Genomic DNA, 57,671 nt, shown 5'->3' with positions numbered 1-57,671 from the left:
AAAACCATTATTGCGGCTATACTAATTCATCAAAACGCTATAAACTCAAACCTTACGATAATATCGAAACTTCCATATTTGTTCTGTCTATTTCGCTTTACCGATTTTATCTTTGCCTATTTTATCACCAGTACGTCTTCAACAGAAAACAACAATGCTCTCACGAAAACTTCGGCCACAAAAACTATCTGCCGACAAAAACCCGCAGCCTATCTTGCAGCATATAAAAACGTAAGCCCATTAAAAATTTCAGCATTTTACCGATAGCAGCATTTTACCCTCCATAACCGTATGGCTCTCTCTGCACCTAAACCTGTATACCTTCTTGGCGTCCCATAAGATGGCACCCTACAAGATCAGTTTGCACCCATTCAAAAAGACACCCCCTCTCCCATGCTCTTTCCGCACACATGCAGTATTTCGCATAAAACACAAAAAGAATGCTCTTTTGAACAGATCAGCCATACAGCAATATAAAAAAAGACATCTTAAAATAGCTAAACAGCCATCAATCTTCCTTTTTTAAGTTATCATTCGCTTTTCTTTGCAATGAACGACTATATAAGATTTTTTGAACCTTTTCAAGAGTTTCTTAGCCAATCAGTTCGATACGTTTTCAATCGCATATTCACGCGCTTGTTTTAAAGAAACATCTCTTAAGTGCACCCAAGCCTATTTCGCGCCGCGGCCCATGAATGGTATAATGATAAATCTTCCATGACATGTATAAAATCCATTGAGCACTTTCATCTTTACGCTTAATAAAAGAAGCAAGCCAGCACCATCACATATTGTTCTAACCCCTTATGTTCTGATACCCTTGGCACTTGAGATGGTTCATAAAAGCGTGGCCTTTCTTGTACAATTTCTCTGCGCATGGGAGCTCCCTGCTTGTAACTGCAAAAGACATTGTTTTGGTTAATTCACCACGAAACAAATTTGGAATGAAAAAAATTCCAGTATTCAGGGCTCTAATTCAAGTTGAATAACGATAGATTATCATTATAAATCAAAATATTATCCAATGCATAATGCTTCATGCTCCCCCACATTGATATTTTCAGAATTTCCACAGTATCTTCCTATAGATTATTTCGCTCCATAAAACAGTTTGCTCTTAATATCGCGACTTTACATGCGCTACTAGTATAAAAACAGAGAAACAATCATTTTATAATCAAGGTACAATTTTTGTTACGAACTTTCTCTCGTTTTTAACCTTTTAAATGCGGCTCTTCTCTTTCATAATCATCACATTTCAAATCTATTCCATGTTGAATAAATTAACATCACTTGCTTGCACATCACAAACAACGCCCTGATGTGTTGATAAAATACGCTGAAAGAAAAATGCCTCTTATGAACCTTAGCAAATGCCAAGAACTATAATAAATATTGGAAGCAAGCGTACGATGATTGTGACTTGCTCTTTCATAAGTATAAAGATGATAGCATTCTACAGATTTTTATATTATTCAAAGTTTATATTATTTCACGAGAGCTTTACTGTTATACTAGTTACATTTACCGTTATACCATTTACGAATGTCATCGTAAAATGTCTGTCGTGTGCGTTGAGAGATGTTTCTTTAAAACAAGTACATAAATATGCAATACTAATATACAACATAAGTATATTTCGTTTGGAACGTTCTTTACTTTTGTGTAAAACATGCCCCATTAGAACAGCATTAACCAATCTTGCTATGAGATAAACGATCAAAAAACATTTTTGTCTTCCTCCGCTCACCTTAAAGAACCAAGATCTTAACTCCATCTGCTCTGTACGCAGTCCGAATTTTTGTCAAACGATCTTCTCTTGACTTCCACTCTTGTGATTCACTTAAACGAAAGGCTCAACAAATAAACCTACGAATATTCATCGCACACTAAAAAATACTTAAACGTTCCAAGAAAACTTATATGCCTTATATTACCGTTATAAATGACAGTGCTTTATAGCATAACAGGATAAAAAAAGTTTTCAGCAACACAAAACTTACAAAATCAATCAATAGTCCTTTTAAAGCTTTCTTTTTTAGGATTCACAATACTCCCACTCCTTAAGCTTTTATAAAAAAGGAACGATTTATAAGCTTGCCGAATATGTTGTATCAGCATATATTACAGATATGTAACATATTGTTATTCATAAAATCACCTCAAAAAGAACAGAAAGAGGTTTTTATGGCTGATCTCGTAAAAGCCGCTATGCTTTACTCAACCTTGATTATCACCATCAATGCTTTTGTTGTTATTTTAGTTCTCGTAATAGAAATATACTAAGCATACTCTCTTGGCTTATTGTAATTTGCGCAAATAAGCATCTTAATTTCACATAAGATCAAAGAAAAATTTTAATTCTACAGATAAACCACACACCCAATTTCAAACATCACTTGCAACTATTTGAGTGTAAACTCTGCTTTTTGTATGCATTTTTAACCATCAGTGTCCGTCTTTTCACACTATCTTGAATCTCAACTTCATTCCCACCTTAAAAAACGAAATTTTCTACCAGATCCGATCTGTAAATCATTTGTCTCCTTATTGAGTAAGTTCCTCTTGCTTCCCCCCTTCAGGGCATATCACAATTTTAAAGGATAATATTTCATGAAGCTTATAATAAATCTATTGAAAACCATCTTTACCCTTATGAGAAAATAAACCAGCAGCATCACACACTTTTCCAACCCCAAATGTTGCAACAATCTTTAGCACTTGAGATCGTTCATAAGAGGCATTTTTACTTCTTTCTTCAACAGTTTTTATCCACACGGCTCTCCATGCTTGTAACGTGCAAGCAGATGGTTTTAATTGATTCAACCTAGAACAGATTTGGAATAAGAGAATCTTACTATATTCGAGATCCTTATTCAGTATAAAATAATTAAATTATTTTTATAAATAAAAGTGTTATTCAAAAAAATATTCATCACACACTCGAGAACAAAAAACACCTCATACGTAAATTTTTATATGAGCTCCACCGCTCAACATGATAATATCACGACACAATCAAGATAAAAAAATAACAAGGGAAACCCTTGCAAACTCAGAAAAGAGAGGGGAAAAATAAAAAGGTGTGGAAGGCGCTCAATTCCTCACAAATCCGGCAAAACCGTCCTAGCAAAACTGCCTCACATCTTAACTAATGTTATAATATTCTCAAATCAAAAGCAATTTTTTAAAATAGTTTGAGAAAAACATTTGAGTATGAAACGATAATAATTACATTCAGAATGTTTTTCTCTTTATTAAAACAGAGAAAAGTAATTTCCAAACAAATGTTTCCTCCCAATTTTTCCGAAATTAGCCGCAACGCTTAAAGACGATCTTAGTGTGATGAAACATTTATTTGTGATAAAGGCAAAAAAACACCCCAAAGATAGATTTAATCTCATATTTTAAATACATGTAACCAAAACATTAAAAAATTAGTAGTAACACGTAACAACTCATTGGGAGGAAATACTATCTACAATTGAAAGCACTTTTGGGCTGAACAAATGACAGTATAGCATCCGTTTACACAAAGAGTACAGATCGTAAACGACTAATTCTTGAAGCCATAAAAAGACTCTCTAAAAGTTAGAGAGATCATAAAAAACGCAATAGAATCAAGAACTAAACAATTCCTTACTTATTGAACTGTATGTTTTTAATGAATGCCAAACATAAGTTCCATATATGCTTGTCTGGCATGTTGGCAATTTTTAGATTTCTCCATAGAAGATTGATCCAGCTTTTCACATTTTTTTGCCCACTCTTCGAGTAATGTTTTATCTTTCTTAAATTCCGCTACGCTGTAAGTTTTTTCGCAACCAGCAACGACAAATCCAGTACAAACCAGCAATGCTATAATAATGGCTTTATTCATGATTTAATTCCCTTCCTTTTTCTCTTCAGTTTTTTTCTCGTCATCATGTACAAAGCTCGAACCAGGCCAATCTCGGGCATGAACTTCACGATACGCTTTATCTACGTTTTTACAATTTTGAGAATCTAAATCCCCTGATATCATGCATTTCATTGCCCATTGCTCGAGTAATTTTGGATCTTTCTTAAACTCTGCTATGCTATAAGTTTTTTCACAACCAGCAACGACAAGTCCAGTACAAAGCAGCAATGCTATAATAATGGCTTTATTCATCAATAAATTCCCCTTTTTCAAATTTACAAAGTTTAGGACACAATTTAGCACCCGATTAAAATTGTACATTCGGTTCATTGTGCATTTTCAAAAATTTTAAAATCCACTTCTGTGCGCGATTTTTCCCAATCTATGATGATAAATCGCGTACAAAGAAAAATACCGCTATCAATATATTTTTATGATTTAATTATTGTCCTGCTGTTTTTCAGTTTCATTCCCCTTTTTGCTACTTTCACGAAGTTCCTTTGCAAGATTTCTATAATGCTCTTGAAAAAGTTCCATATCGGCTTGCATGACATTTTGACAATTCTTGGTTGCAAAAGCAGAGGGGCCCATTTTATCGCATTTCTTTCCCCATTCTTGCATCAATTTTTTATCTTTCTTAAATTCTGCTACGCTATAAGTTTTTTCACAACCAGAAACGACAAGTCCCACGCAAAGCAGCAGCGCTGTTATAATGATCTTGTTCATGATTTAACCCCTCTCTTTGTTTTATATTTTATTAACAATATCTTTGGATTCACATCCCCTCCTATATTGTGACCTTGCGTCTACGTTCCTTTGCAAATACGTACACTTCCAACACAAACATGTTAAATCATGAAAACTGCCTTTCATTTATCAGACTTGCATTTGTAACATTATCTGCACGGCAGCTCTTTGTATTTGAAGTGTTAAAACTTCAGCAAAAATTCTGATATCTTGACACTCTCAAAAAGCTTTTTAATCATTTCTTTTCCTTCAAGAACCTCTTGGTAACGAGAAGCAGCACGATATCTTACCCAAAATTCGTCATGCCTATATCCATTGCAAATTCCCTGCAAACGAAAAAATACACCTTTTAATCAACAGATTGCGCTCTTATCATTTCTAAACCACCGGAAAAGAAAGAAAGCTTTAAGTCCCCCCTGTACTTTTTAAAAGCCAATAGAAATGCTAAAAAAGCGATCTTATACATTCCAATTGAAGAAAAAAGCCTATTGCCTTGCGTATCATTACAACTGGCATTAACTATTTAAGACTATAAAATCATATAAATGTAAGAAATATTGTCTATAATATGCTCAATGACTTCTTTTGTTTATTAGGAAAACTTATAGCGCGTCAATATCAGTAAATTTTACTTATTTTTATCCCCCCCCCTTTATAAACATGAATATAATTTAATAAAACGGATTGCTGCATAACAGAAAAAAATAATCAACGCTACTCTTAATTACATTATTTACGCATGTATTAAGTACAATAAACAAAAAAATAACCTGATGTTTAAAATCATTATCAAGATAATTTTTATGGAAGAATAAACTTATCTACTCATCTAGCGGATAAGATCACAAGTAGTATGATGATTATCACATTTATAGGGAAAAATTTGAAACGGAGAATTTTTCGCAAACTCATAGCTCTTTCATGCGATGATACAGAACCTTATGAGAAACAACTTGAATGAAGCAACCATCGTGAAAAAGGAAGAGCACTTTTATTATTAACTTCGTATAAAAACAATCGATATCATCTCTAGAAAAAGCACTCAAACCAACGAAATTATCGTATCATTTTTTACACTTTTCCGTATTTTTGTGAAAGCAATTCGCGGACCTCATCAGCTATTTTAGTTCCACGACTTGCACAACTGACCTTAATCAACCGATGCAAACTTTCTGGTATATCAATCGTGAGGCGCTTCATACCTCCACTCATGCTCCCTTTGTGGCTTCCTACCCATGCATCCGCTGTTAAAGGAATTGATTTATTCGTTGGTTTTGTGCCAATTTTAATTTTTTTATTCATCGCGCTAACTCCTTGATTTCGGCTGCAACCGCTTCAATCTCTGCTGCTGCTGGTCCTTGCTTATCAACTTCATAAACCGCCTTCCCCTGTGCTGCTGCTTCTGCAAAAATCACGCGCTGCGCAACGCTAGAAGAAAGAACATGCACAGGGTATATGCCAAGAGCTTCGTTCACATCACGCCCTATCGCTGTATTGACTATTTTACGATTAATAACAAAAGCAGATTTGAGATTTTCTTTATAAACACGTGCTTCGTCAATCAGCTTTACAATTCCATCCGCTGCCCAAATATCATAGGGACTAGGCAAAACAGGTATAAGCACCAAATCCGAAGCCATAAGAGCACTACGAGCAAGATCAGTTACACGCGGAGGACCATCGATAATAATATGATCATAACCATGACCAATCTGTGTAATCTCTTTGTGAACCGTTGCACGCGGTAAACCAATAACCGAAAACAAAGGTGCATCTTCACGCGCAGCAGCCCAATCCAATGCGCTTCCCTGTGGATCAACATCAATAAGCAATACCCGTGCACCGGTACGGGCAAAACTGGCCGCAAGATTAACACTCAACGTCGTTTTTCCGACACCTCCCTTTTGATTCAAAAGTCCAATAATCATTTATTACGCCTTTCAGCATTATCGTTTTTACGATTATACAGAAAGTAATAAAAGAAACAAGCATCCAATACGTGCAAAATAACCATTTCTCCTATTTTTAGGATAAATAACAATAGCCCGCAATTTTTTATAATATTCTTTTAGCATGAGCAAAAACATTATGAAGATGATATTCTTGAAAAGAACAAAATAAATTTAAAAGAGGCATGCTCTTCTTCCCCCTCCCTAAAACGAAGATTCTTAAATCCATGTCGATCTGTAAACAATGCGCTGTAAATGATCCAGCTTCTTATTTTGCGCCGGCCTTTTGGGCTTCTCCCTTCATGCTATCCACTTAATGCAACTCTACAAACAAGCTCCACTCTGAATATACAACAAACTATAAGGAGAATTCATTGTTTTGCACGTTGAATGAGAGAGCCGAAATCAGGAAGATTCTCTCATTTCATGCCTCTTATATTAAATTAATCAAAATCATATCTCTTGTACGTACAAGCAGGGCTGGCGTGTGGGCAAGAACTGTACAAAAAAGGATTTAAAATGCTTCTTATGCAGAATCTCCAGTACCAAGAACTATTACAATATTGGGGGCTGGCAAATATAATAGGTGCCGACTTCCTTCTTCATAAGCGTAAAAAGGGTGGTGATCCATGAATTTTATACTCTTTGACGCTCGACAGAGTAAAATGGGCTTAAGAGAAATAAGGGTGCCTCTAGCAAGCGCGTAAACAAGCAACACAATGAAATGTCTATGTTTAGTAAACACTATAGATTATTCATAAAGACCAAACATCCGTCTTTCATAAATCGCATAACGAACATGTTGCGGAGTGAGATATTTTGCATCTTATAGCTCATTTTTCCCAAATAGATTTTCTCGACAAAAAGAATATTTTTGTTAAGATGCCACTGAAAAACTTACCTTCATTATGTTCTTTCTATATACCAGACCAGAGGGTATCGTGAAGATCATGCAATTGGGAATAAACAAAAATGAATTTACAACAAATTGAACCTGATATTTTTATCAGCGCCCAACTTAGCATAGAAAATATCAAAACATTGGCACAAGCTGGTTTTAAAACAATTATCTGTAACCGCCCCGATCACGAAGAGCTCCATCAACCTGACTTTTCTAGCATTAAAACGGTCGCAAATGAATATGGCATAAAAGCCTATCACATTCCCATTTCTCCTCCAACTATAGAAAAGTCAGCTGTTGAAGCCATGCAAACAATTTTAAAAACAGCCTCTCTGCCTCTTCTTGCCTATTGTCATCACGGATCACGCTCGCTGCATCTTTATCGTTTAGCGCGTCTTTAAACAGAGGTTTCGCACACTTCCTCCTCGCCTTAAAAGACGAAAATTCTTAAATACACATCGATTTGTAAAAAACAATCTGTCAATAATCTTTGTCTTGCGCCTTTCCCTTGGCTTGCCACTTCATAAAACTCTACAAGCAAGCTTTGCTCCTCAATATACAACAAGCATGCACACCCGACGCCATAAAAATGCGTGAAAATTCATATGATGATCAAAGAAAATTATTTTCACCTCACTTTTTATCACTGCTCCACCTTTTTTTCTCTTCCTTTACCAATACGAGCTCATTCGTACGCCACAGACACCTAAAACGACAGTAAAACCACTAAGAAAACCCCATATTCCGAATAAAAGGCGTGCAGAGTATTTTATAAAAAAAGCCGTAAGCCATAATCTATGATTAACTACAACATATTGATTTATAACAATTAATTATTTTGCACGTTGAATGATAAATCCTAATACCGTAAGATTCTCTCAAACCTATTTATAGTGAAGCAATCAAAAGCGTGTTTCTTGCATGTCACAAGCAGGAAGTATTCGTGTGAAATAAAACGAGTTAAGAACAAACTCTCATAAACGCTCTCAAATAGCCAAGACTGTACAAAACTGAAGGCTTGTCAATATAACGGATGGTGTCGGATTGCTCTTTTATTAGGCATAAAGATGATAGCGCTCAACGAAGCTTGCACGATACCATTCATGAGTGCCATCATGAAAATGAATATGGGAAGCGTTGAGAGATATTTCTTCAAAAGAAGCGCATAAATTAGCAAAACAAGGATATTCCAGCATTTTATTTTACCTGTGGGGCGTGATATCCTATTCAAAGAACAACAAAAGCCTGAAGCTGTTATTTTCATGATTTAAGAGATATTGCTCTGGACCCTTTTGAAAGTAGCAAAGCCGAATTTAAAAAAGACTGTCATCTGGACTGATTTTCCCCTTTATAACTTCATATTTTTTCCCAATAAGGCTGTAAACCGGTTTCAGAGATTACGCAAATGGATAATGCAATAGGGCTCTCCTCATCTAGCATACAAAAGCTGTAACAGTAGAGAGAGCATTAAAGCGCCTTAATCCTTATCTCAAACATACTGCTCGCGTTGAGGAACACTAAAGAAAAAGTTTTATAAGAAAAACAACACCATAAAGTCACGAATAGACCGAACATAGATTGGAAAGATGTTCTAACTTTTATCCAATATTTCTATCAAAAAACAACAAAACATTATTGGCTTTGTGTTTTCATATCCTTACAAGACTGTCTTTCCTTTTCATTATAGGCGTTACATTTGTGAAAGACAAAGGAAATATATGGATAGTTTTTAACTTGAAAATCTGAAAGATTGACGTGTTACGACACCAAAATTGTGCCTTTATCCATCAAAAGCATTAGAAATTTTGAAACAAATACACCTGCTTTCTCGCAATGATTTCTTTTATCTACAATCAATCGCAGTCTCCTTAATATGCATTCCCCATCACAATATACAAGAGAAACGAAACTTAAAGCATTTTCCAGCAGCTTCATTCTCGTTTACGTGATTGGTTAGCACGAAAACTGCTGCTAAGCACTAAATCTCCTTCACAAGACTCGACAAACAAAACTTTTGTAAAAATATTCATTACATAATACAAAATATCACATGCGTAAGGTTACACGAACCAACTCTCATCATAAACGATGATACGGCATAAATGACATAATAAGCCAAATTAGAAAAAAGAAACAATAAACTTTTAAAATAAAAAAAGTCATCAATTAAATTTTATCAAACTATAAGCTTAAAATCGCAAGAAGTTTTAAAAACAGCCTTTCTCCTTCTTCACGTCTATTATTGCTAAATAGGCTGGTTGCTTATTCTTTACTGCATCTTTTATGATGAGTTTTAACGTATCAGAAAGAAACAAGCAGTAAAGTTTTGAATGACAACAAAAACCATAAAGTTAACTTTGAAAAAAATGATGCCAAAATCAGATCTTCAGATATTCGATTCTCCCTCTCAACAACGGAAAAAACATATATTCCACGATGTTTTGGAATATATGTTTGTGATTATAATCACTTTAAGTGCTATTTTTACAGCTCTTCTCTCTTTTTCAGATCAGTTTAGGACATATTTTTAAAAGTAAGCAGCCTATCCAACGTTGATAATGGTTGTACTGTCTTTAAAATTTCTTTTGCTTTTTTTTCATCACGATGCATTTGCGCAATCAAAGGTTCAAGCCCATCAAATTTTTCTTGTCCTCGCAAAAACTGGAAAAAAGAAACGGTACAGCTTTCCCCATAAAGGTCGTCGTTAAAGTCAAACAAATAGGTTTCCAAAAGGGGAGCACCATCTTTAACAACCGTTGGACGACAACCAAAGCTTGCAACACCATCATACAAAACACCGTTCGCACGACGCAAACGTACCGCATAAACACCATGAGCCAAACGAACTTGGGGAGGTAACATTTGATTAGCGGTAGGAAATCCCAAAAGACGTCCAAGTTTTTCACCTTGAATAATATTGGAGCGTATCCGATAGTGATACCCTAATAAATGGGCTGCTTTGTCCACTTCCCCTTGTGAGAGAAGTTGCCGAATAAAACTAGAAGAAATGATCAAAGGTTGTGAATCTTGAGAACGAGAAACGCAAGAAACTTGCACAACCTCAAATCCATATTTCTCTCCCCTTTGGCAAAGAAGATGTACATTTCCGCTTTTCTGATGACCAAATTGAAAATTTTCGCCTGTCACCACAACTGAAACATCAAAAACTTCCTTTAAAAACGACTTGATAAATTCGTCCGCTGAAAGAGCGGCAAACTGTGCATCAAACGGCTGTTCAATCACGCAGTCAAAGCCAAGGGTTTTAAAAATTTCAGCTTTTTCAGCTGCCTCTGTCAAACGATAGACAGGAGCTGAATGTTGAAAAAAACTTCTTGGATGGGGTTCAAAGGTTAAAACAACTGCTGGTTTCTTTTTTATACGGGCGAAATCAAGCGCTTTTTGCAACACCACCTGATGTCCGCAATGAACACCATCAAAATTTCCAAGTGCCAACACTGCTCCCCGCCAAGCCGAGGGAAACATATGAATTCCCTGAAGACGCAAAAAATTAGTCATTACTGAAGTGCCCACATGATTGCTTGTGGTTTATAACCATGACGTTCAAGAAAAGAATGCAAAGCTTGCTTATCAACCACACCATTTTGCGTATAATCATAATGATGAATCCCCCCCATAATATAAAGGGCATCAAGACCAAAATGAGCCGCCCCCTTAATATCCGTTAAAAGACCATCACCAATAGCTAAAACTTGACTTTTTTCTACTGTTCCCCGTATTTTTTGAAGTTTTTCAAAGGCACATTCATAAATAGGCGCGTGAGGTTTTCCAGCAATGCGCACCTCCCCCCCTAATTGTTGATAAAGACGAGCCAATGCACCAGCGCACCAAAATTCTTTATTTCCATAATGGACAATCACATCTGGGTTCGCACAAATAAAAGGTAAATTCCGCGACCGCATGCGACGAAACATCTCCTCATAAGCAGAGGGTTCTTCGTCAAAATCTTCAAGAAAACCGCTACAGACGACAACAGAAGCCTCCCATTCTTCAACAAATTCACACTCTAACCCTTCAAACAGCACCAAATCATGCTGTGGACCAATGAAAAAAACTTTACGCGGAGCAGTCAGAATAAGATCGCGCGTTACATCCCCTGAAGTGATAATGGCATCATAATAGTCGCTATGAACATTCATACTTTGTAATTGAGCAGCAACATCTTCCCGTAGCCGAGGAGAATTGGTCAATAAAATGACAGTTTTTCCCATTTGTCGGATTTTATACAACGCCTTCAACGCTGGTTCAAATGCATGTACACCGTTATGCACAACACCCCACACATCACAAAAAACAGCATCATAATGCGCTATAATAGTCTCAATATGGGTAACTTCATTCATGGTGCACCTATCTCTATTTGTCATTTAAAGCTGTCTTTTACTTCAAAATTACTTACCGAAAGATAATACTTGTGTCATCTGCTTTCTCAAACCATATCCCAACTTTTTATCGTCTATAGAGATCATAAGAAATGATAAAATAACTAAGTTATCATTAAGTTGTGCAAAATTCTAAAATGCTTGATAGCAAAAGCTTATCATTCCCCAATGCTCATTTTTCTCATAAAAATTTTAATTCTAACAACAACGACGTTGGTAGAGTTTTTTATCTAAAATACTCAAATTCTTCACTGAGAAAATAAACGTATCCCCCTCTTAAAAACATGCATCATGAGAAAGCCCAATATATTTTCTCATTTCAAATCTGTTTATATTGAATCAATCAAAACTATTGACTTGCACATTATAAGCGGAGAGCCTACAGATAAAAACACGTAAAGAAAGAAAAAATAGCTCTTATGCTCCCTTTCAAAGGCAAAAACTGTCGTAATATTTTGAACTGGCCGAGAGTATATGCCGTCCGAGCATCTTTTTTTCAATATAGCTTTTATCCCATTCATAGAGGCTTTTACACTACACACTTTACGAAGCACCATTGTAAAATAGGCGCTAACATTGAGAAATATCTTCTTAAAAAAATGTGTGAATATACAACAATCAGATCTATAATGTTTTGAGTTTATTTTGCATGAGGGCTCTTTACTCATAAAAGCTTTCCCCTATCATCATGATATCTCAGACGCATCAAAACAAGCCATTTTGGTTATTGGTTAAGAGCAACACCGTAAGCGGTGCCTTGAGCTTAAAAACCAAGGTTTACCTTCGTAAAATGCATATCTGATGTCATGCGTTTAGTAAGCAAACCTTAAAAGTTTGAAAGGCAAACAACCTCTCATTTGGAAAAATCTGTCCGTCTCAAGAAAAACTATTTTTATTGCCAATCTCCTAAAATTACTTTATGAGTCAGAAAGTGTCTTGGTCGCATACGCAACGACCAATAGGGATTAAAAGCCTGAAAACTCAAACATGAATTGACCCCGCTTTGCGGATATCCCGGAATTCCGGGAGATTTTGCTATGTCCAAGTGCTTCTCAGCACTAAAAGCAAAATGCTGATTTGAGTTCAGTACTTTTAACTCCCGGAATACTCATGCGAGGGCGCTCGCAGCCGGTGGGGAAAAATGCAAGCTCCAAATCTTAATATTGATCTTTTTGTAGGCAAAAAGATTCGCTTTAGGCGAAAAATGCTAAAAATGTCTCAAAAAACATTAGGGCATTATTTAGGTGTCACTTTCCAACAAATCCAAAAGTATGAAAAAAGCTTAAATCGCGTGAGCGCAGGGCGTTTAAAGGAAATTTCCGATATTTTGAATGTTCCACTTGCCTTTTTTTACACTGATATCATCAAAAAAGACAACACCCCGTACCATTATGATGAAATCGCCTCGAGCAAAGAGGAATATTTGCTTTTAAAAAGTTTTAGAGTCCTCACATCTGTCAAGCAGAAAGCGATTTTAAACTTAATTTGTGATCAAAATTAAAACGCTTTAAAAGCATAGCTATAGGGTACTACACGCCCTATTCTTGGCTTTCTCCCCACACCTTCAAAGGATGCAACCCCCTTCTTAAACCGGTTGATGAATAATCCGCCTTCTCAAAAATAGCTCCTTCTCAGATTCCCATTTCATATGGTTCCTTTCACAAAATTATACAAGCAAGCCCTCCCTTGAATATTCATCACACTCTCTCATCAAAACACCCCATGTATAAAGTCTTATGTCTTATATCACCACACCCGCAAACGATAGCGTTTTACAGCACAACAGAATAAGCATTTATCCGTATTTAAAGGGGGCTACCTTTTCGCTATGGACGCTCTCTTTATTTTAGATGATGTGCATTAATATACCTGCTATAAAGACTTAGTATCTGTTATAAAGTTTTAAAGGCATATTTTTCCTCTAAAATCTCAATGCTACAGCAACTCTATCATAAGGCAACACATTGATTTATAATGAGTATTCATTATTTTACATGTTAAATGAGAATCCAGAATATCGTAAGATTCTTTCATTTCAAATCTGTTCCATGTTGAATCAACCAAAACTATATCTCTTGCAGGTTACAAGTGGGAAGAGGCGTATGGATAAAAACTATTAAGTAAGAATTAAAAATGCCTCTAATGAACCGTCTCAAGTACCAAGAGCTGTAAGCAACACCCACGAGCTGGCAAACTATGTGATGGTGCAAGGCTTACTCCGTTATGAAGCGTAAAGATGGGGGGCTCAATGGCTTTACCGTTATACCCTTTACGAACAGCGTCGCAAAATAGGCTTGGATACCTTGAGAGATATTTCTATAAGACAATGTATCTAGTTCTCTCATGATCATAATCCTCAATCTGATAAAGTTGAAACAAACAATAGGATTGCGAATATGATTTAGGGAGCTCATCTGAAAGATGAAAAATGATAAAAAATTCCGCTATAACAATTGAAGAAGCGAGCATTCGTTGAGCCGTAACTTCTTTATTTTAGAATTTTTATATCACACTTTACTGTTGAGATGCATGACCACGGTCTGTAACATCAAGCTTTGGCGAGAAAAACATTTCAGTATCTGCTTGTAAGACATTTTGACAGTTTTTAGATTCCTTAACAGCTTGTCCTGAAAAAAAAACACTTCATTCCCCATTCTTCTTTTAATTTTGCATCTTTTTTAAAATCTTCTACGCTATAGTTTTTTTCACACCCCACGACGAATAATAGAGCCGTGCATAATAAAATAATTTTTTTTCATTTTATCCCTCTTTAAATATCTTATCTGTTAATATCATCCCCCCAAATGAGGGTTGAATTTTCACACTGTATGAGAATACAGCCTCACTATCACTGACTTGCTTTCAAAGTGAACACTCTGAGTAAAATAACGCAAAGAAGAGCTCACAATAGCTATCATATGAGTTTGTCATAAAATACAATGAGAAGGGAAAGGGCCAAAACTGAACACAAATGACGAAATCAGAAGGCGCATTAATGCTTTTGTCCAACTGATTTCAAATAGTTACATTGCAATAGGCATCGCCCCTAGCCCTATAGAAAGCCTATGAGCATTATAATACTTAAGTCTCACGATCAATGGGTGACAAAGCCATAACAAAAAAGTATGAGCTCTTTTTACCTATTTGTATGTTGATTATTGTTCCCCCATCGAATGCTTAAATAGAAACGTTTTATGGTACATAGAAAACAATCAACAAGGCAAATCATTTTTACGAAGATTTCTTCGTGTAGAGTCTACTTGAAATCCATCCATCTTTTAGAAATCTGAATTTAGAAGCAGATAATTATGAAAGTTTTTCAAGGAATGCAACAGATTGATCACTTTTAAAGAAGTAAAAAACGTGATCCAATCCTGAAGATAAAATTCTGATGAAGAAAACTTTTGCTAGGAATTCTTTTAAGGCATTGTAAAATATTCTATCAGTTATATCAAACGTTATCCCATTTTGGGGGCTGTTCATTTTCCACTTTTTCAACTTCGCTCTAGAAATCCGTTTCTTGAGCGTTTTTTATCGTCTCACTTTCTCCTTCAAACACAAATACTCAAAAATGCTTTGCCACCAACAATGAAGTTTTCCTGCTTGTATAAAACACATAAGTAAAAATAGAAGAGCGATTTTGAGAGCAAACCTCCCTGAAAAAGGAAGTATCATCCATTTACTTCATAAACGAAAATAATCTCACGGTTTATTCAAATTTGCTCTATGGTTTGGTACAATTTTATTGATAAAGCTTTCTCTATAAAGATTTAAGTAAATATGTTCGTTAAAACCAATCACGGACTTGCAAAGGGGTTGTAAGATCCATTATCTCTCCGCCATTTTAAAGGTTCAGTGAAATCACTTGACCAAAGACCAATCTTGTTGCCACGTGCTTTTTCTTCCGCATGATGATACTGGGCTGGAATAGGATTTTTTCCCTCTTTTGAGAGTACCAACATACCTTCTGTAAGACCTGCCTCAGCTAAATCAACCCCTTGAACAAAACATTGCGCATAATAAACACCATTGTGCATCAAAGCCTGTTTACAGGATAAATCCTGCCCAAGTGTTTTGGTGACAAGCCAAGCCATTGTAACCACACCACAGGGCCATTCTTGATCATTTAATCTTGCTTTTTGACGGGGTGCACATGTGTCTACACCATAAAGATGAATATCACGGATGATATGTGATCGCCAAGATTGTGCAGAAGGCGTCAGTAATTTAAATGTAACCCCACTTGTAACAGAGGCCTTACCATGAAAAACAACAGCATTATTTGCAACATCGTTTAATGAAACACTCTTCTGCAAATCGAGAGCTGATTCATTTTTTTCTAATTGCTGTTTGGTGATAGATTTACCCAACTTTTTTTCTTCTCGATAGAGATCGACAATATCTTGTATATCTTGCGTCTCAAATGTTTTAAGAATGCTGAAATCCATTTTATCTTTATATTGGCTTAATCCCCACACTATGGAACCCATAATGTAAACAATAACAATCAATTTAAATAGCATTTCTTAACACGCTCGCTCAAAAAATTCATTGTTTTTCTATCCTTTCACATTATTTATCAGCAATCCCCTTGTTTTTAAAGAAAAAATTCAAATATCTGTGTTGCATATTAACTACACTTTGTAAAGAATAATATTCCTTCTTGCATTGTTTTAATATTGTTGTTTTTACAAACGAGTACAACTTAAAATTGCCATTTTCATGTAGCACAATCTCAATTTGAAAAGACTTCTGTCTCTTTAAGAAGAAGAGCTTGAGAGTGAACAGATCCACGATCAAGGCTTTTAAAACAAACAAACGAGGAGAATTAAACTGTCATCAAATGACAACACTCTCCAGTTTGTTAGAGGCAATGGAATGTCGACATATGAACAAATATTATTTGTTAAAGAGAGGTAAAATGACAGATAATAGATTCCAAAACATCATTTTTATCGTGACCATGCTGCTTTTTACGGCAGTTTTTGTATCTGATCTTTCTTATGCTGCTCCTGCTGCTAGTGGAGGTGGTTTCGGGAATCTTGATGGTGTTTTAGGCAACATTGTCGCAATGATGACGGGTGCAACGGCAAAGCTTATTGCAATTATATGTGTTGCTGCTGTGGGGATTGGTTGGATGTACGGCTTTATTGACTTACGCAAAGCAGCTTACTGTGTTCTGGGGATTGCTATTGTTTTTGGTGCCCCTGCTCTCGTTGGTAAATTAGCGGGCACAACATAAATGAACGAAGATACTCTTTTCCTTGCCTGTACGCGCCCAGCCATGTTTGCTGGTGTTACAATGGAAGCGATGGCGCTTAATGTCATGGCGACATCCATTCTTTTCATTTTGACCAGTGATTTTACCATGTTTGGTCTTGGGATTGGGATACACTTTATTTTGCGAGAAGTGACAAAGTATGATCACAACCAATTTCGCGTATTATTTGCATGGCTCAATACCCGAGGAAAACAAAAAAACCTCAACAGATGGGGAGGAGGTTCGACCTCCCCTTTACGCCTTATCCGCACTTATAAGGAACTAAGCTGAAGGAACGAAGCCGGTGAAACAGATGTCAATAATGAAACGGGAAACTTTGCCTGAAGAATATATTCCCTATATACGCTACATCAACCAACATGTCGTTGCTTTAAATTCACGTTGTTTAATGGTTGTGTTGGCTGTTGAGGGTATAAATTTTGACACTGCGGATATTGATCAATTAAATTCTTTACACAACCAATTAAACACCCTTTTAAAAAATATCGCAGACGAACGGCTTGCTTTATATTCTCACATCATCCGCCGCCGTGAAACGATATACCCAGAAGGTCATTTTCTTTCATCTTTTGCAACAACATTAGATGAAAAATATAAAAAGAAAATGGTTTCACAAGAACTGTATAGAAATGATTTGTTTATTTCACTGCTTTGGAATCCGGCAGCGGATAAAACAGAAAAGCTGGTTTCATTTTTTCAGCGCTTGAGCAAAGCGAAGAAAACACAATCTGAACCCGATGAGGAAGCTATTCGTAAACTCGAAGAGTTAAGTCAAGATCTTATGCAAGGTTTGGAAGAATATGAAGTCCGTCTGCTATCAATCTATGAACATGAAGGACTTTTATTTTCCGAACAAAGTGAATTTCTCCACCAGCTGGTAGGGGGAAGACGTGAGCGTATTCCTCTCACATTTGGAACTATTGCTTCAACAATTTACTCAGATCGTGTTATTTTTGGGAAAGAAATTATCGAAATTCGCCATGAAAGCAATGAACGCTTTGTGGGCATGTTTGGATGGAAAGAGTATCCTTCTAAAACACGCCCAGGTATGACTGATGGTCTGCTTACGGTGCCATTTGAATTCATTTTAACACAATCCTTTGTCTTTAAAAGTAAGGCAGCCGCCAGTGCGATTATGAGCCGCAAACAAAATCAAATGATCAATGCAGCTGATCGTGCTAGCTCACAAATCGATGCACTAGATGAAGCGCTAGATGATTTAGAATCAAACCGTTTTGTTTTGGGAGAACACCACATTTCTTTAGCTGTTTTTGCTGATCATCCCAAAATATTGTCTGAAAACTTATCAAAAGCACGTTCCCATTTAACCAATGGAGGAGCGGTGATTGCCAGAGAAGATTTAGGATTGGAAGCAGCATGGTGGGCACAGCTTCCTGGAAACTTTAGCTATCGGGCGCGTTCAGGCGCCATTACTAGCAGAAACTTTGCCGCTTTATCGCCTTTCCATTCTTTTCCCGTTGGCAAACTGAAAGATAATGTTTGGGGAGCTGCTGTCGCATTGCTAAAAACACAGGCTGGTTCACCTTACTATTTTAATTTTCATTATGGCGATCTTGGAAACACGTTTGTTTGTGGTCCATCGGGATCCGGTAAAACAGTGATTGTTAATTTTCTTCTTGCACAATTACAAAAACACAATCCAACAATGGTTTTTTTTGATAAAGATCAAGGAGCAGAGATTTTTGTACGGGCTGGAGGAGGGAAATACAAACCTTTAAAAAACGGGCAGCCCACGGGTATTGCTCCCTTAAAGGGCATGGAATACACCGAAAAAAATAAAATCTTTCTTCGTAATTGGATCTTAAAGCTGGTAAGCGCTGAAGGGCAAATCGTAACAGAAGAAGAGCGACAAGATATCGCCAAAGCTATTGATTCCTTAGAAAACTTACCCCCAACCCAGCGCTCTCTTGGTGCACTTCAACTGTTTTTTGACAACACATCCAAAGAAGGGATTGCCATACGGCTGCAACGCTGGATTAGAGGCAATGATTTAGGATGGGTTTTTGATAATGATCAAGATGATCTCAATTTAAATGCGCAATTCATTGGATATGACATGACCGATTTCTTAGACAATGAAGAAATTCGGCGTCCCTTAATGATGTATCTCTTTCACCGCATTCTTGATTTGATTGATGGGCGGCGCATCATTATTGTCGTTGATGAATTCTGGAAAGCTTTGGAAGATGATTCATTCAAAGCTTTTGCTCAAGATCGGCTAAAAACAATCCGTAAACAAAATGGCATGATGCTCTTTGCAACACAAAGCCCTAAAGATGCTTTGAACTCAACAATCGCGCACACAATTATTGAGCAGTGCCCCACTCAAATATTTTTTCCAAATCAAAAAGCAAATTATAATGATTATGTCGAAGCTTTCAAACTTACTGAGCGTGAATTTGAACTGATACAGTCAGAATTAAGCAGAGAATCCCGTCGTTTTCTCGTCAAACAGGGGCAAAGTTCCGTTGTTGCAGAACTTAACTTACGTGGAATGAATGATGAGATCGCCGTTTTAAGCGGCACAACAAAAAACATTGAACTCATGAATGAAATTATCAACGAATATGGAGCTGACCCTGACAAATGGCTGCCCATATTTTATCAAAGGAGAAAAAATCAATGAAAAAATATGGCTTAGTTACACTGTTATCTTTTTCTTTTATTTCTCATGCAATATCACAAACGACACCCGATGCGGAGGAATATTATAAACAAGCACTCGAGAACACACAAAAATTAGATGCTGCAAAATCAGAAACAGCTGAAACCATTTATAAAAGTGCAACAGATACTGCAAAAAAAATTAAAGAAATAAGTCAACAGCTTGAAAATATTAAATCAAAACCAGACACAAAACCCGAAGAATTGCAAACCCTTCGACAAGAGATTCAAGTAAAGCTTTCTCTTCTTCAAGCAGATCTTCAAGTAAGTTCTTTAAAACTTCAGTCTCTCGATATGATTCAAGCAAGAGATACGAAAACAAAAGATGAATTACGTGAAGAAAAGGAACAACAAAAGCATAAACATCTTGAGGCACAATTAAAAGAAAAAGAAAAACAATTAAAAGAAAAACTTGAAAGTACGAATACAAATGTCAGACTTTAGTTTTTCTCCCTTTGAAAGCGTTTCTGGGTATATTTTAAAACCCTTAGATAATGTGATGGACACAACGGTGAGTGGGCTATCTTCTGCTATTTCAGCGCCCTTAAATCTCGCTGCAATCATTTTTATCTTTCTTTATGGCTATAATGTTATGACAGGTCGCGTTGCGCTTTCCATGCATAGTCTTCTCAATAATGTTGTTAAAATCGTTGTTGTTACAACAATGGCAACGAATGCGGATACATTTAATACTTACGTCAAGGATATTTTCTTCAAAGATTTATCCAACGCTATTGGGAATGCGCTTAACAGCAATCCTGCAAGCTCCAATGTTTTTGATTATATTTTGTTAAAGGCAAGTTCGCGCTATCAAGAAGTCTTATACAATGCTTGGTTTTTTGAAAAGATCATTGTGGGTCTTCTTGGTTCTATCATGCTTCTCGCGGTTATTCTTTTTTGTATAGGTGGTTTTATTGTGCAAATGTTTGCACAAGTTGCACTCGTCATGATTATAGGTCTTGGTCCTCTATTCATTAGTTTGTATTTGTTCAATGCAACGCGAAAATACTCCGATGCATGGATTACAACTTTGATCAATTTTACCATTTTACAAGTTCTCGTGATCATGCTTGGAACCATTATATGTCAAGTTATCCTACAGGTTCTCAAAGTTTCATATGAATCAATCTATGTTCTTTTCCCCCCTGTCATCGTCATTTCGATCATAGGGGTTATTATCTTCCGTGCGCTTCCCGGTATTGCAACAGCGCTGGCCTCTGGCGGACCATACTTTAACACTGCTGTCTCTTCAGGAGGACAGGTTTTCACAATGCTTGCCAATAGTGCAAGAGCGAGTGGGAATGCAATAAAAAGTGCCACTTTACAAATCTCAGGAGCTGCCGGTAAAGGTGCGGCAGGTGCGGCGGCAAAAGCAGGAAGATCCGGAGGTGGACGTGGTCGATTTTAAGATAAAGCACCTCTTTAAAAGAATAAGCATTTTTGTTTTTGCCTTGCGTGCGCCCTTTGGCGCACGCACCATGATCTTTTTCCATGAAAGATCTAGCATCTTGGGTCTTACAACAAAACCAATCAAAATCTTGCATCATATAAATTTGTAAAAATGTTCAGAATAAAGGCTCTCATGCATTGTATTCCAAGATATTTGTGAGTTCAAAAAATGAAACGAAAAATAACTTTTGTTATGGTCCTAACAATCGCTCTTACTGGTTGTGCCTCTTTGAGTGGCCCTAAAAAACCACCACGCTGTAATGGCAAACATACACGTGCTTTAAATAAAGATAAGTGGAATTGGAACAATAAAAACGTTGTCCACTCAGAAAAGAGCGTAAAGCCTGTTACCACTCCCATCATTCTCAATACTTTGGAAAGTGAAAAGGTAACAGCCAATTTGGCACTCAATTCAGCTTTATTAAAGCCGGTTATTCATGAAGCACGATCTGATAAAAAAGTGGAGGTTATGCGTGAAAAGTGATGCCCTTGAAGAATATATAAAAGAAGCGCGCTCATTTGACATTGATCGCATGCATAGCATGCGCGTGCGGATGAAAATTTCCATGGCTTTAACAGTGCTTTTGGGATTGATGACGATTGCGCTGGCTTTAGCTGTCGCAGCTTTGACGCCTTTGAAAACAGTAGAGCCTTTTGTTATCCGCGTTGATAACTCAACAGGCATTATTGATACTGTAAGCGCCCTAAAAGAATCCCCTAACGACTATGATGAAGCGATAACGCGTTATTTTGCCAGCCAATATGTTCGTGCTCGTGAAGGTTTTCAAGCATCCGAAGCAGAAAACAATTTTCGCTTAGTTTCTCTTTTATCTTCTCCAAAAGAACAAAACCGTTTTGCAAAATGGTACGCGGGCAATAATCCAGAAAGTCCGCAAAATATTTATCATAACATGATTGCTACGGTCACAATCAAATCAATCTCTTTTATAAGCAAAGATCTTATCCAAGTTCGTTACTATAAAACGATCAGAGACTTTAATGAAAAAGAAAATATTTCCCATTGGATTTCAATCTTAAATTTTTCCTACGTGAACGCACACATTTCAACGTCTGATCGTCTTATCAACCCTCTTGGTTTTCAAGTATCGGAATATAGATCTGATCCAGAGGTGATAAAATGATCAGACTTTTACAAACAATCTCTTTAATTTTTACGATCACTTTCAGCTTTCACACAGTTCTCTCACTTGCAGAAACAGCGCCTGTCAGTGCACGTAAAGATAACCGCATCAGATTTGTCAATTATGACCCCTACAACGTCGTACAAATCATTGGCTCCATTCGCTCTTCGGTTCAACTAGAATTTGCCGTTGATGAAGAAGTAACCTATGTAGGAATTGGAAATTCGGTTGCTTGGCAAGTTGCTCCGGCTGGACACTTTGTTTTTCTCAAACCACGTGAAGTCCAACCTGTGACCAATTTACAAATTGTCACAAGCCGCCAAGATGGAACACAACGCTCTTATCAATTCGAGCTACAAGTCCGTGAAGGTGATGTTTCAGCCGGCAATGAGACGTATTTCTTGGTAAAGTTTCGTTACCCAGAAGATGAAGCATTACGTAAGAAATTAGCCGAAGCAGAAAAAGAAAAACAACGTGAAGAAAACTTTGTCAATGATATTTTAAATATCCATGAAGATTTTGGACCACGCAATTGGGCTTATGAAGCCCAAGGCTCTTCCCTTATTGAACCCGCTTCTGTCTATGATAATGGGAAAACAACAACCTTTATCTTTTTAGGCAACATTGAAATCCCTGCCATTTACATTGTATCGCCTGATGGGCAAGAAGCGCTTATTCCCAAATCGATTAAAGGCAACAAAGTTATTGTTCATGCAACAGGTGCACAATTCACGTTACGACGTGGGAATGAAGTATTGTGCATCTTTAATAAAAGGTTCGTACCAGAAGGAATTAATCCTGAAACAGGTACGACATCACCATCTGTACAACGTAAAATGAACCTAGGAAGCAGCCATGAATAACACCGTGGATGAAAAAAGCATTAATGATCGCGATACAATAAAAAATGCTCAAGGGAAAAGTCAACAGAACAATGTGGGGAAAGCTATTGCTCTTATTATTCTTTTCAGTGTCTGTCTTTATTTAGCCTATTCAACACTTGTTACAGACAAAAAACAACCAATTGAATCTTCAAAAGAAGGAAACGTTATAAAACAAACAGAGCTTTTTCGCCCTGCAAAGCCTACCCCTCCCCCCTTTGAACAGCCTCAACGAAATAACGCTCTATTACCAAAAGTCGAGCTACCAACACCAAACATCAATCAATTAAATTCTGATAACTCACTGCTGGAAGCAGCACAACGTGCTCCTGTATTAGCTTATGCAAGTACACAACAAGGCAAAATAAATTCACAAACAAATAATGGTGTTTTGCCTCACCAACTTGAAAGCAAACCTGATGAAATAACACAACGTTTTAATCATCTTCTTAAACCCACAGTGCTTGAAGGTATTCGTGCTTCAACCCTTGGCAATCGAAACTACATCATCGCGATGGGAACGTCTATCCCTTGTATTTTAGAAACAGCCATCAACAGTGATCAACAAGGTTTTGCCAGTTGTATTGTTTCCAGAGATATCTTATCAGACAATGGTCGTGTTGTCCTTCTTGATAAAGGCACCCAAATTGTTGGTGAATATCGCGCCGGATTGAAAAAAGGCCAAACACGTCTCTTTGTACTATGGAATAGAGCAAAAACCCCCAATGGTATCATTATATCCTTAGCTTCACCGGCAACGGATGCTTTAGGGCGTTCTGGTATGGATGGAGATATTGATAACCATTGGCTTGAGAGGATTGGGTCTGCGCTTCTTGTATCACTAATAAAAGATGTAACACACTATGCCAATAAACGTTTATCAAAAAAACAGGAAAAAGAAGAAACTGAAACAGTCTCTTCAGGACAAAACATCGCAAACATTCTCGTAGAAAATTACGCCAATATTCCTCCAACATTATCCAAAAACCAAGGGGAAATGGTGAATATCTTTGTTGCCCGCGATTTAGATTTTTCCAGCGTTTATAAATTGAAAGTCATCGAAAACAAAAAACAGATTATCAATCGAGCTGTTTCAAGAAACTTTTACAAAAATTCGGCGGTAACTTTAGAATGAACTCAAACTTACATACCATGAGCGATGAAACCGTTGCGATTGTTCTCACAAAACTTGAACCCATCAGTACTTTTTTGAAAGATGATAGTCTCTTTGAAATTGTTATCAATCGTCCCTATCAAGTAATGACTGAAGGGTTTGATGGATGGAAAACAATAGAAGCTCCGGCTCTCTCTTTTAATGAGCTTATGGGGATTGCGAAAGTTGTCGCATCCTATTCCAAGCAAAACATATCGGACAAAAACCCAATATTATCTGCAACGCTACCAGGCAATGAGCGTATTCAAATTGTCATTCCGCCCGCTGTCGAAAAAGACACGATTAGTATGACAATTCGTAAACCGTCATCGCAGAGTTTTTCTCTCGAAGAGCTCGCAAATAAGGGCCTCTTCTCGCTATGTGAACGGGTATCTTTCACGCCCTTGCATGACTATCATTCTCGTTTTAACGAACTCAAAATCATCGAGCATAACTTAGCTCATGCCTACTGTAATAAAGACTTTGTCTCCTTTTTAAATCAAGCTGTAGAATGCCAAAAAAATATTTTAATTGCGGGAAAAACCGGTTCGGGTAAAACAACATTATCAAAAGCATTAATCGCAAAAATCCCTCAAGAAGAGCGTATTATCACCATCGAAGACACACAAGAATTGGTGATACCACACCCTAACCATGTCTCAATGTTCTATTCAAAAGATGGACAAGGCTTAGCCTCCGTTGGCCCCAAAGAGTTGCTTGAATCATCTTTACGGATGCGTCCTGATCGTATTCTTTTGCAAGAACTTCGAGATGGTACAGCCTTTTATTATATCCGCAATGTCAATTCAGGTCATCCAGGCTCCATTACAACGGTTCATGCCTCAACAGCCCTTGCAGCCTTTGAGCAGATGACCCTTTTGGTCAAAGAAAGTGAAGGCGGTGGTGATTTAGAGCGTGATGATATTCGAGGACTGTTGATTTCAATGATTGATATCATCATCCAATGCAAACGGATTGAAGGAAAATTTAAAGTCACAGAAATTTATTACGATCCCTTCAAACAACGAAACATCTTTGGAGGGGACTAAAGGAAGATCACACCGGCTGCCAAAGGCTCTTTTAAAGAAACGATTGCAAATAAAAGGAAAAATGCGTGAAAACCAAAGAAACAGAAAACAGAGAAAATCTTTTATCGATGACAGAAGAAGAATTGAAAAAACGCCGTGAAGCCGTTGAATCAGCCATCAGCACCCATGCAATAGAGGGAATAGCGCTTCATTCCAAAACGTTGAAAATTTTAGAAGAATACGCAAAGGGGAATATTTCACTCGAAGAATTTAATACTCTTATGGACAACACGACATTATAAGGAAGCTACAATGCCAAAAGCAAAATTAAAAAAAACAGATGTGACATCCACAGTGCCTTCCCCTGAATATTATATGTATCCTAAAAGCAAAACATTAAAAAATAAATATGGAATAACAAACCTTGACGCTTTTACGGCAAGATGTGCGCATGATTCAGCAAAAGCGATGGTTAATCTGCGTGAAGCCCCCTTACCAGAAAAGTTTGATAGCTCCTATCTATGCCTTATTCATCAATGTCTATTTGAAAATACCTTTGAATGGGCTGGACAAACCCGCAATGTTCCCTTTACATTTGAAGATGGTACTACTGCCGTCGCTCCAGTAATGAAAAAAATAACAAATTTTGCAGTCGGTAGCAAATTACAAGAAGGTTTACAAAAATTAGATCAAACGCTTGCCGAAAAAAATAATTTGCAGGATTTATCATGCAAAGAATTTGCTTATGAAGCAGCCAAAATATTTGCCTCTCTCAACTATACACACCCCTTTAGAGAAGGCAACGGACGTACACAACGGATCTTTTTTGAAAATCTTGCCAAAGCCGCAGGGCATCAGCTTGATTTTTCACTGGTTACAAAAGAACGCATGTTGGTTGCTAGTGTTGCAGCAATACAAAATGACAATCTAGAACCAATGCAACATCTGTTTGACGATATCTCTAATCCCAATAAAATACCTCTTTTAAAGGAATTCATGAGCAACACGAAAGAACTTGGGCGTAGTGTGAATGATCGCCCTGTTATGGTCACAAAGGAAGGTGAAACCTACACGGGCACCTATAGAGGTGCTGGTCTTAACAGCTTTGCCTGCAATGTAAAAGGAGCTTACATTATCGGCAATAAAGAACATCTCACACCAGAACAACTCAAAACATTAAAACCCGGTGATAAATTTACCTTTACCGTTCCCGAAACAAAAGAGCTTGAAAGCATTCTTATTCCAGAAGAGAAATTAGCCCCTTTGACAAAAAATGAAACGGCCCAAATGGTTGCAGAAGATGCCTGTGTCCACGTAAGCCTAAAACAGGTCCAGAAACTGTCAAAAATTGTTTATGGTAATACAAAAACATTAGACAAACAGATGGTAGAAATCATCAAAAATCCAAGCTTAGGCCAACAGCTCGCCAACAAGATTGAAAGGGCACCGAGCTCTGTTTCTCGTCTTGCAGGTTTCAGTTTATGTGGACTACAAAATCAGGCACGTGCAAACGCTAAAAATCATATTGGTATGCTCTGTACTGCCGTTGCAAATTTCGCGTATGCTGTAAAATATGCTGAAAAGGAAATCACGCAAGAACATGCAACAGAACAAAGTCGCCTTGCAAAAACAATAGAAATGCCAAGTCAAAGCTTGCAAGATCTCTTCGCCTTGCCAAAAGAATTACAGCAGGAAGCTTTAGCAAAAAATCCTTTATGTCAAAAAGAGCTTAGCAACTTTGTAAAAAAGATCAACACCCGTCTTTCACCAAATGAACATAAAGCAGTTCAAAATAATGATTATGAAACACTGGCTAACAGTATTGGTGTATCAGAAAATAAAGCCAAACAAATTACACAAATTATTAAGCAAACCAAAGAAGTACATCAGCAAGCACAAATATGCACAATACGCCATTCCAAAGCATTCGCTATGGCCTGCTAAGAATGGATAAAACCTTCCTCCTTGATGAGAAAGGCTCATAAACGAAAACTGTTTGGCGTTATCTGCACCTTTGCAAAAAGAGATGAGAGTTAATATCACGTACCTGAAAAAGAGCATTTCGCAACATATTCTGATAGAATTGAGAGTAAAATACAATGAAATATACCAAAACACAAATGGTACTTATTTTAACACCAATCGCTTTAGGTGCTTTAACGATATTCCTTGTCCCTCATTTTTTACTGTTAATAACAAATGGACTAAAGAGCGATCAAATTTATTGGACTCTTCGTTCTGAGCCTTTATTAGTCTTAGCACTAACGGCTGCTGTTTCATTGTTGTATAGTCTGTCGCAAAAACTGCACTTACGTAAAATAATCACTTTTGTCTCCGTTGTTTTTTTTGGAACAACCGCTCTTTACTATATTGGTGGTGAAATAAAACGTTTAAGTCCCTATGTTGGCCAACAAGGAATAACGTGGAGCTATGCGCTTCAATTCATGGACCCCATGGTTGTCTTTGGCATCATCATTGGTGGTTTTCTTTCCATCATTCAATTCATAACAACCTCTCCACCTAAAAATAAGGTCAAGCGTGCAAAAAAAGGTGTTTTTGGTGAGGCCTCTTGGATGAATTTAAGAGAGGCAGCAAAAATCTTTCCTGCCAATGGGCAAATTGTTGTGGGTGAAAGATACCGTGTTGATCAAGATAATGTGTGCAAAATTCCCTTTGCGCCTGGCAATAAAACAACATGGGGAAAGGGTGGAACAGCCCCTTTGCTAACCTTTAATCTTGATTTTGGTTCAACTCATATGATCTTTTTTGCTGGTTCTGGTGGCTATAAAACCACAAGTACAGTAGTTCCTACGTGTTTAACCTATCCAGGGTCTATTGTTTGTCTTGATCCTTCAACAGAAGTTGCCCCAATGGTCAAATTTGCGCGTCAAAAGATGGGGAATAGAAATGTCATTGTTCTCGATCCCAATTCATTTTTAACAAAAAATTTTAATGTCATCGATTGGCTTTTAGACGACAGCGTACCACGCACACAACGCGAAGCGAATATTGTAAGCTTTTCCAAGTTGCTCCTTACAGATAAAAAATCAGACAATTCTTCAGCAGAATATTTCTCGACACAAGCCCATAATTTATTAACAGCTCTTCTTGCTCACGTTGTATTTTCTGATGAATATGAAGACAACGAGCGCAATTTAAAAACATTGCGTGGCATTCTCTCTCAATCAGAAACAGCTGTTGTTAATCAATTACGCATGATTCAAGAAACAACACCTTCTCCTTTTATTCGTGAAATGGTTGGTATTTTTACAGAAATGGCAGAACAAACCTTTTCAGGAGTCTATACAACCGCCTCAAAAGATACCCAATGGCTTTCTTTGTCCAATTACGCAGATCTTGTCTGCGGAGATGATTTTTTTTCCTCAGATATTGCAAATGGCAATACAGATGTTTTTCTCAATCTCCCCGCAAGCATTTTAAACAGTTATCCAGCTATTGGACGTGTAATTATTGGCGCCTTTCTCAATGCCATGGTTACAGCAGACGGTAACTATAAAAAGCGTGTTTTATTTGTCTTAGATGAAGTTGATCTTCTAGGCTATATGAATATTTTAGAAGAAGCACGCGATCGTGGACGTAAATACGGTACATCCTTAATGCTTTTTTATCAATCCTCTGGTCAGTTGGTCAATCACTTTGGAGAAGCCGGAGCACGCTCATGGTTTGAAAGCTGCTCTTTTGTCAGCTATGCTGCCATTAAAGACCTCCAAACAGCCAAAGACATTTCAGAACGCTGTGGACAAATGACCGTTGAAGTCACCGGAACAAGCAAATCAAGAGGCTTATCCTTAGGAAAGAGTTCATACAACGTCAATTACCAACAAAGAGCCCTGATTTTACCCCATGAAGTTATTCAAGAAATGCGTCAAGATGAACAAATTATTCTTATGCAAGGACACCCCCCTTTGCGATGTGGTCGCGCCATTTATTTCAGAAGAAAAGAAATGTTAGCCGCAGCTGCAAAAAACCGCTTTGCCCCACAAAAGAAAAACTAACCTCCTATTATGAGATCTTGACTATGAAAAGAACAACCACAAAAACAACATAGATTTCTATTTTTTAAAAACCCGTTAACAAAAAGTTTTTGAACGCTTCCTCACACATATAAGGAAAACATGATAAAAAAATCCGTGTTTTTTCCTTTTTGTATTTTGTGTATCGTTTTACCAGCGCCCATCATCTTTATAAAAATACCACCCCCTCAAATCACCTATAACTAAACCAACATCTCTACTTGGGAAAGTCTGCAAATACATTCCTACAAAGCTTTTTGTGTATAATTTATCCCCTACAAACAACCAAAAACATTTCACAACGCTAATCCCCAATATCAAGACTTAAGAAAAACAAAAGATTGATCTTTGAGACAAGAACTCTCAAAACACCCACACTCAAGAACATCGATTTTTTCCCAAAAAACATTTAAGATATACATCAAAATGAATAAATCATTCTTATACAAGCTTTTCCCCCTTTACGATATCATAAAGTGTTCTATTTTAATGATAAAGCGCTGAAAAAGGCTTTTCTCCCAACCAAAGAAAGAGTTTTCTCTCTTATGGATCTTAGAACAGCGCAATACAATAAGAGCAACAATACAAAATAAAAAACATTTTGTTGCAAAAATACACAAACAAGATGTTCGTATGGCAAGATATTCATATGGAGCAGTAAGAAAAACATAATGGAGAAAAATTCTTGATAACTGCTTTTACCCATAGATTCACCAATCTGAGTACTGTGTATAAAAAGTACCAGCACCATCCGCTAACCAAGAGCGATCGCACCCGCCATATCCACGCCCCTCATCAAAGCGCTCTTGCAAACAACTTTGTTAAAGGAAAAAAACAACAATTTTAAGCAATATTTTTCTTTTTGACCTCTTCCTTACACCTCAAAGAACGAAGATTTTACCCAAAGTCAATTTGTAGAAAATCCATTTTCTAACTACTCATGGGATTCATATCAAGGCCCTCAATACCAGTATTTTACAGCACAAGGTAATAAACAAAGGAACCATCAGAAAAACTTTTCAAAAATAAATGAAAAAAGAAAATAGGCATGAAAACAATCATAACAGAACATTTTGCACCTCTTACACCAAAAACCTTTCAAAAGCATCACAAAACGATTGCTACAACTATCCATACACTGGAGGGAAAAGTGCTTTCTCTCATAACTACCAAAATCTCAAAAGAATACGCGAAGGGGAATTTTTCACATGCAGCGTTTAAGACGCTCATCAACCACCACCCTACCTACTTAGGAGAGATTATATGTTAGAGCAAAATTATCTATATAAAGGTACCCCAACACTCAAAAATAAATATGGCATAAAAGACCCCAAAAAACTGTATGAACGCTGTGCTCATGATACCGCCAGAGAAGCCGTCAATTTTCGCCACGAACCACTTCCACAAAAATTTGATGCTTCCTATCTAAAACTAATCCACTGGAGCCTCTTCCACAGAACTTTTGAATGGGCTGGAAAAACCCGCGATACATCCTTTACATTTGAAGACGGCACCACTGCCCATATGCCGGCGATGCGTCCCAAAGGTTATGAAGTTCCTTTTGCTATCGGACCGCAGATTCAAAAAGAACTAAAAAAACTCGAAAAAACACTTAATGAGAAGAACAATTTAAAAGGTTTATCGCGCCAAGAATTTGCTGAAAATGCCGCAGAAGTTTTTATGGCGCTCGAGCACGCACATCCTTTCAGAAAAGGGAATGGGCGCGTCAATCGAATGTTTATGGAAAAACTTGGACAAGCCGCAGGACATACCATTGACTTTTCTTTCATCACAAAAGGACGCATGACAGCAGCTTGTATTGAAGCCATGCAATATGGCAATCCCCAACCGATGAAAGATCTTTTTGAAGATATCACACATCCGCAAAAATCCCTTGTTTTAAAAGAATTCATCTCCCAAATGAGAAACGCGGGACTGGATGAAATTAACAATCGTGTTGTTGTTGCAACAAAAGAAGATGTAACCTACGAAGGCGTGTTTAGAGGTTTTTCAGCAGAAGGTTTTGTCATGGAAGTAGAGGGTGCTTTCGTAGTCGGCCACAAAGATGATCTCCCCCCAGAACTCGTCAAAACATTACAAAACGGTACTCGCCTCTGCTTTCAAAAAACCAACGTTCAAAATGTAAAAGAAATATTGATCCCAAAAGAAACATTAGAATCTCTCACCCATGAAGAGTTATTCACAAAGATTTCAAATGACGCTTATGTTGAAGCATGCCGAAAAGAAATCAAAAATTTATCAAAACTCGTTTATGGTAAAATCCACGCCTTAAATACAAAAATAGATATCTTAACGGCTGATCCAAGCTTAGGAAATCAATTTGCTGATGAAATTTTACAAAACCCTCAATCAATTTCTAAACTTGCAGGGAGAAAAATACTTGACATGAAAAGCCCAAATCGCAGACTGGCGGAACAAACTGCTCCACAACTCAGCCAAGCCCTTAAAAATTATGCCACAATAACACAACAAACAAAAGAAGAAATTTTAGAGCAACATCAAAGAGAACAAAATCGCCTGAGTCACGCTGTCGAAACACCTGGAAAAAATTTACAAAACCTTTTTGCCTTACCAAGAGAACAACAAAAGGAAGCTTTATTGCATTCTCCAACACTACGACAAGAACTCCATCACTTTTCGCGCCAACTACACAATCGTCTATCCTCAGAAGAGCGTAAAGCCATACAAGAAAAAGATCATACCAGACTAGCGTGCCTCCTTGGGACATCGGAAAGCAAAGCAAAAGAAATTGCGAATACTGTAAAGAACACCCAAGAAGCACAATGTCAAGCCCGCAGCTTGAAAGTTAGTCGCTCTTCATCGCTTGCTCTTACCGGCTAAAAACGCGTGAACTTTTGCCTTCCAACTAACTCTTAGCGCCAATCATTTTATCTCCATTACGCTCACCAATTGTTTTAAAATGGTACAAAAAATAGTCCTAAAAATGAATCCTTTAATTTGATGTAACTTATTGATAATATTTCATAAAAAAACTGTATAAAAGACATAAATGTCCACTATATATCAATATGAATAGCGCAAAATCTTTGGAGGTCATTTAATTTGATATCTTACCTTATCCTAAAGTTGTTATCAAAAAAGTGAGGAATGCGCCAAAGAGGTTTTCTAAAAATATTGAAAGGAAACAGCCATGAAAAAAAGTCACCCACAACCAGCCCCCCAGAACCCACAACCCCAGAGCCAAGACCCCCTCTATGCCAAGGTTAATAAACCACCCAAAGAACAGCGCAACCCACAACACTATACACTTCAACAACCACCAGAAACGGTCTTTGCTCCCAAAAAGCCACTTGACCAACAAAACCTAGGATCTCCTAATGTAGAAGACCTCTACGCAAAGGTTAATAAACCACCCAAAGAACAGCGCAACCAACAACAATACACACTTCAACAACCACCAGAAACGGTCTTTGCTCCCAAAAAGCCACTTGACCAACAAAACCTAGGATCTCCTAATGTAGAAGACCTCTACGCAAAGGTTAATAAACCACCCAAAGAACAGCGCAACCAACAACAATACACACTTCAACAACCAGCAGAAACGATCTATGCTCCCCAACAGCCACTAGGAAATCCCTATGACAGACTTGGTGGAAGACCAAGTGATGGGCGGCGCACCGACAGACTCGTAGACCCCTATAAAATAACGGACTTGGAAGCGCAAGGTTGGCAAACACCCTATGATACAATTGGTGGAGGAGCACAGGGTGGAGGACATCGCCAAGAACCGGAACATCTCTATGCAGAGCTTAACTTTGATGAACGTGGTGAGCCCTCTCCCCAAAGACCACTCGAATCTGTCTATACAACGGTTGGCATGGGGGCTGAAGGTAGGCAAGAGTCTGAACAACTAGAAAATCCTATCTACCAAGGCGTTGGAGGAGGAGCAACACCCCCTCCCAGAACCCAAAAAGATGTGGTTACAACAAAGCTTTTAAAAAACGTAGACTTTCAATATGGTGTAAGAGAAACGCAAGAGTGGTGCAGAGTTGTTTATGGTAACGAACATGCTTTGAATAACCACCTTGCTAAAATTCTTGACAACCCTCAAAGTGCAGAGCAAATCTTATGGGAGCTTGCCGAACATCCTGAAGGTCCTGGCAAGCTTGCGGGGAGCAAAATACTTGGTGTAAAGTCTCCAAGCCGCAGAGAAGCTGAAGATGGTTTTTCTCCCCTTTGCTCAGCTCTTGAGAGACATATACATAATACACAAAAGCTCCATAAACAGTTTACACGGGAGCATGAAAGAGAAAGAGGTCAAAGACAAGAAAGTCCAGAAAGAGAAGCAGAACACAGACACCACCACCACCATCATCATCGTCATGCAAGAGGACAAGAACAAAATAGTCCAGAGCACAGCCCACAAAGACAAAGACATGGAGAAAAAGGAATGGCTTTTGCCATGTAAGTGGACATAAACGTAAAAACAGATAGTTTTTGTTTTTCATTTAATCTTTTTTTCATAGAATCTCTTGGCGCAAATCATTTCATAGCGATTGCGCCAAGAGTTGTTTTAGAATGTTACAAAAAATAGTTCTAAAAGTGGATCCTGTAATTTATTGTAACTTATTGATAAAATTTCATAAAAAAACTGTATAAAAGACATAAATGTTCATTACATATCAATATTGAATAGCGCAAAATCTTTGGCGGTCATTCGGTTGGATATCTTCCTTTATATAAAAGTTATCAAAACTAAAAGTGGGGAATGCACCAAAGAGGTTTTCTAAAAATATTGAAAGGAAATATGTATGAAAAAACATCATCCACATCCTTCTGCAAATCCAGAAGCCCTCTATGCACAAGTTAAGAAACCAAACAGAGGAAACCAGCGCGGACCAAAACCAGAAGAAGACGTTCTATACGCAACTGTTAGCAGTGTTTCTCCTTCAAGAGGGAGACATCCTGATCGGGGAAGAGAAAGTTCTGAAACCGATTACACAGAGGTTGCTCCCCCAAAACGCGAAGAAGAAGTTACATACGCAACTGTTAGCAGTGTTACCCCTTCAAGAGGGAGACATCCTGATCGGGGAAGAGAAAATCCTGAAACCGACTATACAATGGTTGCTCCACAACAAAGAGGAAGACCTTCATCTTCCCTCACAGCTGATCAAATAAGTGTCATACTTTTAAAAAATCCACAAGTTCAAGCATATGCACAAGAGGTCGTGCATTGGGGTACAACTGTTTATAACAGTGACACGCTTTTCCAACAGCACTTGCAAGACATACTTAAAGATCCCACTAAAGGAAAAGAGCTTTCAAATCAACTTGCTGAAAATCCTGAATCTATGCACAGGCTTGCTGGACGCTCCACACTTGGCTTAAAAAATCAAGCACGCAAAGCAGCTGAAGACGGTTTTAAACTGCTCGTTGATGCCATTGATGGTTATACGAAAGCTGTAGAAAATGCAATGGAACAGCTATTGCACACCCCTCTAGCGGAACAAAGACGCCATCAAGAAAATTCTCAGCAAGTTGAGAGACACCATCATCGTCATCATCATCACACAAGAGGACAAGAACAAAATAGTCCAGAGCACAGCCCTCAAAGACAAAGACAAGGAGAAAAAGGAATGGCTTATGCCATGTAAGGGGTCATAAACATAAAAACAGATAGTTTTTGTTTTTCATGTAATTTTTTTTCAGTGAGTTTCTTGGCGCAAATCGTTTCATCGCGATTGCGCCAAGAATTGTTTTAGAATGTTACAAAAGATAGTCCTAAAAATGGCGCCTGTAATTCACGACAACTATTGATAACTTATTGATAATATTTCACAAAAAAACTGTATAAAAGACACAAATGTCCATTAAGCTGATTGCAAATAGCGCAGATCTTTGGAAACTCATTCAGCTCGATATTTCTTTTGTCTCAAAGCGATCCAAGCATAAAAGGCAAGAATGCACCAAAGAGGTTTTCTAAAACAATTTTTGAAAGGAAACATGCATGAAAAAAAACCACCCTCATCCTTTTCCATCCTCTTCAATACAAGAACTTATAAAGCTCTATGAACAAGCAGCGGCAGAGGTCTCAGGCGCAGCCCCCCTTCCTAAAGAAACGCCTTCAAAAAGCAAAAGACTGTCATCCATACCGGAAGAAGATGAGGAAAGACAATCTCTTTTAAGCGAAGAAACTGTATATACATCAACAAATCCAACAGCTTCGTTAACAAGAGGCGGCTCGACCAAAAGGCAGCAAAAAACTGAAACGACACACGCAACAGTTACTTCACAAGTTACCCAAAGGACAACAAGAGTTCTCTCAGAGGAAGAAATCATTCTATTGCTTCCACACCATTCATTGGTTCGAACCTATCAAGAAGAAATCCAACGTTTATCTGCGAGTGCCTATGGTAACCCAAACATTTTGCAAGAAAAAATGCAGGAAATTCAAATAAATCCCGCTGCAGGAGAAGAGCTCTCATGGCGCATGGCAGCTTATCCTGAAAGTCTTGCTAAACTTTCCGGCACTAGCATGTTGGGCTTTAAAAATCGAGTGCGTAGACAAGCGGAAGAGAGTTATTCCACTCTCAGTATCACCATTGATTGTTATACAGAAGCTGTAAAACAGGCAAGAGAGAACCTCTTACAATCTCCAGAGCAAGAACTCAAAAACTATGAACGCTTTATGGGGAAGGAAGCCGTCGCTAAACTTCTACAAAAACCAGATCGTTCCCAAAGGGAAAAAGAAAGCCTTTCAGAAGTAGAAATTTCTACCCAAATTCACCAACATTCAAAAGTCAAAAGACACCATGCCCAAATTCAATATTGGTGCGGAGTTGTTTTTGGCAACACAAACATTTTGCAATCACAAGTGGAAACACTTTTCCAAAACCCTGAAACAATAGAAGCACTCGCACAGCAACTTGTCGGAAATCCTCAATCTTTTCACAAGTACGCTGGTCGTAACTTTTGTGGCTTTAAAAATCAAGCACGCAGACATGCTGAAGCTGGTCTTTCTCACCTCATTGACGCCACTGACAATTATGCAACAGCTGTAGCACAAGTAAGAGAGAGCTTTTCAAAAACTCAGCAGACAAAACAAGAACACAATGAAGCATCTTCTGAGAGATCGCAAAACTTGCATCAACAACAAAGCGTCTTACAGTCTGCTCAACGCCCCGAGCCTTCAATAGTAACGCATGAAGGAGCAACAACCTCTACGCAACAAAGAGAAACAGATATTCGTCCTCGCAAAACTACCGCCCCAAAAGCGATGGCTTTTGCCAGCTAAACAGGACATAAGTTTTCACATTAAATCTAACATCTTGGCGCAACACAGAACAGGGGTGTTTGCGCCAAGAAAGAGAGAAAATTGATAGAAAATTTATTTTTCCGTCCCTTAACCCAAACACTGGAGAAAACAATCTTTAGAAAATGATTATGATCTGAGCCAAGAAAGCCCCATCTTGTGAAACCATTCAGTTTGATATCTGCTCTCGTAAAGACCGAGTAAAAAAGCATAAAACAGAATAAAAACCAACGTACGTTTTTAAATAGTATTTAAAAACAATATTGGAAGAGTTTGAAAGGAACATGCATGAAAAAAAGAAATCCCTCCCCTTTTATCACCGAAATGATGGAAAAATTTCAACAACCGGCTGAACAATCCCCCACCAGAACCCCTCCTTCCCAAGTTTCTCAAAATTTGCCAAAACCAACTGTAGAAAAACGCCCAGAAAATTTATCACACCACCCAAAGGTTGCGCCACCGCCCCCCCCCCGCATGAGAGCAAACACTCAAACCAGCACAATGCCCTCCAGCGCTAAAATCCCCAGCACCAAAACCCAAGAGATACCTCCTCTACAAACAAAAGTAGCTCCGCCCAAACCCCCACGCACAAAAGAAAATCTACAACCCAGCTCACAAATCCAAGAACGCTCCTCTCCGCACACAAAAACGCCTCCACAAAGACCACCACGTGCAAAAGATAGAGAACAAAACAAAACAACAGCTCAAGAGAGAGAACTCCTCTATGCAACGCCTACTTCGCAAACACCCCCACGCATGAGGGAAAAAGCACAAACCGGCACAAAAATCCCCAGCTCACAAATCCAAGAAAACTCCTCTCCGCACACAAAAGCAGCTCCACAAAGACCACCACGTGCAAAAGATAGAGGACAAAACAAAACAACGGTTCAAGAGAGAGAACACCTCTATGCAACGCCTACTTCGCAAACATCGCCACGCATGAGAGACAGAGTGCAAAACGGTACAAAAATCCAAAATCCTGAAACATACGACCCAAGTGTTAGACCCAAAACACCATCACATATGAAAGTCAGACAGCAAAGCAGTTCATCATCACAAGACAGTGGAACATATGCCGTCCCACCTTCAAGAAAACCGCACCGTATGGGAAACAGAAAACAAAGCGATACTATCGTCCCAAAACCTGCCTCTCCACACACAGCAATTGAACAACCAAAACCGTCTCACGGACAAAAATCATCTATTAATACAATGGAAAGAGAGCTGTTACTCGTAGCATATCAAGAAGAAATACGATTTTTGTGCGAAAAGGTTTATGGCAACAGGCTTATTTTAGAAGAAAGAATAGAAGCAATCAAAGAAAACCCCAATATGGGAGAACAGCTCTTATGGGATATTACAGAACAGCCTAAGTCTATTTCTAAGCTTGCTGGTAGAAAAGTTCTCGGCATAAAAAATAACGCGCGCAAACAAGCTGAAGAAACTCTTCCTACCCTATGTGCTGCTATTAACGGTTATATGTATACTTCAAAATATACAAAAAGTGAAAATATTTCACAAGGTTTTCACACGAAACAACAACATCAGCGACAAGCACAAGAGAAAGATCCAATAAATCAACATTTACAAAATTCGCTCAATTCAGAAAAGAAAATAAAGCCTCTCTCAAATCAGGAAATTGCCCGCAGAGTTCAACAAGATCCATCGGTTCAATATGGTCAAAGAGAGATCCAATATTGGTGCCAAATTGTTTATGATGATCCATTTATTTTACAATATAGAATGGAAGATATGCACAAAATTCCAGAGATGGGAGAAGAGCTTGTATTTCAAATTGAAAAGGATTCTACATCTTTTGCTCCACTTGCTGGTAGAAAAACCCTTGGCATAAAAAACGGAGCACGCAAAGCCGCTGAAGAAAATATCCCTACCCTTTGTACCGCCATTAAGGACTATGCTGATACAATAAAACAGTTAAGAGAAACCATTGTGCAAAACCATCAGGCAGAACAACAAAAACGTTATCAACCACCTACCGATCTCGATAAAAAATTACAAAAGCAGCAAAGCTTATCGCAGCCCCTGAAGCTGCCTGAACGCTCAACAGCAAAGCGGCATAAAGAGGTTACAGAAACTTCTAGACAAGAAGACCAGCCGCAAGTTCGACCGCGCAGAGCCGAAGCATCAAAAGCAATGGCTTTGTCGTGATAAATCTCACAATTGTTGGCTTTTTATCCAAAACTTTGGTGCAATTATCTTGCCAAGATTGCATCAAAGACGGTGTGTGAAATACAGAAAACTTTGAATAAGACACCCCATTATTTTACAGAATTCATTGATAAAATTTCACGATAATACTTCATAAAAATTACAAACTTTAACTTTGTTCCATGCGAATAAGGTCAATTTTTTCAATCATTCAAATAGGCATTCTTCTTTAAAGAAAACACCATAAAATAATAAAAGGCAAAAAATATAAAAAAGCTTTCAAAAAATAATGTTAACATTTGAAAGGAAATATGCATGAAAGAAAACACAGAACATTGTGCCTCCTCTACACAGGAAGAATTGCAAGAACAACACTCTGTAATTAATGCAGCCATTTCAAAGCAAATCAATGAAGAAGCGCAAAATTTTTTCTACCCCAATAGCAAAGTGCTTAAAAATAAATACCGCATCAAAGATAAAGAAATATTAAAAGAATGCTGTTCTAATGATGTAAAAAAAGAAATGATAAAACTGCATCAAGAACCTCTACCAGAGCAGTTTAATGCCTCTTATCTAAAATACCTTCATCAACGCCTCTTTTCCCGTGCATTTGAATGGGCCGGACACACACGCGAAGAGCCTTTTACATTTGAAGATGGTACTGTTGCTTCTATGCCCATTTTGAAAAGAAAAGAATTTACAAAACCTTTTGCGATTGGCAGAAAAATACAGAAGGGACTAGAAAAGTTAGATAAAACGCTTTCTGAAAAGAATAATTTACAAGGCTTAACGCGCGAAGAATTCGTTGAACAAGCCGCTGGAATAATGATAGATTTGCACCACTTGCATCCTTTCAGAGAGGGCAATAGGCGCACAAAGAGACTGTTTGTTGAAAAACTCGCTCAAGCAGCAGGACATGAGCTAGACTTTTCTCTTGTGAGCAAAAAACGTAAAGACTTTGTCCGCGCCGCTGCCATGGAACATGGCGATCCAGAGCCTATGAAGCATCTGCTTGAGGATATCTCAAATCCAGAAAAATTGCTCATTTTACAAGAATTTACCAACTCTATGAGAGAGCTTGGATTGGATGAAAAAAATTATTATCTCACTGTCGTCGCAAAAGAAGGAGAAACCTATCATGGTACCTACAGAGGCAGTGGACCCAATGGCTTCATGCTTGATGCCAACGGGACTTTCATCTTAGGAAATAAAAAATATCTCACCCCAGAGCAAATACAGACATTAAAAATCGGTGACGCCCTCTCCTTTACAGCGCCCAAAACTCAAAACCCAGAAAAAAACATTGCTTCCAGAAAAAAAAGAGCCGTTCTCACAAACGATGAAATAACTGAAAAGAGCAAAGACAACGCATCCATTCAAACAAAGAAAAAAGAAAAAGCCCATTTTTCACCATGGAGTGCCCCTCATGCTTTACATGACAGCATTGAAGTTATGCCCGAAAATTTGCAAGAACAAGAACAAATGACCAAACCAATTGCTCAATCTTCTTCCTCTATGAGGCAAATGCAAAAAGATTTCCAAAAAAACATTTTACAGACCAGCAATACAGCGACAAATAATCCAATATCTGTCCAAATGACAAAGGAAAAACGCTCTGATCATCAAGAAAGAATGAAACAGCCCCCAAAAAAAGCAATGGCATACTGGGACACTGGTACAAAAAAAAACGGACACCGTCCCTCTCACCTTACAGGAGAAATTATCCTCATCGCCTCAAACCGAAGAAAATAAGACAATGTACCGTAATTTCTTTTGCCCTAATAGTATCACCTTAAAAAATAAATATGGAATAAACGACTATAAAAAATTAAAAGTGCAATGTGCCCATGATACAACAAAAGCAATCATTCATCTACGCCAAGAAGCGCCACCGCAAAAACTAACTTCCACATATCTCCAATATATTCATCACACCCTATTTAAAAATACTTTTGAATGGGCCGGACAAACACGCGAAAAACCATTTACATTTGAAGATGGTACCGTTGCTTATATGCCAATGATGAAAAAAGCTGGGATTTCTTTTGCCTCAGCAAAACAGATACAAGAGGGACTAGAAAATTTAGATAAAATACTTGCTGAAACGAATAGTTTAAAAGGCTTAACCCGCGAAACATTTATTGAACATGTCACTGAAATGTTGATACAGCTCAACTATACGCATCCCTTCAGAGAAGGTAATGGACGCACACAACGAATGTTTTTTGAAAAACTTGGGCAAGTTGCTGGCCACACACTCGACTTTTCTCTTGTAACAGAAAAACGCATGAATCTTGCCAGCATTGCATCGCTAAAACATAACGATAAAGAAGAGATGAAGCATCTGCTTGAGGATATCTCAAATCCAGAAAAAATACTTATTTTAAAAGAATTCATGGACAATATGAAACATATCGGATTTGAGAGTCTTCATAATCATCTTATTATAACAGCAAAAGAAGGTCATACCTATAAAGGCTTCTACAGAGGCAGTGGACCCAATGGCTTCATGCTTGATGCCAACGGGATTTTCATCTTGGGAAATAAAAAAGATCTCACCCCAGAGCAAATACAGACATTAAAAATCGGTGACGCCCTCTCCTTTACAGCACCAAAAATTCAAAACCAGCAAGAAGTGCTTATCCCCGCACAAACAATAGCCCCCCTTACCAGCAATGAAATTGCCACAAGGATAAAAAACAACGCATCCATTCAAGCAAGAAGAAAAGAAATAGAAACTTTGTGCCAAATCATTTATGGCAATCGTCATATTTTGCAGGAAAGAATTGAGATGATCCATGAAAATCATACTGAAGGAGAACAGCTCACCTATCAAATTACCACCTCTCCCCAATCTATTTCTAAGCTTTCTGGTAGCAATGTATTTGGCATAAAAAACAACGCGCGTGCCCATGCTGAAGCAAATATTTTGCCCCTCTGTAGAGCCATTGATCGTTATATCAATATTTTTAAACAAACAGAAAGAGACATTCTCCATACCCATCATGAAAAACAAAGGCGGTGTGAACAGTCGGTAAAAATTCCTGAGGCTTGGATGAAAAATCTCTTTTCCTTGTCAAAAGCACAACAGCAAGAAACTTTATCAAACTCTCCTGAATTAAGGGGGGAGATAAGGACTTATATCAAAAAAATCAATGAGCGCTTATCCTCAAGCGAGCATGAAGCTATAAAGGAAAATAATCCTGAAAAACTTGCGAAGAGTCTTGGTACATCAACCGTTAAAGCAAAAGAGATTATGGAAATAATCAAGCAGATAAAAGAGATAGAACAGCATATACAACCCATGTATTTTTATAACCATAAATTCGATGAGCGCTTAGCACCAAACCAGTATCAATCTATCCAGCATCAATCTATAAAGAAAAATAATGAAAAAAAATGTTCCAACACTCTCGATAAAGAAGCAATTAAAGTGCAAAAAATGACAGAAAACGTCAATCAGAGTCCTAAAAGACAAGAAAATATTCAACCTCACAAAACAGAGCACGCAAAAGCGATGGCAATGAATATCTAAAAGGTTCATAAACTTTAACTTTTTTACCCTCTCTGGTGAAAATGATAGCCTTTACCCCCCCCTGCCTTCATCGGCAAATCAATCGACCTCAACGAGAATGGAAACCATGAGAGAGCAATTTTATCTTATTTTCTCAGATTTTATCCTCATCAACTGTGAAAAGAAACCTAAACAGGAAAAATAAAAGGATCAATCATTTTTGAAAATGATAATGAATCACTTTCATTACCTGTCGTGCTAAAAACAGACAAAATGCTGTTGAAAGATCACGTCTTCCTATCCTTTTGTTTATGTAATCTCTAAAACGAAAAGGCAGCCAAATTTGGAGAGAACATAAAGCCGTAAAAGTGAAAACCAATCACCAGCTTTACCATCCCCTTTTAGCTCAACCTTACGACTTTTTAAAACATCTAAAGCGCTGTTTTTTAAATAATGGAAATTGCACATTGTTTCATGCTTTTATTTTATTTGCGTTCTTTAAATAGGGTCATGCCCCTCACGTAAAACAGTACGGTATTGGGTTGCATTATTCACGACATCAAAACATAAAGAGAAATTATCATTATATATCCTTATATGTCCCTTAAAACTGTTATGATATTTCTCCCATATTTCAGTTTGAAAAAGAAATTTTAATTATTTTATGGCAACAATAAAAATTTTAATGCAACAGTAAACAAGGAGCATAAAAAAGTCTTCAAGCACCATTGTTGACAGAGAGATAAACACCGTCGTAAAACGCTTTCCAAAAGTATCCTTGATTAGGATAGAGATCAGATTTTTACGATTTAAAACGGTTTATTTCTCCTGTCATCGCTTCTCTTTTACAACAAAGTTGATATATCTTTATGACATTGATTAAAAAAATTGCAACAGTTGCTTCCGGAACCCTTATGAGCCGTATTTTTGGCTTCGTACGCGAAATGCTTATGGCAGCAGCCCTAGGGACAGGTCCTGTTTCTGATGCCTTTAACGCTGCTTTTCGTTTTCCCAACACATTTCGTCGTTTTTTTGCTGAAGGTGCCTTTAACGCTGCTTTCATTCCTCTTTTTGCAAAAAAAATCACTGAAGAAGGTCACGAAACGGCATGCAAATTTGCAGAAGAAGTCTTTGGCGTTCTCTTTTCGCTGCTCTTACTGTTAACGATTGCGATGGAACTGAGTATGCCTTTTTTGGTACGAACCATTATTGCCCCAGGTTTTACCGAAGATGCAACAAAATTTAACGCTACCATTCACTTTACTGCAATCATGTTTCCCTATTTAACCTGCATGTCGCTTGCTGCCATGATGGGGGGCATGCTTAATGCGCTGCGACGCTATTTTATTGCCGCCATTGCCCCACTCTTTTTAAACATTATTCTGATTGGTGTGCTTGCCTATGCTTGGATCTATAAACTTGACGCTTGGCATATCGGCTTAAATCTCTCTTGGGGTGTATTAGCAGCAGGGCTTCTTCAACTCACCTTAATTGCCCTTGCTTTGCGTCAAAGTGGAATGAAAATTTCCTTCCGCCAGCCCCATTTAAGTCCTAATGTTCGCAAGCTATTAACTTTAGCATTCCCAGCAGCCATTACGGGTGGCATCACACAAATCAATTTGCTCATTAATACCAACATTGCTTCTAGCCAATCGGGTGCTGTCTCTTCTTTGATGTACGCTGATCGTCTTTACCAATTGCCTTTAGGCGTAATCGCCATTGCCGTTGCAACCGTTCTTTTACCAGAATTAACACGCGCTTTGCGGAGCAAAAAGCATAAAGAAACCCACCATTTACAAAATCGCTCTATTGAATTAACATTGTTGTTAACACTTCCAGCATCCATTGCTTTTTTGCTGCTCTCCACTCCCATTGTCAGTTTGCTCTTTGAGCGAGGACAATTTACCAGTCAATCAACACACCATGTTGCACAATTACTAGAACTTTATGGATTAGGACTTCCAGCTTTTGTTCTTATTAAGGTCTTTATTCCTAATTTTTTTGCCCATGAAGATACCAAAACACCGATGATTTTTACAGGTATTTGCGTTTTCATCAATATCAGTCTCGCCTTAACATTATTTCCTATTCTATCTGCACGAGGCATTGTTATTGCTGAAATTACCTCTGGATGGGCCAACACCCTGTTGCTGTGGAGTGTCCTTATCAAACGCGGTTATTGGAAATACGACTTCCAACTGATAAAGCGAATATTATGTCTCATGATGGCAACTCTTTTGAGTGCACTAGCCCTCTATTACGGATTGAATGTGTGTGTTTTTTTGTCTTTTCCTTTATCCTCACAAGCATCATTTTTCTTGCGCGCGATCACCTTAGCTGGGATCATGATTGGCATATTTTTGATCTATTTTAGTGCCTATTTTTTATTCAACACCCGTTCCTTTTTTCACACGCTTAAAAATTTGAAAAAACGCTCATAATATCTATACTTTGTCAAAAAAAATAAAATGAATAACCTTAATTGAAGAAAGAGCACTCCTATGGATACCTTCACACCACTTGTCTTTTCCGGCGTACAACCGAGTGGTCATTTACATCTTGGCAATTATCTTGGAGCCATTCAGCGTTGGGTTGAACTGCAAAACTCTCATCACTGCCTCTATTGTGTTGTGGATATGCATGCGCTCACAGTCAACCCAGATCCCCTTACTTTACGCGAATCCACCAAAACAGTGACAGCAGCCTTTTTAGCCTCCGGTATTGATCCTCAAAAACACATTATTTTTAACCAATCACGTGTTTTTCAACATGCTGAACTCGCCTGGATTTTTAATTGTGTTGCCCGTATTGGCTGGCTTCAACGCATGACACAATTTAAAGATAAAGCAGGAAAAGATCGCGAAAAAGCATCCCTAGGGCTTTTTGCCTATCCCACTTTGATGGCCGCTGATATTTTAGTCTATCGTGCAACGCATGTTCCAGTAGGCGAAGATCAAAAACAGCATGTTGAACTCACACGCGATATTGCACAAAAATTTAACAACGACTATGCACAGCGTATTGCCGAATTAAATTTTGGTATCTCTATGCAAACAGATGAAGAAAAAAGACAAGGCTTTTTTCCCCTCCCAGAGGCGCTTATTGGAACAACAGCCACACGCGTTATGTCTTTGCGCGATGGGACGAAAAAAATGTCAAAATCAGATCCTTCAGATTTTTCACGCATTAATTTGACCGATGATGCTGATCTTATCGCAAAAAAAATACGCAAAGCCAAAACGGATTCGGCTCCTCTTCCCGATACCCTCACCGCTTTAAAAGAACGACCAGAAGTGGACAACCTGCTTGGTATTTATGCTGCCTTTGCCAAAGTTAGCAAAGAAAAGATTCTTTCAGAATTTTCTGGTCAACAATTTTCGCATTTTAAAACAGCTCTAGCCGACCTTGTTGTCCATAAGCTTGCCCCTATAACAGAAGAATTACGTCGACTTCATCAAGAAAGTGATTATATCGACTCTGTTTTGCATGATGGCGCTAAACGTGCTAGTATGCTCGCAGAAGAAAATATGAAAAAAATTCGTGAAATTATTGGATTTTTGCACGATACATAAAAATAATAAAACTAAAAACTGTAGAGAGCAAAAAAAATCGTTTGTACAAAATAGAGAAAGTGCATGATTTCCAAACCCAAAAATCCGAAAAAAGAACCAAAGAAAAAAAACTTAGTCATTATCGATGAAACACCAGAGTGTCGGCGTGCCGTTGCGTTTGCCGCACAACATGCCCAAAACACCAGTAGAACATTGGTATTACTTTGTGTCGTTGATAGTGTAGAATTTCAACATTTTCTGGGTGTAAACAACGTTATGCGCACAGAATCAAAGCAAAGTGCTCATAAAATATTAGGAGACATTGCCAGTGAAGTCCGCACCACCCATGCGCTTGAAACAGAAATAGTGGTGCGAGAAGGAAAAAAAATTGATGAGATTTCCAAACTGATCGACGAAGATAAAAGGATTGCACTAATTGTTTTAGCAGCCAGTGGACATACAGAAGGACCAGGACCCCTTGTTCAATTAATCGGGAATAAAGGAACAGCTTTTTCAATCCCTGTCATTGTTATTCCTAGCAATCTTGCCGATGAAGATATTAGATCTATTGCCTAAAAAATATAATATTCTACAATGTAAGATCTTCCCAATCCTTCATTATAAAAGGAGAATCTATGTTTATTCAAACTGAAACCACCCCAAACCCTGCAACTCTTAAATTCTTGCCAGGACGCGTGGTTCTTTCTGAGGGCGTATTAGAATTTCGTGACCCTGAAGAAGCAGCTAAAAACTCACCTTTGGCGGCTAAACTGTTTAATATTCCCAATATCAATGGTGTTTTTTTAGGCTATGATTTTATCACCGTAAGCAAAAAAGAAGGGGAATGGCAACATCTCAAGCCCGTCATTTTAGGCACAATCATGGAACATTTTCTATCCAATGAGCCAGTGATCACCACCAACGCTACAACACAAGCACAAACCCATGCCCTTAACGAAGAATTTTATGACGAAAAAGATGCTGATATTGTCTTAACCATTAAAGATCTGCTTGAAACGCGTATCCGCCCAGCGGTTGCCAATGATGGTGGAGACATTACTTTTCGCGGATTTGAAAATGGTATTGTTTATCTCAATATGCGGGGCTCCTGCGCTGGATGTCCCTCTTCAACGGCAACTCTCAAACATGGTATTGAAAACCTTTTACGTCATTTTATCCCTGAAGTTTTAGGCGTTGAAGCCATGCCACAATAAATATTGACCTCAATAGATAAAATAACCACACCGATTGCCCCTCTTCAACAGCGCTCAAACATGGAATGTAAAGATCTTACGTCATTTTATTCCTGAAATTTTAGAAGTAAGCTATGCAGCCATAAAGATAGAGTACTGTTAAAAAAATCTGTCCAATAATGATACCTTCACTCACCTTTCACCTCCACATATGCCTTAAAAAGATTTCAAAGCCCCCTTTAAGAAGCATAAGTTATTTCAACAAACCAATCGTACACAGAAGTACAATGCATGGGTGTGCACTTTAAATTTATTTTGTTTTATAATCTTGTCATGCAATTTTAACGAGGAAAACACGACCTCGTTAAAAAAAAGAAAACCCAAAAAAGAAAACCCAAAAAAGAAAACATTGTAAGATAGAGTGCTCATTTGCTCTATCTTTCTCAGTGCTTCCAACGACAAATCACGCAAAATACTCCTTGTAGCAAGCCGGCACCATCATCATATCTGCCAGCCCCTAATGATGCGACAGCTCTTTCATTAAGACGATTCATAAGAGTCATTTTAATCCTTTCTTTCCTCATTTTTACCCACACGCCAGCCCCGCTTGTGGTGTGCAAGCAAGTGATTTTAATTGATTCAACATGGAACAGATTTGAAATGAGAGAATCCCACGTTATTCGGGGTTCTAATTCAATATGAATAACGCTAATTTACTATTATAAATCAATATGTTGTTTCAGCCACTCGACAAAGATCACATTTTGCAACTTGCAATGAGAATTCTGACATTCTTCTTATTTCAATTCTGTTTTTATTGCATCAATCAAAATCGTCCGCTTACACAGCACAAACTGGATAATAACAAAAACTATTTTTAATAGCTCTTATGTACACTTTTATAAGAGACTGTTGCAGTACTAAGAGCTGGAAAATGCATGGCAATAAGACCTTATCAAGATCATAGCGTCCTTTTTCCATTCTTAAAATCAAGAATTCCCCCCCTATCATTTTCAATCTCATTTCCATAAACATGACGCAAAAATATAACTACCTGTAAAAAATAAATACATTGAAGCCAGATCTATTATGGTTGTTTGAAAAATTATCTGATACAAAAAATGAGAATATTTTTTCAATTCAGCAGGAATAAGTTTGTCTACTTTACGGTATTGTTCTTCTCATAAAGCGCATACTTTTATTGTTGCTTGTGAGTCAACATCCAGTCCCCCATACCGCATATTAAAAGAAAAAGACAGAGTCGCTATTTCTCTGCGATACATGGCTTTGCAATAAAGGAAAACATATTGCTTCTATCTGATTGGTGTAATCTATGAAACAAGAAAAGAAGCCACTGGAGGAAAATATGCCCAATTAGAGAAGAATGTAAAAATAGAAAACCAACGAAATCCAAAAACAATTGCAAGAGGACAAATGCTTAAACTTTTTTCACAAACTCCGACTTTAAACTCATCTGACCAATCCCTGGAATTTTGCAATCAATATTATGATCTCCATCCACCAAGCGAATATTCTTTACCTTAGTACCACCTTTTAAAACAGATGAAGCGCCTTTTACTTTCAGATCTTTTATCACCATAACGGTATCTCCGTTTGTTAAAATCTGACCATTGGCATCATAAACAGTATTGACAAGAACCGTATCATCGTTTTTTTGCGGCCATTCATGTGCGCATTCAGGACACACAAAATTTTCACCATCTTCATAAGTATAAAGACAATCACAACGAGGACATTTGGGATATTGGGTCATAAATTCCCCTTATTAAAAGAAAAATCATTCATTATGACTGGTCATAAAGCAAGAAGTGCTTATTGTCCATTATTTTAGAAAAACATTTCCCTTTGTTTCAATCCTCATCTGCCAACTGTGTTCATGAATGCTATCATCACACACCATACATGAGTTTATAAAAATGATTGATCATTATATAACTTAAATGAGCCCCCGCATATCATAAAATTTACTCACTTCATTCTCTCTAATAAATTAATCAAAATCATTTTCTTACACATCAGCAATGCAATTAACGAATGAATAAAAAACTATTAGAAAAGGAACATCTCTGAATAAAAACGCTTCCAAAGAGCTAAAAACTGAGAAACAAGAAAATGATAGCCTCAACTTGACCTTTTATTTAAGTAAAGCATTCATAATGTTAGAGAACAAACTAATTTATGATCATAGTTAATGGTTTTGTATATTGAATGAGAGCCGATAAATAAGCTGAGATTCTCTCAACCCCTTTTACATTGAAACAACCAAAGCCTTTTGTTTGCATGTTACAAGTAGGAAAATCCGTGTAAAACGATTATCCAAAATACTAAACACTCTCAAATATAAGAGCCAACATTGAAAGCGGGCAAAGTGAATGATGGTGCCGTCTTACTCTCTCATAAGCGTAAAAATGATGCTGCTCAATGGATGGCCGGTTATCCCTTTCAAAGCAACACGCATAAGATGCGTTTTTAGCGTCTTGAGAGAGAAGCTTCTTTAAAACAAACATATGAAATGTGCAACAATGATCGTATTTTGTTTTGTATGAGAAACATTCCCCTATTAAACAAAAATTTCTATCAAGCCATTGAGCAAACCCATTGGACATAAATGCTCCGATTATGCTCGATTATAATTTCCTACAGCATTTAGTTTTAAGAATCCGGCAGTTTTAGGAATCCGATTGATATGTAAGAGAGGAAAAAACAAGTCTCGCCTAAAAATAGAGTTAAGCTCTGGCTTATGGCACATAAAATCACGCCCCTAAAATCACATCCATGTGATCAATCATCATACCTTTACAAAAAAACATTCCAATGATCTTAGGTGATAATATCAGGACGATCTCGCCCCAATGCTTGTTGTATGTTTAACAGTTTTAGTGCCACCTGTTGCAAAGGTTGGAGAACTTCTTGCGGATTAAAATTGTGTTTGCGCGGATCACTTTCATACTGTTCAAAATAAAGTCGTAAAGTAGCACCTAGCGTCCCTGTTCCCGACAAACGAACCACCAACCGTGCTCCATTCTCGAAAAAAATACGGATACCTTGCCGCGTGCTAACGCTCTGATCAACAGGATCATGATATGTAAAATCATCTGCTTTTTTGACGAAAAATCCAGCAATTTCAGTTCCTGCATGTGGTAAGTGCGCACGCAAATACTCTAGTAATGCCAAAGCTTTATCTGCTTCGACTTCTTCATAATCATGCCGTAACGTGTAAAAACGCCCATAGGTGGACCAATGCTGTTGAACAATCTGTGCGACAGTTTTTTCTGTTACCGCTAAAAGATTTAACCAAAATAGGACAGCCCATAAACCATCTTTTTCGCGGATGTGATGAGAGCCCGTTCCAAAGCTTTCTTCACCACAAAAGGTTACTTTCCCCGCATCCAAAAGGGTTCCAAAAAACTTCCATCCCGTTGGCGTTTCAAAAAAGTTTAATCCGTGTTTTTCCGCAACTAAATCAGCAGCACGCCCCGTTGGCATAGAACGCGCTATCCCCACAACACCTTTTCGATATCCTTTAATAAGGTGTGCATGTTCAGCCATAATAGCCAAAGAATCCGAAGGCGAGACAAATTGCCCACGACCAATAATGAGGTTACGATCTCCATCACCATCAGAGGCTGCGCCAAGATCTGGTCCTTGCTCTGACATCAATAAATCATAAAGAGCCTTGGCATAAACCAAATTGGGATCTGGATGACCGCCTCCAAAATCTGGCAAAGGAATACCATTAACCACTGTCCCTTCAGAAAATCCTAAGCATTTTTCAAAAATTTCATGAGCATAAGGCCCTGTTACCGCATGCATGGCATCAAACCGTAAAGTAAGACCTCGAGCAACGGCCTTAGCAATACAGTCAAAATCAAAAAGCTCCTGCATCAAAGCAACATAATCAGTGACAGGATCGATAATATCAATCCGCATGGCTCCCATAAAGACCGTACCTTGCCTATCTAAATCAATATCTGGTGCTTCAAGAATTTTATAAAAGGAAAGACGTTGCGATGTTGCAAAAATAGCATCACATAAAGAATTAGGAGCCGGTCCACCATTGGAAACATTGTATTTGATACCACAATCTCCCTCTGGACCACCAGGATTATGGCTTGCAGAAAGAATAAGTCCACCATGGGCATGAGTTTTACGAATAAGATGCGAAACAGCAGGTGTAGAAAGAATACCGCCCCTTCCCATTTTAATACAAGAAACACCATGCGCCGCCGCCATCTTCAACACAATCTGAAGAAGAGTACGATTAAAAGTGCGCCCATCTCCCCCAAGAATCAACATTTTTCCTTCAAGAGGCCCAATGTTATCAAAAAGAGACTGTATAAAGTTTTCTACATAATGGGGTTGTTGAAAAACAGACACTTTTTTGCGCAAACCAGACGTTCCCGGTTTTTGCCCCTCAAAAGCCGTGGTTAAAACTGTCTTTATGGTCATATCAATACCTTTATATGATTTCCTATAATTTTAAGGTGAAGAGTATCCAAAGTCGACCATTAATTCTACTTGACGGAAGTGTGAAATATTTGCACACTCGTTAGAAGTAAGAATTTTTAAAGAAGCCCTTTTGTTTAAAACGCTTTTTGCCATATGTTTTTAAATACGAAGGCTGTTTTAAAACAAAATTTTCGTAAAAGAATACAGGAGCATCATGATGATGAAAAAAACAGTTCCCAATGTAACATTCCACACACGCGTACGCGATGAATCAATGGCTGGAGACAATCCTTATCGGTGGCAAGAAGTTAACAGCGATGCTTACTTTAAAGGAAAGCGTGTTATTCTTTTTTCTCTTCCTGGAGCTTTTACCCCTACTTGCTCAACCTTTCAGCTGCCTGATTTTGAAAAACTCTATGATGAATTTAAACAAGCGGGTATTGATGAAATTTATTGCCTTTCCGTCAATGATGCTTTTGTCATGAATGCTTGGGGAAAAGCACAAAATATCAAAAACGTGAAATTAATTCCCGATGGCTCTGGTGAATTCACACGCAAAATGGGTATGCTGGTTGCAAAAGACAATGTTGGTTTCGGCATGCGATCATGGCGCTATGCAGCTGTTATTAATGATGGTGTGGTTGAACAATGGTTCGAAGAAGCAGGTTTTTCAGATAATTGTGCAACAGATCCTTATGAAGTTTCTTCACCACAACATGTTTTAGAAGCCTTGAAAAGCTAATTCCCCCAATCGTCTATTTAAACAAAATTTTACGACACAAATTTCCTGAGGAGGAAGATTTGTGTCGTTTACTTTTTACAACATCTATTCGTGAAAACAGACACGATAAGTTGATTGTGCGCCTTCTGTGAGAAAATATTACAGCAATAATTTTTTCAATAAATATTTCATGCTTTAACGGCTTTGAAAAAACTTGAAAAATTGCTGATGAAAAATCTGGATCCGTTGTGGGGCTAAAAAATCAAAGAGTTAAAAGCTGTTGCACGCTATCAAAAAATGGGGATGCAATTGCCAAATGCGCAAATTCATGCAAAACTCTCTCAGAAACATCAAGGACTAACGTATTGATGAAATATGCAAGATCAATGCTAAATTTCTCATACTGAGAAAAACTTTGTATCGAACAATACTTTGATTTATAAAGATAATTTATAATTTTGCATATTGAATGAGAGGAGCCGAATATCATAAAATTGTTTTATTTTATCCCTTCTTATATTGAATCCCTTAAAACTATTTTCTTGCTCATTAGCAAGTGGGATTGGCATATGAATAAACGATTAAAAAGAGTAAAAATACCTCTCGTAAACGCGCCAAAATACAAGAGCTATGAACATCATTACTGCAAAGTTTACAAAAGTATCAAGAAAGAAAATACAGATCAAACATTTGTTTGAAGAGGTGCACAGTTCAAATTAACTTATGTCTCATAAAAAGAAGAAAATATGGCATAAAAACCGCTCTGCATAAAGAACCATTCATGGAGAATATTAAATCAAAACAGATCCCGCAAACATTCCAATTCACATACCATAAACAGACTCATTGCTGTTCTCATGGCCATTTATTCTAAGCTTTTATTTTTCTCTAAGAGAAAAACGGTTAAAGGAGTTGTTTATTCGGGTATTCTACCGTAAAGTGTGCTTCTATCTCTTCCTCTTCATCGAACTCAAAATCTTCATCACATTCAGGAAGACCAAAAATATCTGGATTGATGAAATAACAATCTTTTTTTGTCCCCTTCGCTACAATTTTATTCTTTTCTAATTCTTTGATACCTTCTTTAAAACTTTCAAAATTAAGATATTCTGGTTCTTGAATTGAAAGATCACAAGTCAAAAATTCCTCAAGAATATCATGATCCAATGTTATCTGATCAAACCATAAATCCACATCATCCCCCTCATCTAACATTTTCCCTATCTGCCACAACATCACAAAAAATGCTTTCATACCACTAAATGATAGCCCAAAAATCATACGCCGACATGACGAGGCGCCTGAAAAGGTAATTTGCGGAAGATCTTCAAATCCGAAATTTGAAGGAGGAAGTTTAAATGACTTTCCAATATTCTCAGGTCTTTCAAGAATAAAGGGATTTCGTTCATAGAGCAGAGTAAAATCATATTGGACCATTTTCATTTCTCCATTAAAGAGTTGATTTTATGAAATAATACATATTATCAGTAAGTTACCATTATGGCAGCTTACAATTCATCCAAACATGCTCCTGTAAAAAATTGTTCGATTTAAGTCATTCCATTGTTTTTTGAAGCTTAAAAAGTCTTTTAGGATAAAACGCTCTAGTTCTCCCTCCTTTTGCAATAAGACTAGATTTTGTAATGTCCAAGAAGAGAACATCAAAGGATTTGATGCTCATAGATGAGAATTCAAAGATGAAGCCAATATGAACTTGTCAATATTTTTATAAACTTTTGCAGAAGCGTTACGTGAAACCCTTTAATTTTCTCAGAGTTTTTTCTTCGTTAAAATTTTTTTGCTCATCTTAACGCATTATCATTGCATCCTCAGAAGGGCACATTTTATAGCAAATAGCGCTTATTTACCTCTTTAAAAATCTCTCTTTTATTCCGCACGCACTCCAAAAACTCGATTTTGAACGCGTGCGTCAGCACGTGTAAACGAGCAAAGTACAAATTTAAAAAATTGAGTTTCAAATTTCCAAAATATTTCGAACAATCACTTGTATAAAGACTTTTACCATTATCATTTTTGGGCTGCTAAAATATCCTGTACCGTTTTGACCAATTGATCTTCATCAACCGTCACTTGTGCTGGTCGACTTTCACGCCATGTTTGATTATCCTTAATTTCATGAGATAACCGCGCCCCTTCAATCAAATCTTTGATCTGTATTTTTCCACTCTCACGTTCTTGTGAGCCTTGGATAACCACACAAGGCGCTTGGCGTCGATCTGCATATTTCATCTGCGCTTTTATCCCCGATGCCCCCAAATAGAGCTCAGCACGAATTCCGGCACCACGCAACTGCATCACCATTTTTTGATAACCAGCAACCGCCTCTGGCTCTTTATCCATCATCAGCACAACAACCGGCCCTGTTGACTCTTTCATAGGCAACTTTCCAAGATTTTGCAAAGCAGCGATCAAGCGTGAGACCCCGATTGAAAAACCTGTTGCTGGAATGTTTTCACCACGAAAGCGTGCCACCAATCCATCATAGCGCCCACCACCACCAACGGAGCCAAAAACAACTTTCTGCCCATCATCATTGAAAACATCAAAAAGCAACGTAGCCTCAAAAACAGGACCTGTATAATAATCCAGTCCACGCACCACCGATGGATCAATCTTGATACGATTCTGAATGCCATTTGCGACAAAAATTGCTTGCATTTCCTCAAGCTCACGAATTCCCTCACGCCCTTGAACATGATCACCAACCACTTCTTTAAGAACCTCAAGCGTTTCTTCTGCTGTTTCAGCTCCAGCAACAGTTAAGGTAAGAATACACTCAATCTCTTTATCCTTAAGCTCCGCCCCTTTTGTAAAGTCACCACTTTCATCCAAACGCCCTTTTCCCAAAAGCAAACGCACCCCTTCAGAACCAAATTTATCCAGTTTATCAATTGCTCTTAAGACAGTTAAGCGCTTTTCAGCCTGCTCATTTCCCCCCAAACCAATTTTCTCTAAAACGCAATCGAGAATTTTTCTGTTGTTCAGACGAATGGCATATTCATGATGCTGAAACCCTAGTTTTTCCAAACTATCGGCTGCCATCATACAAATTTCGGCATCAGCTGCAACCGTTGGTGTTCCAACAATATCCGCATCAAACTGCATAAATTGCCGAAACCGCCCTGGACCTGGTTTTTCATTGCGAAAAACAAAGCCAAGACGATAACTGCGATAAGGCTTTGGCAAAACTTCAAAATTCTCGGCAAAATAACGAGCAAGAGGCGCGGTAAGATCATAGCGCAAAGACATCCATTGCTCATCATCATCTTGTAGCGAAAAAACGCCCGCATTTGGACGATCTGAATCCGGTAAAAACTTACCCAGCACATCTGTATATTCAAAAATTGGAGTTTCTAGTGCTTCAAAACCGTAAAGTTCATAAACTTCACGAATTTGCGCAATCATTGTTTCAGTTGCATACAACTGTGCACTTGTACGATCCACAAAACCACGGGGTAAACGGGCTTTGGTTTTTTCTTGTTTTGATGACATGTTTTTCTCTAACAACAATATATATATATTCACCGATAACGTGTGTCTATCTTATAGAAACAAACGCTGCAATAACTTTATCAACTGGAAACTGGTAACAATATGCATAAGCTTTTGCTTTTGAAGGATGTAAACCTTTACCCTTAAGGCAATCTACTGAAAATATTTGTACTTTCAATAGGAACATAGCCTCCCGCTCAACATGAAATGCCCGCTTAACATTCAATGAAAAGACATCCGCGCTTTTTGAACGAAACCACAAAGCAACTGTTGATTCTGGATAAATCGGAAACATCCCCCTCAAAAGCCCTCCCTCTCAAAATTCTTCAGATTTATTACAGATGCAAAAATCCTCAAGACATCAGTGTGCTTTGCGCTTGTTCTGCAAAATGATTGATAACATTTTTTAAATCAACAATATTTCGTCCAGCATCTGTAATAGAGCGTGATACAGAGGGAATAACATTCTGCCAAAGTCTTTGTGGAAATTGATTTGCTAATTGTGTCATTGTTCCACCTTGGGCGCCAATACCCGGAACGAGAAACAGACTATTGTTTAACTGCTCGATTGTGTCTTTTGATTCAGATCCTAATGTCGCTCCTATAACCGCACCTATGGGACCAATATTATGATGGAGAACCGGAGACTGAGAATTATAATCACAAATACACTGTGCTAGATGAAGAGAGAGTGTCTGATCTCCAATAAGCGCATTTCGTATTTGTTTCCCCTCTGGATTAGAAGACTGAACAACCACAAAAACTCCTGCTCCTGTTTCTTCTGCAACCTTTATCAGAGGAATAAGAGCATCAAAACCCAAAAAAGGATTAACTGTGATGGCATCAGCTTTGAACGCACTGCTTGGACCCAGCCAAGCTTTACCATAGGCTTCAGCAGTAGAGCCAATATCTCCCCTCTTTACATCCGCCAGAACCAATATGCCTTGTTCGTGTGCATTTTCAATCAGTTCTTTGAGAGCTTGAAGACCTTCCACACCATATAATTCAAAAAATGCGACTTGCGGCTTTATAATCCCCACTTTACCCACAACCGCTGTTAAGAGGATATCACAAAAATCTTTTAGACCTTTATAATCAAAGCTTAGTTTCCACGATTGCAAAACTTTATGGCTCGGATCAAAGCCAATACAAAGAGGTCCATAGATTTCACGATTTTTAAAAAAAGTTGAACGAAACATTTTATATCCTAACAAGGTCTCTCTTTAAACTTTTTGATACAATCAAAAAGAAAACCATTTGTCAAAAGAATACAATAGCGAAAACACAAAGAAAGAGCTCTCTATACAAAATGTGCTTTTATTTATGAAACATAAATATATTCCCATTCGTAACGCTTATCATATGTTTATCGACCAAGACATTGTCATGAGATAAAAATTCAAATTTATGAAAGAATATAAACAAAAAAGCATCCATATTATTATGACCTCATAAAGCCCTATAGGCGTACCTTGTCATTTTCACACCCTTTTTTATGATCAACAAAAACTCTCTATGAACGCGTTTTAAACAAAAGTTTCAAAAGAAAATGCCCCACCATGATGATCTCGATCTTAACTTTAGATCTTTCCTATTCCTTTTTAGCGGCTCTTTATCCCTTTTGGAACATAATTTGCAAAAAGGCATTGTATCTCCAGCATATTCAAGGAGATAAAACATGGAAACTCGCATTCC

At 37.8% G+C, this 57,671-nt stretch carries 44 protein-coding genes and 1 pseudogene; 27 read left to right on the top strand and 18 right to left on the bottom strand.

The genetic code is table 11. The features are described 5' to 3' along the window. Positions 1-2,631 precede the first annotated feature (2,631 nt). The 6 genes from ACFIK0_RS06745 to parA all read right to left on the bottom strand — a co-directional run bounded on the left by ACFIK0_RS06745 (position 2,632) and on the right by parA (position 6,576). Complete coding sequence (locus tag ACFIK0_RS06745; protein ID WP_375663689.1) at positions 2,632-2,778, bottom strand: hypothetical protein; 147 nt, start codon at positions 2,776-2,778, stop codon at positions 2,632-2,634. 883 nt (positions 2,779-3,661) lie between these two features. Next, on the bottom strand, positions 3,662-3,880 hold the full coding sequence (locus tag ACFIK0_RS06740) for an EexN family lipoprotein (RefSeq protein ID WP_375663688.1): 219 nt from the start codon (positions 3,878-3,880) through the stop codon (positions 3,662-3,664). A gap of 3 nt (positions 3,881-3,883) precedes the next feature. Continuing rightward, positions 3,884-4,153 (bottom strand): EexN family lipoprotein, encoded by a 270-nt coding sequence (locus ACFIK0_RS06735; RefSeq protein ID WP_375663687.1) that lies wholly within the window; start codon positions 4,151-4,153, stop codon positions 3,884-3,886. Positions 4,154-4,339: 186 nt separating this feature from the next. Next, a complete protein-coding gene (locus ACFIK0_RS06730) occupies positions 4,340-4,627 on the bottom strand; it encodes an EexN family lipoprotein (RefSeq protein ID WP_273790970.1) in 288 nt (95 codons plus the stop codon). A gap of 1,092 nt (positions 4,628-5,719) precedes the next feature. Continuing rightward, positions 5,720-5,950, bottom strand: coding sequence for a plasmid partition protein ParG (locus ACFIK0_RS06725; RefSeq protein ID WP_273790969.1), 231 nt, complete (start codon positions 5,948-5,950; stop codon positions 5,720-5,722). After that, positions 5,947-6,576, bottom strand: a complete 630-nt coding sequence (gene parA / locus ACFIK0_RS06720; protein WP_273790968.1) for a ParA family partition ATPase — start codon at positions 6,574-6,576, stop codon at positions 5,947-5,949. Before parA ends, ACFIK0_RS06725 begins: the two co-directional genes overlap by 4 nt. A gap of 993 nt (positions 6,577-7,569) precedes the next feature. On the opposite strand from parA, the gene ACFIK0_RS06715 reads away from it, so the two are divergent. Then, positions 7,570-7,899, top strand: coding sequence for a TIGR01244 family sulfur transferase (locus ACFIK0_RS06715; RefSeq protein ID WP_375610590.1), 330 nt, complete (start codon positions 7,570-7,572; stop codon positions 7,897-7,899). Between the two features lie 2,113 nt (positions 7,900-10,012). On the opposite strand, the gene ACFIK0_RS06710 is transcribed toward ACFIK0_RS06715, so the two are convergent. Then, complete coding sequence (locus ACFIK0_RS06710) at positions 10,013-11,014, bottom strand: bifunctional riboflavin kinase/FAD synthetase (RefSeq protein WP_273790966.1); 1,002 nt, start codon at positions 11,012-11,014, stop codon at positions 10,013-10,015. Then, on the bottom strand, positions 11,014-11,859 hold the full coding sequence (locus ACFIK0_RS06705; RefSeq protein WP_375660101.1) for a TIGR01459 family HAD-type hydrolase: 846 nt from the start codon (positions 11,857-11,859) through the stop codon (positions 11,014-11,016). The genes ACFIK0_RS06710 and ACFIK0_RS06705 overlap by 1 nt, the downstream gene beginning before the upstream one ends. Before the next feature lie 1,180 nt (positions 11,860-13,039). Between ACFIK0_RS06705 and ACFIK0_RS06700 the strand changes: the two genes are divergently transcribed. Further along, positions 13,040-13,399 (top strand): helix-turn-helix domain-containing protein, encoded by a 360-nt coding sequence (locus ACFIK0_RS06700; RefSeq protein ID WP_375637740.1) that lies wholly within the window; start codon positions 13,040-13,042, stop codon positions 13,397-13,399. A 1,113-nt stretch (positions 13,400-14,512) separates the two neighbouring features. Here ACFIK0_RS06700 and ACFIK0_RS06695 read toward each other — a convergent pair. Together ACFIK0_RS06695 and ACFIK0_RS06690 are read right to left on the bottom strand one after the other, a co-directional pair. Further along, the gene (locus ACFIK0_RS06695) at positions 14,513-14,614 is read right to left on the bottom strand and encodes a hypothetical protein (RefSeq protein ID WP_375662725.1); all 102 of its coding nucleotides are present in this window, start codon (positions 14,612-14,614) and stop codon (positions 14,513-14,515) included. A gap of 1,081 nt (positions 14,615-15,695) precedes the next feature. Further along, a complete protein-coding gene (locus tag ACFIK0_RS06690) occupies positions 15,696-16,421 on the bottom strand; it encodes a hypothetical protein (RefSeq protein WP_375654523.1) in 726 nt (241 codons plus the stop codon). A gap of 398 nt (positions 16,422-16,819) precedes the next feature. Here ACFIK0_RS06690 and ACFIK0_RS06685 point away from each other — a divergent pair, with 398 nt between their 5' ends. From ACFIK0_RS06685 to ACFIK0_RS06590, 20 genes are all read left to right on the top strand, one after another. Next, positions 16,820-17,140, top strand: a complete 321-nt coding sequence (locus ACFIK0_RS06685) for a TrbC/VirB2 family protein (protein ID WP_273790962.1) — start codon at positions 16,820-16,822, stop codon at positions 17,138-17,140. Further along, the gene (locus tag ACFIK0_RS06680) at positions 17,141-17,449 is read left to right on the top strand and encodes a type IV secretion system protein VirB3 (RefSeq protein ID WP_273723684.1); all 309 of its coding nucleotides are present in this window, start codon (positions 17,141-17,143) and stop codon (positions 17,447-17,449) included. 22 nt (positions 17,450-17,471) lie between these two features. Next, the gene (locus tag ACFIK0_RS06675) at positions 17,472-19,826 is read left to right on the top strand and encodes a VirB4 family type IV secretion/conjugal transfer ATPase (protein ID WP_273790961.1); all 2,355 of its coding nucleotides are present in this window, start codon (positions 17,472-17,474) and stop codon (positions 19,824-19,826) included. Then, complete coding sequence (locus ACFIK0_RS06670) at positions 19,823-20,308, top strand: type IV secretion system protein VirB5 (protein ID WP_375663686.1); 486 nt, start codon at positions 19,823-19,825, stop codon at positions 20,306-20,308. Before ACFIK0_RS06675 ends, ACFIK0_RS06670 begins: the two co-directional genes overlap by 4 nt. Then, positions 20,295-21,272, top strand: a complete 978-nt coding sequence (locus ACFIK0_RS06665) for a type IV secretion system protein (protein ID WP_273790982.1) — start codon at positions 20,295-20,297, stop codon at positions 21,270-21,272. The genes ACFIK0_RS06670 and ACFIK0_RS06665 overlap by 14 nt, the downstream gene beginning before the upstream one ends. Positions 21,273-21,482: 210 nt before the next feature. Then, positions 21,483-21,797 (top strand): type IV secretion system protein VirB7, encoded by a 315-nt coding sequence (locus tag ACFIK0_RS06660; RefSeq protein ID WP_375663685.1) that lies wholly within the window; start codon positions 21,483-21,485, stop codon positions 21,795-21,797. Then, positions 21,751-22,455 (top strand): virB8 family protein, encoded by a 705-nt coding sequence (locus ACFIK0_RS06655; RefSeq protein WP_273790958.1) that lies wholly within the window; start codon positions 21,751-21,753, stop codon positions 22,453-22,455. Before ACFIK0_RS06660 ends, ACFIK0_RS06655 begins: the two co-directional genes overlap by 47 nt. Then, on the top strand, positions 22,452-23,318 hold the full coding sequence (gene virB9 / locus ACFIK0_RS06650) for a P-type conjugative transfer protein VirB9 (protein WP_273790957.1): 867 nt from the start codon (positions 22,452-22,454) through the stop codon (positions 23,316-23,318). The genes ACFIK0_RS06655 and virB9 overlap by 4 nt, the downstream gene beginning before the upstream one ends. Next, a complete protein-coding gene (virB10, locus tag ACFIK0_RS06645; RefSeq protein ID WP_375631334.1) occupies positions 23,311-24,471 on the top strand; it encodes a type IV secretion system protein VirB10 in 1,161 nt (386 codons plus the stop codon). The genes virB9 and virB10 overlap by 8 nt, the downstream gene beginning before the upstream one ends. Then, entirely contained in the window at positions 24,468-25,538 is a 1,071-nt protein-coding gene (virB11, locus tag ACFIK0_RS06640; RefSeq protein WP_273790955.1) for a P-type DNA transfer ATPase VirB11, read from the top strand. The genes virB10 and virB11 overlap by 4 nt, the downstream gene beginning before the upstream one ends. Before the next feature lie 107 nt (positions 25,539-25,645). Next, positions 25,646-25,819, top strand: coding sequence for an antitoxin VbhA family protein (locus tag ACFIK0_RS06635; RefSeq protein WP_375631348.1), 174 nt, complete (start codon positions 25,646-25,648; stop codon positions 25,817-25,819). Positions 25,820-25,829: 10 nt separating this feature from the next. After that, positions 25,830-27,461: a BID domain-containing T4SS effector gene (locus tag ACFIK0_RS06630; protein ID WP_375663684.1), complete on the top strand. Its 1,632-nt coding sequence runs from the start codon at positions 25,830-25,832 to the stop codon at positions 27,459-27,461. A gap of 155 nt (positions 27,462-27,616) precedes the next feature. Then, positions 27,617-29,533 (top strand): Ti-type conjugative transfer system protein TraG, encoded by a 1,917-nt coding sequence (gene traG / locus ACFIK0_RS06625; protein WP_375643569.1) that lies wholly within the window; start codon positions 27,617-27,619, stop codon positions 29,531-29,533. A gap of 1,281 nt (positions 29,534-30,814) precedes the next feature. Continuing rightward, complete coding sequence (locus ACFIK0_RS06620) at positions 30,815-32,413, top strand: BID domain-containing T4SS effector (RefSeq protein WP_375663683.1); 1,599 nt, start codon at positions 30,815-30,817, stop codon at positions 32,411-32,413. 310 nt (positions 32,414-32,723) lie between these two features. After that, positions 32,724-34,001 (top strand): BID domain-containing T4SS effector, encoded by a 1,278-nt coding sequence (locus tag ACFIK0_RS06615; protein WP_375663682.1) that lies wholly within the window; start codon positions 32,724-32,726, stop codon positions 33,999-34,001. Between the two features lie 343 nt (positions 34,002-34,344). After that, positions 34,345-35,187: a BID domain-containing T4SS effector gene (locus ACFIK0_RS06610; protein WP_375663681.1), complete on the top strand. Its 843-nt coding sequence runs from the start codon at positions 34,345-34,347 to the stop codon at positions 35,185-35,187. A 353-nt stretch (positions 35,188-35,540) separates the two neighbouring features. Then, positions 35,541-36,827, top strand: a complete 1,287-nt coding sequence (locus ACFIK0_RS06605; RefSeq protein ID WP_375663680.1) for a BID domain-containing T4SS effector — start codon at positions 35,541-35,543, stop codon at positions 36,825-36,827. A 306-nt stretch (positions 36,828-37,133) separates the two neighbouring features. Continuing rightward, a complete protein-coding gene (locus ACFIK0_RS06600; protein WP_375663679.1) occupies positions 37,134-39,014 on the top strand; it encodes a BID domain-containing T4SS effector in 1,881 nt (626 codons plus the stop codon). A 315-nt stretch (positions 39,015-39,329) separates the two neighbouring features. After that, on the top strand, positions 39,330-40,766 hold the full coding sequence (locus tag ACFIK0_RS06595) for a Fic family protein (RefSeq protein WP_375663678.1): 1,437 nt from the start codon (positions 39,330-39,332) through the stop codon (positions 40,764-40,766). A 4-nt stretch (positions 40,767-40,770) separates the two neighbouring features. Beyond that, the gene (locus ACFIK0_RS06590; protein ID WP_375643580.1) at positions 40,771-42,549 is read left to right on the top strand and encodes a BID domain-containing T4SS effector; all 1,779 of its coding nucleotides are present in this window, start codon (positions 40,771-40,773) and stop codon (positions 42,547-42,549) included. 288 nt (positions 42,550-42,837) lie between these two features. Here the strand turns inward: ACFIK0_RS06590 and ACFIK0_RS06585 are convergent, their stop codons facing one another. After that, on the bottom strand, positions 42,838-42,996 hold the full coding sequence (locus ACFIK0_RS06585) for a hypothetical protein (RefSeq protein WP_375631323.1): 159 nt from the start codon (positions 42,994-42,996) through the stop codon (positions 42,838-42,840). Positions 42,997-43,397: 401 nt separating this feature from the next. Here ACFIK0_RS06585 and murJ point away from each other — a divergent pair, with 401 nt between their 5' ends. From murJ to ACFIK0_RS06565, 4 genes are all read left to right on the top strand, one after another. After that, positions 43,398-44,969: a murein biosynthesis integral membrane protein MurJ gene (gene murJ / locus ACFIK0_RS06580; protein WP_375637751.1), complete on the top strand. Its 1,572-nt coding sequence runs from the start codon at positions 43,398-43,400 to the stop codon at positions 44,967-44,969. Positions 44,970-45,029: 60 nt separating this feature from the next. Further along, positions 45,030-46,100 (top strand): tryptophan--tRNA ligase, encoded by a 1,071-nt coding sequence (trpS, locus tag ACFIK0_RS06575; RefSeq protein WP_375662732.1) that lies wholly within the window; start codon positions 45,030-45,032, stop codon positions 46,098-46,100. Between the two features lie 63 nt (positions 46,101-46,163). After that, positions 46,164-46,655, top strand: coding sequence for a universal stress protein (locus ACFIK0_RS06570; protein ID WP_273790942.1), 492 nt, complete (start codon positions 46,164-46,166; stop codon positions 46,653-46,655). A 59-nt stretch (positions 46,656-46,714) separates the two neighbouring features. Continuing rightward, complete coding sequence (locus ACFIK0_RS06565) at positions 46,715-47,293, top strand: NifU family protein (RefSeq protein WP_273790941.1); 579 nt, start codon at positions 46,715-46,717, stop codon at positions 47,291-47,293. Positions 47,294-47,754: 461 nt separating this feature from the next. On the opposite strand, the pseudogene ACFIK0_RS06560 reads toward ACFIK0_RS06565, so the two are convergent. The 3 genes and pseudogenes from ACFIK0_RS06560 to ACFIK0_RS06550 all read right to left on the bottom strand — a co-directional run. Then, positions 47,755-47,835: pseudogene (locus ACFIK0_RS06560) on the bottom strand (DUF4102 domain-containing protein); the annotation flags it as partial. A gap of 875 nt (positions 47,836-48,710) precedes the next feature. Continuing rightward, complete coding sequence (locus tag ACFIK0_RS06555) at positions 48,711-49,046, bottom strand: zinc ribbon domain-containing protein YjdM (protein ID WP_375618296.1); 336 nt, start codon at positions 49,044-49,046, stop codon at positions 48,711-48,713. Between the two features lie 1,067 nt (positions 49,047-50,113). Beyond that, positions 50,114-51,742 carry an alpha-D-glucose phosphate-specific phosphoglucomutase gene (locus ACFIK0_RS06550; RefSeq protein ID WP_375663677.1) on the bottom strand — a complete coding sequence of 543 codons (1,629 nt, stop codon included), beginning with the start codon at positions 51,740-51,742 and terminating at the stop codon, positions 50,114-50,116. A gap of 217 nt (positions 51,743-51,959) precedes the next feature. Here ACFIK0_RS06550 and ACFIK0_RS06545 point away from each other — a divergent pair, with 217 nt between their 5' ends. Beyond that, the gene (locus ACFIK0_RS06545) at positions 51,960-52,484 is read left to right on the top strand and encodes a peroxiredoxin (protein WP_375631347.1); all 525 of its coding nucleotides are present in this window, start codon (positions 51,960-51,962) and stop codon (positions 52,482-52,484) included. Between the two features lie 882 nt (positions 52,485-53,366). On the opposite strand, the gene ACFIK0_RS06540 is transcribed toward ACFIK0_RS06545, so the two are convergent. From ACFIK0_RS06540 to pyrF, 4 genes are all read right to left on the bottom strand, one after another. Further along, on the bottom strand, positions 53,367-53,900 hold the full coding sequence (locus ACFIK0_RS06540; protein WP_375637754.1) for a replication protein: 534 nt from the start codon (positions 53,898-53,900) through the stop codon (positions 53,367-53,369). A gap of 591 nt (positions 53,901-54,491) precedes the next feature. Next, positions 54,492-55,976, bottom strand: a complete 1,485-nt coding sequence (gene hisS, locus ACFIK0_RS06535; protein WP_375637755.1) for a histidine--tRNA ligase — start codon at positions 55,974-55,976, stop codon at positions 54,492-54,494. A 46-nt stretch (positions 55,977-56,022) separates the two neighbouring features. Further along, positions 56,023-56,280 (bottom strand): hypothetical protein, encoded by a 258-nt coding sequence (locus tag ACFIK0_RS06530; RefSeq protein WP_375657838.1) that lies wholly within the window; start codon positions 56,278-56,280, stop codon positions 56,023-56,025. A 49-nt stretch (positions 56,281-56,329) separates the two neighbouring features. Then, on the bottom strand, positions 56,330-57,175 hold the full coding sequence (pyrF, locus tag ACFIK0_RS06525; RefSeq protein WP_375663676.1) for an orotidine-5'-phosphate decarboxylase: 846 nt from the start codon (positions 57,173-57,175) through the stop codon (positions 56,330-56,332). Between the last annotated feature and the right edge of the window lie 496 nt (positions 57,176-57,671).

The organism is Bartonella sp. CL63NXGY (genome assembly GCF_042194905.1).
GTDB lineage: Bacteria > Pseudomonadota > Alphaproteobacteria > Rhizobiales > Rhizobiaceae > Bartonella.
This window is presented reverse-complemented; position numbering and strand designations above follow the sequence as displayed.

What these genes read in the sequence shown, in the direction of transcription:
- ACFIK0_RS06740 (WP_375663688.1), bottom strand. Translation starts at nt 3,880, where the DNA reads ATGAATAAAGCCATTATTATAGCATTGCTGGTTTGTACTGGATTTGTC.
- ACFIK0_RS06735 (WP_375663687.1), bottom strand. Translation starts at nt 4,153, where the DNA reads ATGAATAAAGCCATTATTATAGCATTGCTGCTTTGTACTGGACTTGTC.
- ACFIK0_RS06730 (WP_273790970.1), bottom strand. Translation starts at nt 4,627, where the DNA reads ATGAACAAGATCATTATAACAGCGCTGCTGCTTTGCGTGGGACTTGTC.
- ACFIK0_RS06725 (WP_273790969.1), bottom strand. Translation starts at nt 5,950, where the DNA reads ATGAATAAAAAAATTAAAATTGGCACAAAACCAACGAATAAATCAATT.
- parA (WP_273790968.1), bottom strand. Translation starts at nt 6,576, where the DNA reads ATGATTATTGGACTTTTGAATCAAAAGGGAGGTGTCGGAAAAACGACG.
- ACFIK0_RS06715 (WP_375610590.1), top strand. Translation starts at nt 7,570, where the DNA reads ATGAATTTACAACAAATTGAACCTGATATTTTTATCAGCGCCCAACTT.
- ACFIK0_RS06710 (WP_273790966.1), bottom strand. Translation starts at nt 11,014, where the DNA reads ATGACTAATTTTTTGCGTCTTCAGGGAATTCATATGTTTCCCTCGGCT.
- ACFIK0_RS06705 (WP_375660101.1), bottom strand. Translation starts at nt 11,859, where the DNA reads ATGAATGAAGTTACCCATATTGAGACTATTATAGCGCATTATGATGCT.
- ACFIK0_RS06700 (WP_375637740.1), top strand. Translation starts at nt 13,040, where the DNA reads ATGCAAGCTCCAAATCTTAATATTGATCTTTTTGTAGGCAAAAAGATT.
- ACFIK0_RS06690 (WP_375654523.1), bottom strand. Translation starts at nt 16,421, where the DNA reads ATGCTATTTAAATTGATTGTTATTGTTTACATTATGGGTTCCATAGTG.
- ACFIK0_RS06685 (WP_273790962.1), top strand. Translation starts at nt 16,820, where the DNA reads ATGACAGATAATAGATTCCAAAACATCATTTTTATCGTGACCATGCTG.
- ACFIK0_RS06680 (WP_273723684.1), top strand. Translation starts at nt 17,141, where the DNA reads ATGAACGAAGATACTCTTTTCCTTGCCTGTACGCGCCCAGCCATGTTT.
- ACFIK0_RS06675 (WP_273790961.1), top strand. Translation starts at nt 17,472, where the DNA reads ATGTCAATAATGAAACGGGAAACTTTGCCTGAAGAATATATTCCCTAT.
- ACFIK0_RS06670 (WP_375663686.1), top strand. Translation starts at nt 19,823, where the DNA reads ATGAAAAAATATGGCTTAGTTACACTGTTATCTTTTTCTTTTATTTCT.
- ACFIK0_RS06665 (WP_273790982.1), top strand. Translation starts at nt 20,295, where the DNA reads ATGTCAGACTTTAGTTTTTCTCCCTTTGAAAGCGTTTCTGGGTATATT.
- ACFIK0_RS06660 (WP_375663685.1), top strand. Translation starts at nt 21,483, where the DNA reads ATGAAACGAAAAATAACTTTTGTTATGGTCCTAACAATCGCTCTTACT.
- ACFIK0_RS06655 (WP_273790958.1), top strand. Translation starts at nt 21,751, where the DNA reads ATGAAGCACGATCTGATAAAAAAGTGGAGGTTATGCGTGAAAAGTGAT.
- virB9 (WP_273790957.1), top strand. Translation starts at nt 22,452, where the DNA reads ATGATCAGACTTTTACAAACAATCTCTTTAATTTTTACGATCACTTTC.
- virB10 (WP_375631334.1), top strand. Translation starts at nt 23,311, where the DNA reads ATGAATAACACCGTGGATGAAAAAAGCATTAATGATCGCGATACAATA.
- virB11 (WP_273790955.1), top strand. Translation starts at nt 24,468, where the DNA reads ATGAACTCAAACTTACATACCATGAGCGATGAAACCGTTGCGATTGTT.
- ACFIK0_RS06635 (WP_375631348.1), top strand. Translation starts at nt 25,646, where the DNA reads ATGACAGAAGAAGAATTGAAAAAACGCCGTGAAGCCGTTGAATCAGCC.
- ACFIK0_RS06630 (WP_375663684.1), top strand. Translation starts at nt 25,830, where the DNA reads ATGCCAAAAGCAAAATTAAAAAAAACAGATGTGACATCCACAGTGCCT.
- traG (WP_375643569.1), top strand. Translation starts at nt 27,617, where the DNA reads ATGAAATATACCAAAACACAAATGGTACTTATTTTAACACCAATCGCT.
- ACFIK0_RS06620 (WP_375663683.1), top strand. Translation starts at nt 30,815, where the DNA reads ATGTTAGAGCAAAATTATCTATATAAAGGTACCCCAACACTCAAAAAT.
- ACFIK0_RS06615 (WP_375663682.1), top strand. Translation starts at nt 32,724, where the DNA reads ATGAAAAAAAGTCACCCACAACCAGCCCCCCAGAACCCACAACCCCAG.
- ACFIK0_RS06610 (WP_375663681.1), top strand. Translation starts at nt 34,345, where the DNA reads ATGAAAAAACATCATCCACATCCTTCTGCAAATCCAGAAGCCCTCTAT.
- ACFIK0_RS06605 (WP_375663680.1), top strand. Translation starts at nt 35,541, where the DNA reads ATGAAAAAAAACCACCCTCATCCTTTTCCATCCTCTTCAATACAAGAA.
- ACFIK0_RS06600 (WP_375663679.1), top strand. Translation starts at nt 37,134, where the DNA reads ATGAAAAAAAGAAATCCCTCCCCTTTTATCACCGAAATGATGGAAAAA.
- ACFIK0_RS06595 (WP_375663678.1), top strand. Translation starts at nt 39,330, where the DNA reads ATGAAAGAAAACACAGAACATTGTGCCTCCTCTACACAGGAAGAATTG.
- ACFIK0_RS06590 (WP_375643580.1), top strand. Translation starts at nt 40,771, where the DNA reads ATGTACCGTAATTTCTTTTGCCCTAATAGTATCACCTTAAAAAATAAA.
- ACFIK0_RS06585 (WP_375631323.1), bottom strand. Translation starts at nt 42,996, where the DNA reads ATGTGCAATTTCCATTATTTAAAAAACAGCGCTTTAGATGTTTTAAAA.
- murJ (WP_375637751.1), top strand. Translation starts at nt 43,398, where the DNA reads ATGACATTGATTAAAAAAATTGCAACAGTTGCTTCCGGAACCCTTATG.
- trpS (WP_375662732.1), top strand. Translation starts at nt 45,030, where the DNA reads ATGGATACCTTCACACCACTTGTCTTTTCCGGCGTACAACCGAGTGGT.
- ACFIK0_RS06570 (WP_273790942.1), top strand. Translation starts at nt 46,164, where the DNA reads ATGATTTCCAAACCCAAAAATCCGAAAAAAGAACCAAAGAAAAAAAAC.
- ACFIK0_RS06565 (WP_273790941.1), top strand. Translation starts at nt 46,715, where the DNA reads ATGTTTATTCAAACTGAAACCACCCCAAACCCTGCAACTCTTAAATTC.
- ACFIK0_RS06555 (WP_375618296.1), bottom strand. Translation starts at nt 49,046, where the DNA reads ATGACCCAATATCCCAAATGTCCTCGTTGTGATTGTCTTTATACTTAT.
- ACFIK0_RS06550 (WP_375663677.1), bottom strand. Translation starts at nt 51,742, where the DNA reads ATGACCATAAAGACAGTTTTAACCACGGCTTTTGAGGGGCAAAAACCG.
- ACFIK0_RS06545 (WP_375631347.1), top strand. Translation starts at nt 51,960, where the DNA reads ATGATGAAAAAAACAGTTCCCAATGTAACATTCCACACACGCGTACGC.
- ACFIK0_RS06540 (WP_375637754.1), bottom strand. Translation starts at nt 53,900, where the DNA reads ATGGTCCAATATGATTTTACTCTGCTCTATGAACGAAATCCCTTTATT.
- hisS (WP_375637755.1), bottom strand. Translation starts at nt 55,976, where the DNA reads ATGTCATCAAAACAAGAAAAAACCAAAGCCCGTTTACCCCGTGGTTTT.
- pyrF (WP_375663676.1), bottom strand. Translation starts at nt 57,175, where the DNA reads ATGTTTCGTTCAACTTTTTTTAAAAATCGTGAAATCTATGGACCTCTT.